Below are 57,671 nucleotides of genomic sequence, written 5' to 3'. Positions count from 1 at the left end.
CAGTGTGCCGTCATAAAGTCGATGGTTTCTACTGCACGCAGTGATACAACCCAGTCGTATTTACGGCCATCGCCCATTACACCTACAGAGCGAACTGGTAGGAATACCGTGAACGCTTGAGATACTTTGTCATATAGGTCTGCAGCGTGAAGCTCTTCAATAAAGATAGCATCAGCACGACGTAGCAAGTCACAGTATTCTTTCTTGATTTCACCAAGAACACGAACACCTAGACCTGGACCTGGGAATGGGTGGCGGTAAAGCATGTTATAAGGCAGGCCTAGCTCTAGACCAATCTTACGTACTTCATCTTTGAACAGCTCACGTAGTGGCTCAACAAGACCCATTTCCATGTCATCTGGAAGACCGCCCACGTTGTGGTGCGATTTGATCACGTGCGCTTTACCAGTCTTAGATGCAGCTGACTCGATTACATCAGGGTAAATCGTACCTTGAGCTAGCCATTTCGCGTTTTTCAGCTTCTTAGACTCTTCATCGAATACATCTACGAATACGTGACCGATAGTCTTACGCTTCTCTTCTGGGTCAGACTTGCCTTCAAGTGCTTTTAGGAAGCGTTCTTCAGCGTCAACTTTGATGATGTTCAAACCAAATTGGTCGCCGAACATATCCATTACTTGTTGGCCTTCGTTTAAACGAAGTAAACCGTTATCAACAAATACACACGTTAGCTTGTCGCCGATTGCACGGTGAACCAGCATCGCGACTACCGATGAATCAACACCACCAGATAGACCTAGGATAACTTCGTCGTCACCCACTTGCTCTTTAATACGAGCAACCGCATCTTCGATGATAGATTCCGATGTCCATAGACGCTCACAGCCACACACGCCAAGAACAAAGTTCTCAAGCATTTGTAGGCCACCTTTTGTGTGTGTCACTTCTGGGTGGAACTGAACACCGTAGTATTTCTTCTCTTCGTTCGCCATCGCAGCGTAAGGACAAGTGTCTGTCTCACCAACTTTTACGAAATCGGCTGGGATCTCTACTACTTTGTCGCCATGGCTCATCCAAACGTCTTGAGTTGCTTCAAGGTCTTTAAATAGAGCACATTCACCAGAAACTTTAACCTGAGCGTAGCCAAACTCACGTTCGTTAGAGCCCGCCACTTTGCCTCCTAGCTGTTCCGCCATGGTTTGCATGCCATAACATACGCCAAGCAAAGGAACACCAGAATCAAACACATATTGAGGCGCGCGTGGAGAGTTCTCTTCCGTTACGCTTTCTGGACCGCCAGATAGGATAATGCCATCTGGGTTGAATTCGCGAATATCCGCTTCTTCTACATCCCAGCTCCATAGTTCACAGTAAACGCCGATTTCACGTACGCGGCGTGCTACTAATTGAGTGTACTGAGAACCGAAGTCCAAGATCAGAATACGTTGGTCATGGATATTTTTAGTCATTTTGAGCAGTCTTTTTAAGGCTAAGTGATTAAAACCGAGGCGAGTGTACTCGCCTCTTCTTAATGCTTCAAGGAAAAAGCAAACGTTTCCGTTGGGTAATTAGTTCCCTAGACGGTAGTTCGGCGCTTCCTTAGTAATTTGAACATCGTGTACATGAGACTCTTGCATACCTGCACCAGAGATACGTACAAATTCAGCTTTCGTACGCATATCTTCGATAGTTGCAGAACCAGTTAGACCCATGCTTGAACGTAGACCACCCATTTGTTGGTGTACGATCTCTTTTAGACGGCCTTTGTATGCGATACGACCTTCAATACCTTCTGGTACTAGCTTGTCCGCTGCGTTGTCAGACTGGAAGTAACGGTCAGAAGAACCTTGAGACATAGCACCAAGAGAACCCATGCCGCGGTAAGACTTGTAAGAACGGCCATTGTATAGAATTACTTCACCCGGCGCTTCTTCAGTACCAGCAAACATAGAACCAACCATCACACATGATGCGCCAGCTACGATTGCTTTACAGATATCACCTGAGAAACGGATACCACCGTCAGCAATAACCGGAATACCATAATCATTAGCCACTTCTGCCGCATCTGCGATTGCAGTGATTTGTGGAACTCCTACACCCGTTACAATACGAGTTGTACAGATAGAACCAGGGCCGATACCAACTTTCACTGCGCTTACGCCAGCTTCGATTAGTGCTTTAGCACCAGCACCTGTTGCTACGTTACCACCGATGATGTCTAGATCTGGGTAAGCTGCACGTGTTTCGCGAATGCGGTTTAGTACACCTTCAGAATGTCCGTGTGAAGAGTCGATAAGTAGAACGTCAACGCCTGCTTCAACTAGAGCAGCAACACGCTCTTCGTTACCAGCGCCAGCACCAACGGCTGCGCCAACACGTAGGCGACCACGCTCATCTTTACATGCGTTTGGTTTACGTTCTGCTTTGTGGAAGTCTTTCGCAGTAATCATACCGGTTAGTTGGAACTCATCATTCACAACCAATACTTTCTCTACACGAGCTTCGTGCATTTTCTCTTGCACTTCTTCTCGTGTTGCACCTTCTTTAACTGCTGCCAACTTCTCTTTTGGCGTCATTACTGAAGATACTTTCTTAGAAAGGTCCGTCACAAAACGAACGTCACGACCAGTGATAATACCAACAAGCTCATTGCTCTCAGTGACAACAGGGAAACCTGCAAAACCATGTTTTTCAGTGAGTGCAACAACATCAGCGATGGTCGCGTCAGGGTTTACAGTAACCGCGTCAGTCACCATACCAGCTTCGAACTTCTTAACTTTACGAACTTCGGCTGCCTGCTGCTCAATAGACATGTTCTTGTGGATAAAGCCAATGCCACCCTCTTGCGCTAGCGCAATCGCTAGACGAGCTTCAGTAACAGTGTCCATAGACGCTGAAATCATTGGGATGTTTAGGGTGATGTTCTTAGTTAGCTGAGTGCGAAGATCAGCTGTGTTTGGGAGAACGGTGGAGTGTGCTGGCACAAGTAGTACGTCATCGAATGTCAGCGCTTCTTTGGCAATTCTTAGCATTTGCAATATCTCACAATTAGAGGAGTAAAAAGAACAATCCAATCTCATCGTTTCGCATAATGAGGGTAACCTGTGTTAGCAACAAGCTACATTTGGATTAGATATTGCGGAGGGATTATACGGTTAACGCAATCGCTTGACCACAAATTTTTTAATTTTTTTCTTGCAATTACCCCCTTGCTATGTATTATATTGCCGCTAATTTCCATACTCACGTCTAAGAGATTAGCTGTGCTCTCCAAGACCAATCAAAACATCTTTACTGTTTCTCGTCTCAACGCAGAAGTTCGTTTACTCCTTGAAAACGAAATGGGGATCGTTTGGCTCGTCGGAGAGATATCCAACTTTTCAGCTCCTGTCTCTGGTCACTGGTACCTCACTCTTAAAGACTCTCGCGCTCAAGTTAAATGTGCCATGTTTCGTGGTAACAATCGCCGCGTTACTTTCAAACCCGCTAACGGTAATCAAGTCCTAGTAAAAGCTCGTCTGTCTCTTTATGAGCCTCGCGGTGACTACCAATTGATCATCGAAAGCATGCAACCGGAAGGTGATGGCCGTCTTCAACAAGAGTTTGAAGAGCTGAAAATGAAGCTTGCAGCAGAAGGGTTGTTCGCGCAAATCAATAAGCAATCTTTGCCTGAGCACCCTAAACGTGTTGGCGTCATCACATCGAAAACTGGTGCCGCGCTTTACGATATCTTAGACGTATTGAAACGTCGTGATCCTTCCCTACCTGTTGTGATTTATCCGACAGTGGTACAAGGTGAGGACGCAGCCATTCAAATTGCACAAGCCATTGGTCGCGCTAACAGCCGTGATGAATGTGATGTACTAATTGTGGGCCGAGGTGGTGGTTCATTAGAAGACTTATGGTGCTTTAACAACGAGATATTAGCTCGCACGATTGCAGCAAGCCAAATTCCTATTATTAGCGCCGTTGGACATGAAGTTGACGTGACAATAGCTGATTTTGTCGCCGACGTACGCGCGCCTACTCCATCAGCAGCCGCTGAGCTAGTAAGCCGTGATAACAGCCACAAAGATCAAGCTTTAGTTACCCGCCAGCATAAGTTAGCGAGCGCGATGCGTTACTACCTAGCACAACAAAAGCAGCAATCTGCTCAATTAGTGCACCGTCTAGAGAGACAGCACCCAAGCTATCGCTTGCAACGTCAGACGCAACAGTTAGATGAGTTGGACATGCGCTTACAGCGAGCGATGAGTCGTTTTATTGCCTTGCGTCAACAGCGAATCGAGCGTCAACATTATCGGCTGCAATTAAATTCTCCTGTAACACGCCTTGCCGAGCAGAAGTCGAAGCTAGAACGTGTTGAGCAAAAGCTCATGGATGCAATGGATCGCAAATTACTGACTATGCGCCATCAACTCGCGATTGCCGCAGAAAAGTTGGACACCGTCAGCCCACTAGCGACATTGAAACGAGGTTACTCAATTACTCAAACTGAGCAAGGTAAAGTAATTACGCAATCTTCAGATGTAAAGTCGGGAGATGTATTGATTACCCGGTTAGCCGAAGGTGACATTCGTTCTACCGTTAACTGAATACAAACTCTGGTTAACTGACTTTCTGGAACTCAAATCGGACACGTGATTTTGATTTGAGTTCATTACACACATTACAAAAGTAACTCGCAGCACCGCATGCTTGCAGCTTCTCCAGCTCCGCCTCACAATCAGGGCAAAAACCTACCTTTTTAAAATCCGATTCACACTGTGCACAATGGTATTGTCCTGTCCATTCCAGTTCGACATTGCAAGTCGGGCAAATGTTCTGCTGCATATCCCGTTCCTCTCTCTAAACTAAGCAATTTCGAGTAACGCATGCTACTCAAAATAACGAACAAGTATGTTGATCTTCATCACCGCCCCAACAAGTTTCACGAGGCGTTAACCATACTTGAAACGTAGGATCTTATACTGATCGTCTGATATTTACTCCTTGATCAGCGATCACCCCTTAAAAGAATATTTATATAACCACACACCGAAAGCATAAGTTACATATTCTGCATTCCAATTTAAGACAGAATAAAAAACCCTAGATAGATTTAATTAAACGAAAAATCAGAATTTAATAAAAAGATCTTATTCAAAAAGCAGTGTTTACATTGGTGTGCATTTCGATAGTTTGAACGTCGAGCTTAACGAGTTTAACTTGGATAAAAGCAAACTCATTTAAATGGCTCGCATGCGTTCCACCACAAGGGATTACCGCTAATTGACCTTCCCCTAAATCGCACTTCCAATAGCGAGAATCCGTTAATCTTTCGCCGTGGCATTCCATGGTGATCATCGCATCTCTTTGAAGCCATTCAACCAGTTGGCCATTCACTTTTTCTGCAATCGCCTGGAGGTCATTCAGCATATCTGCACTGTTTAATCCTCTTTTACGAAGTGTTTTACCCAAACGGTACGTATCGAGGCACTTGTCTGGAGTGACATAACTCGTGACTTGCGCATAGCTATTAAAGTCATAATAACCATGTGGGTCTTTGCGGTCTGCGTCTTTTCGCCAATAGTCTTCCGATAGTACTTTATTCAACGCCAAATACGCTAAGTGTCCTGCAGTGTGGCCTCGACTCACAGCATTTTGATAGTCTTTATCTACCGCTAATGTTACCAAGTCATTAATTGCACATGATTCCGTACGTGATAAAACATGCACGACGACAAACACCCAACCTTCAGCATCACGCTTTACAGGGATATCACTACCCACATACAGAGCACCACTTTCCTGCTCCACTGCCCCAACTTGGCAATCTACCACGTCATGCTCAGCCCCATTCACCTTCAACGTTCCTTTGTCTGCAGGGTGATCCGGCCATATGTGACTAACGGGATGGAACGGCGTGACATCTGTAATAACGTAAGTCACTTCTTCCGTAGATTGAACGAGCTGTATTTGTGCTTCTAATTGCCATGTTTGATGACAAAAACGAGTCTTTGTTGCTGTGATAGTCATTTTTACGATTACTTTTGATAAAAAAATACCCAAGTAGAAACTTGGGTATTCGAATTTCATTATTTATTGCGGTTTTTCACCATCGACATCATACGCTTACGTTTACGCTCTTGTGATAGCGTAAGCTTATTCGTACGGTTCTCGTATGGGTTATCACTGTTGTGGAAGTTAATGCGAATCGGTGTTCCCATAATTTCCAGAGACTTACGGAAGTAGTTCATCAGATAACGTTTATACGAATCTGGCAATTCACGAACCATGTTACCGTGGATAACAACGATCGGTGGGTTGTAACCACCTGCGTGTGCGTATTTGAGTTTGATACGACGACCACGAACCATTGGCGGCTGGTGATCATCCACTGCCATCTTCATGATACGCGTCAGTACTGAGGTACCTACACGTGTTGTCGCAGAGTTGTATGCTTCTTGGATAGATTCAAACAAATGACCAACGCCAGTACCGTGTAGCGCGGAGATAAAGTGGATACGCGCGAAATCGACGAATCCTAGACGACGGTCCAGTTCTTTCTTCACGCTTTCTTTCACGTCACTGTCTAGACCATCCCACTTGTTAACGGCGATGACAATTGAGCGGCCAGCATTCAGTGCAAAACCAAGCAAGCTTAGGTCTTGGTCTGAAATATTTTCACGAGCATCAATCACCAGTAGAACGACGTTTGCATCTTCTACCGCTTTCAGCGTCTTAACAACAGAGAACTTTTCAACCGTTTCATTGATACGACCACGACGACGAACACCTGCGGTATCAATTAGTACGTATTCGCGTCCATCACGCTCCATCGGGATGTAGATAGAATCGCGCGTTGTACCTGGCATATCGTATACAACTACACGTTCTTCACCCAGAATACGGTTAGTCAGTGTCGATTTACCTACATTCGGACGACCGATGATCGCCAACTTAATCGGCTGCTCTTGAAGGCGCTTGAATTCAGCTTCTGCGTCTTCTTCAGTGTAATCTTCAACAAGAGGCTCTTCGTCTTCGAATCCAGTCAGGTCTTCAATCTCACCTTCTTCAGATTCACTTGTTAATAGATCATCAAAGAATGGAGATAAAGCACGCTCAAGCAAAGCGGTCACACCACGGCCATGAGCAGCCGCAATCTGGTACATATCATCCACGCCGAGCTGCCAAAAATCAGCACACGCCGCATCGGCATCAATACCATCGATTTTGTTTACTACCAGCATCGCTGGCTTTTCAATTTTACGCAGATGCGCAGCAATTGCTTCATCTGAAGGTGTCAGACCAGCACGACCGTCAACAAGGAACAATACAACATCAGCCTCATCAATCGCGGCTAATGACTGTTCTGCCATCTTTGTTTCCACGCCTTCTTCTGTGCCATCGATACCACCAGTATCAATCACAATGAATTCGTGCTCTTCACCAAGTCTCGCCTGGCCATATTTACGGTCTCGCGTTAGGCCTGGAAAGTCCGCAACCAACGCGTCACGAGTGCGAGTCAATCGGTTAAATAGTGTAGATTTACCTACGTTCGGACGCCCTACTAGAGCTACAACAGGTACCATAACAACCTCTACAATAATCTTTCTTCTGTAGTTATAGGTAACGACTTGCTCGATGCCAAATCAAACCAGCTTTTTACCTATAACCACGTCAGGGTTAATAAATTCAAACAACAAAACGGCTCCTAGCTGTCACCAGCCAGGAGCCGAATGTGAATTATATCACGATATTATTCGTTAATGGTTAGTTTCTTTACATCGCCGTTGCGAGTTGTAATCACATAACCATCCGACAATAACGTCGGGCCAACAGCCAAGCCGCTATCATCGACAAACTGCTGCGCAACAAATTCGCCCGTTGAACGATCCATCCAGTGAAGGTAACCAAGCGTGTCACCGACAACGAGATAATTGCCAACAATAACTGGCGCTGTAAGTTGTCGGTGCTCAAGCAAGCTGTTTTCCCACAACTCAGTCCCGCTTCGTGAATCAACGGCAACAACATGATCTTTTTCCGTTATCACAAAGATGCGACTACCATCTGTAGAAATGTCTGTCGCAGATGAGTAATTACGCTTCCAAATCGGGTTCGCTGAACGCAAGTCAATGGCGATAAGTTGACCATTGTATCCAATGGTGAAAAGAGTACCGCCTAGCACAATTGGCGATGAATCAACGTCAACCAAACGATCAATTTCTGTCGCGCCTTTTGGCGTACCAACAGGCTGTTGCCAAATCAACTGACCACGCTCAACGATAGCAGCTGCGAGTCTGCCATTTGCCGTTCCCCAAAATACACCGCCGCCAATTGCAGTCGGTGTACTGTCGCCACGTAAAGTTAAGTTCGGCACTTCTGTGCTCAATGCCCAGCGTTGCTCACCTGTACTCTCATTAAGGGCAATCAACATGCCTCGGCTAGTATTGATGATAATAAGGCCTGAATCTGCAACTGGCTTCGCCAGTACCTCACCACCAACTTTTACACGCCAAACAATTTCACCTGTTTCTTGGTCAAGAGAGATGACTTCACCATTCTCAGAGCCAATGTAAAGGTTTCCGTATGCCGCTGTGATACCACCAGAGAGACGAGCAATGACATCTTCTTCTAGGTCCGTTTGCCAACGTTGTTTACCATTCTCAGGATCCAGCGCTTTTACTAAGCCATCACGACTTGCCACGAACAATGTATCATTCGCAAATACAGGGGATAGCTTTGAAAAGTAATGACCGACACCATCGCCAACCGATGTGCTCCACTCACTACTGGTTGTAAACTGACTGTCTACCTGAGGTAGTGGCGCCATTACAATGGTGTCTTTCTCACCTGCACAACCGGCAAGTACTCCCATTGTTAACGCCCCTAGCAAGGCTTTCGTAAAGACTCTTTTCATCCAATGCGGTCCTTATTTCGCCAGATCGTCCAATTTCATTTGTAGTGTCGGGCTTGCATCTGCCGCTTGCTGAGCTTCAGTATACGCAGCGTACGCAGCATCTTTGTCACCTTGGCGAATCGCAATATCGCCACGAAGTTCAGCAATACGACCTGTCCATGCTGTATCAGTGACGTTACTTAGCTCTGCCGTTGCAGCGTCGAAGTTACCCATTTCCGTCTCAATACGCGCAATGCGGTAACTAATCAATGGTAACAACGCAGCATCTTGAGTGTTGCTTTGCGCCCACTTCAGTTGCTCCAATGCAGCAGAAATGTCTTGAGCTTCAACTTGTGCTTTAGCAAGTTGTAGCGCAGCCAATACTGAGTATTCTTTTACTTCATTTGACTCAATGAAAGCTTTCACGTCAGCTTGAGCATCAGTGCCTTTGTCTTGCAAAGCATTCATTGCTGTCGTGTAGCTTTGAGAAGCTGCTTCACTCGCCTGAATCACAGAATCCTGGTAGTAACGCCAGCCAAATAGACCACCTAAACCAACAACCGCACCGATGATGACGGCTTTGCCGTTTTCCTTCCACCAGTCTTTAATGGCTTCAACTTGTTGTTCTTCAGTATCGTAAAGTTCCACTTCCTGTCCTCTTAAAACATGTAAATGGCAGCTTAGCTGCCATTGTTCCTATTTCGTTTAAAGGCTCCACATTTGGGAGCCTTAGCTTACGAACTAGGATGTAATTTTGTTAGATTACTAAAAGACTTAAATCAGTGCTGCGATCTTTTCTGCAACTTCTGCTTGGTTGTAAGTCTCTTGCTCACCACCAGCTAAGTCTTTCAGTACTACGGTATTATCCGCAACTTCGTTTTCGCCCAGAACCAATGCTACAACAGCACCAACTTTGTCTGCGCGTTTAAACTGTTTCTTGAAGTTACCGCCACCGAAGTGATTCATCACACGAACGCCTGGAACAGACTCGCGAAGCTGTTCTGCTAGCTTCATTCCTGCCATCATGGTGCCTTCACCCGCAGTGACTACGTACACGTCAACACTGCGACGAACGTCTGTCAGTTCCAACGTTTCTAGCATCAGTACTAGGCGCTCTAGGCCCATTGCAAAGCCAACCGCTGGTGTTGGTTTACCACCTAATTGCTCTACAAGGCCATCGTAACGACCACCTCCACATACAGTGCCTTGAGCACCTAGGCTCTCAGTGATCCACTCAAATACCGTGCGATTGTAGTAATCCAGACCACGAACTAGACGTTCGTTAACTGTGTATTTGATACCTGCGGCGTCTAAAAGTTCACATAGACCTGCGAAGTGTGCTTTAGATTCTTCACCCAAGTAATCTGAAAGGCGAGGCGCATCACCTAAAATAGCTTGAACGTCTGGGTTCTTCGTATCCAGAACACGCAGTGGGTTCGTGTGCATGCGACGCTTACAATCTTCGTCTAGCACATCGATATGTTGCTCAAGGAATGCAACCAGTGCAGTACGGTAGTCTGCGCGGTCTTCTTGAGAACCGATAGAGTTCAGCTCAAGACGAACATGTTCATTGATACCTAGCTCACGCCATAGACGCGCCGTCATCATGATAAGCTCTGCATCAACATCTGGACCATTTAGACCAAACACCTCAACACCACACTGGTGGAATTGACGGTAACGACCTTTCTGCGGACGTTCATGGCGGAACATAGGCCCCATGTACCACAGACGCTGTTCATCACGGTTGATCAGGCTGTTTTGGATACATGAACGTACACAACCCGCCGTACCTTCAGGGCGAAGTGTTAGGCTGTCACCGTTACGGTCATCAAAGGTGTACATTTCTTTTGAAACGACGTCTGTCTCTTCACCAACAGCGCGACTGAATAGGTTTGTTTCTTCAACGATTGGCATGCGCACTTCGTTATAACCGTATGCGCTAATTACATTTTTCACTGTGTTTTCTAATTTTTGCCACAGTGGCGACTGAGTTGGGAGGCAATCGTTCATGCCTCGAATTGCTTGAATTGTTTTTGCCACAATACTTACCGTAATTCTCGTTGAGATTAATCTTGTACTTTAACTTCGATGCGGTTTTCGCCATTCATCATAGCTGCTTTCGCACGGATCTTAGCTTCTAGCTTATTCACAAGGTCATCGTTATCAAAGCGCTCTTTCTGGCGTTTACCATCTTCGTAGAATGCGCTCTTCTTGTTACTACCTGCTAGACCTAAGTGAGAAACTTCTGCTTCACCAGGGCCGTTTACCACACAACCGATGATAGACACATCCATTGGCGTGATGATGTCTTCTAAACGTTGCTCCAGTGCATTCACCGTACCAATCACATCGAATTCTTGGCGTGAGCAGCTTGGGCACGCAATAAAGTTGATGCCTCGAGAGCGAATGCGCAGAGATTTAAGGATGTCGAAACCGACTTTGATTTCTTCAACTGGATCGGCAGCCAAAGAGATACGCAGCGTATCGCCTATCCCTTCAGATAACAGCATACCTAAGCCAACAGATGACTTAACAGCGCCAGCTCGAGCACCACCCGCCTCTGTTATACCTAAATGAAGAGGCTGATCGATTTTCTTCGCCAGCAGACGATATGAATCCACCGCAAGAAAAACGTCTGAAGCTTTCACGCTAACTTTAAATTGGTCAAAGTTAAGACGATCGAGATGATCTACGTGACGCATCGCCGATTCAACCAAGGCTTCTGGCGTAGGCTCACCGTATTTCATCTGTAGATCTTTTTCCAAAGATCCACCATTGACACCAATACGGATCGGGATGTTTTTATCGCGAGCGCAATCAACAACAGCGCGAATGCGCTCTTCATTGCCGATGTTACCAGGGTTGATACGTAAACAGTCAACTCCGTACTCCGCAACTTTCAGCGCGATACGATAGTCGAAATGAATATCAGCCACTAATGGTACAGAAACTTGCTGTTTAATCAGTTTGAAAGCTTCTGCTGCGTCCATCGTAGGTACAGAAACTCGAACGATATCTGCGCCGACTTTTTCTAGTGCTCGGATTTGAGCGACTGTCGCTTCTACGTCAGTCGTGCGAGTGTTAGTCATTGACTGTACTGCAATTGGCGCACCATCACCAATTGGTACATCACCCACATAAATACGCGTCGATTTACGACGAATAATTGGAGATTCGTGTTGCATAATTTTTTATAACGGTAGAGTGAATCTAGCTACTTTGCCTGAAGTATACCCAGAAAGGTCGACAGGTTCACTTGCAAATGTCATTGTAACCCCTTCCGGTGCGCCTAATATCACTTTAAATGGCGCTTTTCCGGTAAGTTCTACATCTTGTCCTGGCTTATGAGTACCACTTACCAGCGTTTTACCATTGGTGTCTTTTACTTGAATCCAACAGTCCGCTTTAAACTTCATAGTAAGAAGTGTCATGCCTTCAGGTACTACTGGCGCAGGCTGTTCCTCTTCCGCCGCTTCAATCACGGCAACAGGTTCTTCAGAATCTACGCTTGTTGTATTTTCAGTTTCAGTCAGCAAAGGATCCGCCCCTTGCTCAACGGGTGCTTCAGTCGATTCAGCAACGCCTTCATTAGTTGAAGCAACTTCTTCAGGAGTGCTTGCGATTAACTCTTCAGCCGTCATCAAATCGATATCAGCTAATTCTTGAGCAGTGGGCTGCGGCGCTTCAACACTTGAATCCGTTACTTCCTTAGTTAGGCTATTCTCTTGTTGGTTTTGCCACCACCATGCCGCTGAAATGCCAATAATGACCAGCCCGATAACCCAAGTAAGGAGCATAATACGGCTATTGTGCTTCTCGTCTTTTGTTTTACGAGAGAAGCTTTGCATTTCAATTTCTTGCTCTTGAGGCTGAGCATCGGCAGTCTGCTCTAACGCCGTCAAAACCACCTTCTCATCAAGACCTACGAATTTAGCGTAAGAGCGTAAGTAACCACGCGTAAATGTCGCGACTTGTTGAGATTCAAATCGGTTATTTTCAATATCTTCAATCACAGAAATGCGAAGCCTCAGGCGATCGGCAACTTGCTTTTGGCTCATTCCCAAGGATTCACGTTTGTTTTTCAGTAATGTGCCAGCTTCAATAGAGAGTGGCACTTCATTCGTATTTTCGTGTTCTGTCATAATGGCGGTATTTAATCTGTTTTAGTGGCTAACGTGGTCATGTATTTTCGTTATTGTTCTTAAGCCTCTTTAAAGATAGCTAGCCTAAACGCGTTAACCAAAAATAATAATTTTAAGAAACTCTCAGCGATCTGAGTGCGAATACCCGTTTTGCAAAAATCAGCAAAACGTATGTGAGAAAATGCTGAGAATTATCGGTGTCATCGTTAGTGTTACATATCATGATAAGCGAATGCGCAACGAAGACAAAAACTCTTTACACTCAAACTAACAGATAGCTCAAGCTTTTGTCCAAACTTTGACAAAGGAATTCGAAATTATACCCAAATAACCTTAGGTTGAAGAGTGATAGTCCCAAATCTTGGCGAAAATGTCCTAAACAATAAACAAAATAGCCAGAGCGAATGGCTCTGGCTATTTTTGAATTCCGGTCGTTTATACAGCTTTCACTTCAATGGTATCGGCACCGCGTGACGCTTTCAGCATTGCCGTACGTTTAGTTCGGTCAATTACATCACCGACCAACTGACCACATGCGGCATCAATGTCATCACCACGTGTTTTACGAACCGTAACTGTGTGCTCGTATTGCATCAATGTTTTTTGGAAGCGATCAATACGTGAGTTACTTGGTTTCTTGTAAGGTGAACCTGGGTACGGGTTAAACGGAATCAAGTTAATCTTACATGGCGTGTCTTTCATCAGCTCAGCCAGTTCACGAGCATGGTCCATGTCATCGTTCACATGATCAAGCAACACGTACTCGACTGTTACCTTGCCACGGTTTGCATTCGATGAAGCAATGTAACGACGAACGGATGCTAGGAAATCTTGAATATCCCAACGATCGTTAATTGGCATGATTTCACTACGCAGCTTATCGTTTGGCGCATGAAGAGAGATCGCCAACGCAACGTCGATTTTGCCCGTCATCTGATCAAGACCAGAAACCACACCTGATGTTGATACGGTTACACGACGCTTCGACAAACCAAAGCCAAGGTCATCCAGCATTAACTCCAATGCAGGAATCAAGTTCTTCATATTAAGAAGCGGCTCACCCATGCCCATCATCACGACGTTCGTAATTGGGCGACGGCCTGTTTCTTTCTCAAGACCAATTTCACGTGCAGCACGCCACACCTGACCGATGATCTCTGAAACTTTCAAGTTACGGTTAAAGCCCTGCTGTGCTGTTGAGCAGAACTTACATTCCAATGCACAACCTACTTGAGAAGATACACAAAGCGTTGCGCGATCATCTTCTGGAATGTAAACCGTTTCTACATCCTGATCACCAACCTTCATTGCCCACTTGATCGTGCCGTCTGAAGAATGCTGGGCTTCTGCTACAGTTGGTGCTTTAATTTCACACTTGTGTAAAAGCTTTTCGCGCAGCTTCTTGTTGATGTTTGTCATTTTTTCGAAGTCATCTACACCGAAATGGTAGATCCACTTCATAACCTGATCGGCACGAAACGCTTTCTCGCCAAGTTCTTCCGCGAAAAACTGACGCATGCCTTTGCGATCAAAGTCGAGTAGATTGATTTTTTCAGTGGTCATGTTGCCTCTCAATGACTGAAACAAGAATAAGGGCGCGAATTGTACAGCCTTTATGCAGCTACAACAAGGGGTGTAAGACCCTGAGTTTGCTAAGGCATTAAAATAAAAACGATTAAATTTTAATCAGGCTTTACGGTGAGAATAATGATTAGACAACCGACAACAAAAGCGTAGAAGTGGTACAGAGAAAACAGTGAGAACAAACACACGTAACTAAGCTTTCACCCCTGTAAGATGCTCAGATTAGCCAACATCTTCGCGAATAATTACGAATGAACTCGCAGGTGAAATGGAGAACGCGGAATAAAAAACCTCGGACAATTCCGAGGTTATTACGAACTAGATCATCACGCAAAAGTGATGCATGAACGAGTTAGCGAGAGAAAACTTCTGATTCAGGGAAGAAAAACTCCATTTCACGAGCGGCAGACTCAGGGCTATCTGAACCATGAACTGAATTGTGACGCATGCTGAGTGCGTAATCAGCACGCAAAGTGCCACATGCCGCGTCCTCTGGGTTGGTTTTACCCATTAGCTCGCGGTAACGTGCAATCGCATTTTCGCCTTCCAATACCTGAACCATAATAGGACCAGATGTCATGAACTCTTTTAGAGGAGGGAAAAACTCTTTACCTTCATGCTCTGCATAAAAGCCGCTTGCCTGATCTTCTGTCAGGTGAACCATTTTGGCAGCGATGATACGTAGGCCAGCCTTTTCAATACGATTGTAGATTTCACCAATTAGGTTTCGCTCTACAGCATCAGGCTTAATGATTGAAAATGTTCTTTCTAGAGCCATAAAATTTCCTTTCTGTACTTGTAATAATAGTTGTGCTTTTAAAGTGACTTACTGGGTAAGAGCAGCACTCAAACAAGAGAGTGCTGCAATCAATCTTATTTTCCAGCTTGCTCATTGAGGAAACGAGCAAGTGTACGAACACCCATACCCGTTGCTCCCGCAGCCCATTTATCAGAAGCGGCTTTACGATACGTACCCGCACAGTCGAAATGTAACCAGCCTTTTTTGTAGTCCTCAACGAAGTAAGACAAGAATGCAGCTGCAGTACTTGCACCCGGAGAATAATCACCAGAGCTGATATTCGATAAATCGGCAAAATTAGATGGCAGCATTTCTCGATGGAAATCAGCAAGTGGTAGCGGCCACAAGCCTTCTTTTTCCTGGTTTGCCGCCGTAAGCGCTTGATGCGATAGCTCATCATCAAAGCTCATTAGCGCATGGTAATCGTTACCTAACGCATTCTTCGCTGCGCCTGTTAGCGTCGCGCAGTCAATGATTAACTCAGGCTTTTGCTCACTGGCGTAGATAAGACCGTCTGCAAGCACCAAGCGACCTTCCGCGTCGGTATTCATAATCTCAACGGTTTTGCCGTTTTTGTAAGTGATGATGTCGCCAAGCTTAAGGGCACGGCCAGAAACCATGTTCTCAGCACAACACAAGATCAGTTTTACGCGCTTGTTTAAACCGCGCAAGATAGCTAATCCTAGGCCACCAGTTATAGTACCCGAGCCACCCATATCTGCTTTCATTGCACTCATGAAGGTAGAAGGCTTCAAGCTGTAACCACCGGAATCAAAGGTGATGCCTTTACCCACAAGACATGCGAATACAGGTGCGTTTTCGTCACCAGTTGGGTTGTAGTCTAACTGAAGCATCGCAGAAGTACGCTCAGAACCACGGCCTACTGCGTAAATACCTTCCCAACCTTCTGCCAACAAGTCTTTGTCTTTGACGATACGTGCTGTCACAGTGCCTTTCGGCGCAACAGATTTGATGAATTCAGCAGCCATTGTCGCTAGCTGACGAGGAGCAACTTCTTCTGCCGTTTTGTTGATAATATCGCGGGTAAAATCAGTCGAAGTAATACGAGCTTGAAGCTCTGCTTGATCTTCATCAGACAATGCTGCCCACTCAACTGAGCCATGTTTTTTAGGGTTACGGAACCCTTGGTGGAAAGCCCATACGCTCTCTAGATCCCAGTTATCACCAGAAAGAAAAATAGAACGAATTCCTTGGCCATCTAGCTGACGAGCTGCACGTTGAATTGCGCCGAGATCATGACCTTCACCTAAGTGAATAGTTGCGCCGTTTTCAGCGAATGAAAGCAGTGCTTTTTCACCCCAATGTGGTGCTGCCGACTCTTGACTTAAAAATACAGACATCTGTGTAGACATGGTTTCTCCTTGTCTTATAGCAGCGTTGCCTACGCTGCTTCTTTTTAATAACTCACGGATGTTAGCATTATGTAGGGCAAAAATGTCAATTGGATAAAAAAACGGACCTAAAGGTCCGCTTTTTTTAGTAAGAATTGTTAACTAGGCTGTGTTTTACAGACTTAGTCCGCTTCGTCCATCCAGCACATGATAACGGCTTCTAGAATCTTTTCATTAGAACGGTTTGGCTCATCGTCAAACTCATCTAACTCCATGATCCATTGATGAAGATCGGTAAAACGCACTGTTTTTGGATCGACATCTGGAAACTTGTCACAAAGTTCAATCGCGATATCGCGAGAATCTGTCCATTTCATTGCTCATCTTCCTTTTGCTTCTTCCCTATATTGGGAAGATAGTTTTAGTGATCTTCTGAAGCGTGGTTTAGTGTGTATTTAGGAATTTCTACCACCAAGTCTTCATCAGCAATTCTCGCCTGACACCCTAGGCGTGACTCAGGCTCTAGACCCCACGCTTTATCTAGCATGTCGTCTTCTAGTTCTTCACTTTCTTCAAGTGAATCAAAACCTTCACGGATGATTACGTGGCAGGTAGTACACGCACATGACTTCTCACACGCATGTTCAATACCGATACCGTTTTTTAGCGCTACGTCTAGAACGGTGTCACCAGAGTTTGCTTCCAACACTGCACCTTCTGGGCACAAATCGTCGTGTGGTAATACAATAATCTTAGGCATAACTACTTATCTCTTATATATCGTCTACTGATTGACCTGACAACGCAGCTCGAATCGATTTATCCATACGGCGTGATGCGAAATCTTGGCTCGCTTTATCGGTATCTTTAATGCCCTGCTCTATCGCATCTGCATCATCACCATTACGCAGCTCAATCAAGGCTTCGATGGCTTTAATCAAGTTTTGTTTCTCTTGTTCTGATAGTAAGTCATCACCATCAGCTTGCATCGCTGCAATCAAACCTTCTATCACTCGGTCGGCTTCAACACGCTGTTCAGCTAAGGCACGAGCTTGCATGTCTTCTTTTGCGTGCGTCATTGAATCACGCAACATATCCGCCACTTCATTGTCACTTAAGCCGTAAGAAGGTTTTACTTGAATCTCTGATTGAACACCAGTGCTCTTCTCCATTGCCGTAACAGAAAGAAGGCCATCAGCGTCAACTTGGTAAGTCACGCGAATATGTGCCGCACCCGCTGCCATCGGAGGAATACCTTTTAACGAGAAGCGAGCAAGTGAACGACAGTCATCAACCATTTCACGTTCACCTTGTACCACATGAACACTCATCGCCGTTTGGCCATCTTTGAATGTGGTAAATTCTTGCGCACGCGCAACGGGAATCGTAGTGTTGCGGGGGATGATCTTCTCGACCAAACCACCCATGGTTTCAATACCGAGCGACAGTGGAATCACATCAAGAAGCAACATTTCAGAGTCAGGTTTGTTACCCGCGAGAATATCAGCTTGAATACCCGCACCGATTGCGACGACTTCATCTGGGTTAATGCTTGTCAGTGGTGTACGGCCAAAGAATTCGCCAACCATTTCTCGTACAAGCAATGTGCGTGTTGAGCCACCGACCATGACTACTTCAAGTACATCTTCCGCATCTACATCCGCATCTTTCAGCGCACGGCGGCAAGACATCAGGGTTTTCTTCACTAGCGGACGAATCAGATCTTCGAACTGCTCGCGAGTCACGGTGCCTTTCCAACCAAAAACGTCAACGTCAACACTGTCTTGCTCAGAGAAAGCAATCTTAGCTTCAGTAGCAATGTTCAACAGTGTACGGTTCTTTTCTGCAGAAAGCGGAGCTTCTAGACCCGCTTGCTCCATTAAATAATCGGCAAATAGATGGTCGAAGTCGTCACCGCCTAATGCAGAGTCGCCACCTGTTGCTAATACTTCAAATACGCCTTTCGATAAACGTAGGATAGAGATATCAAAAGTACCGCCACCTAGATCGTAAACCGCAATCACACCTTCTTGACCAGAGTCTAGGCCATAAGCAATTGCCGCAGCGGTTGGTTCATTAAGTAGACGGAGAACATGAAGACCAGCTAATTTCGCCGCATCTTTTGTACCTGCACGTTGCGCGTCATCAAAGTAAGCAGGAACGGTAATAACGACACCAGCTAACTCACCACCTAACGTATCTTCAGCTCGCTTACCCAATACTTTTAGGATGTCCGCAGATACTTCAATCGGGTTTTTGTCACCTTGAGGTGTTTGCAGAATTGGCAGGCCATTTTCACTCTCTTTAAAACGATAAGGAAGTGAAGAGTAACGGGACTTAATGTCCTTTAATGAACGACCGATCAAACGTTTTACAGAGATAATCGTGTTCTCTGGTTCAAACTCTGCTTTGGCTTTGGCTTCGTGGCCGACCGTTAACGTTTCCTCAGCGTAATTAACGACTGAAGGTAAAATAGTACGGCCCTGCTCGTCCGCAAGTGGAGTTGCATCGCCGCTACGTACAGAAGCAACCAAAGAGTTGGTAGTACCTAAGTCGATACCCGCTGCTAACTTATGCTCATGAGGTGCCGAGCTTTGGCCCGGTTCTGCGATTTGAAGTAGTGCCATGATAGGTCCTTGTCACGCTTACTAGCCGAGGAGTTTGTCTTCGACTAGCTCAATTTCGTTCTTTAGTTTGGCAATGAATTTTAGCTTACGAACTCGGTCTGCGGCTTCAGTCCATAGACCATCATCAAGCTCTTGCTCGACGCTTGCCAGATGCTGTTTGTACATTTTGCTGACCTTAGAGTCGAAGTCAAAAAGCGCCGATTCAGGATCGGACTTGTCAGCAATCTCTTCCAGTTCTTCGCGCAGTTCCATTTGCTCCATTAAGAACATCGGATCTTGCATTGTTTGCTGTTCACCTCGGATCTCAACACCTTGCTCTGCGAGGATATACTCGGCGCGAGAAATAGGATTTTTCAGAACTTGATAGGCATCGTTGATTTGCGCCGCCTTTTGCACCGCCATCAAACGGTCACGTTCTGAGCCCGTTGCAAAGTTATCCGGGTGGAAGCGTTTTTGTAGTTCTCGGAACTGAGAAGAAAGAAGGCTACCATCCAGCTTAAACTGACTTGGTAGCCCAAATAATTCAAAGTGATTCATTAAGTTCGGGTCCTAGTAAAGCCTTCCGGACTCGTTTGCCCAGAAGGACAATCAATTAGACGTTGAAGCTTTCACCACAACCACATTCACTTTTCGCGTTAGGGTTGTTGAATTCAAAACCTTCATTCAACCCTTCTTTCACGTAATCCAATTCAGTACCATCTAGGTACACTAAGCTCTTTTGATCGATGATAATTTTCACTCCAGAGAGTTCAAATACTTCGTCTTCTTCATTGAGCTCATCAACAAACTCAAGTACGTATGCCATGCCGGAACAGCCAGTCGTCTTCACTCCAAGACGTAAACCGATACCTTTGCCTCGGTTATCTAGGAATGCTCTTACGCGACTTGCCGCTGATTCTGTCATTGTGATGGCCATACTGCACCTTAGTCTGTCTAAATTTCGATTGGAATGGGAGCGTCAAAGCTCCCATTATATTACGGAATAATTATTCTTGGTGTTTTTTCTTGTAGTCAGCAACCGCTGCTTTGATTGCATCTTCAGCAAGAATAGAACAGTGAACTTTCACTGGTGGAAGCTCTAGCTCTTCAGCAATCTCAGAGTTTTTAATTGCTGCCGCTTCATCAACTGACTTACCTTTTACCCACTCAGTTACTAGTGAGCTTGATGCGATTGCACTACCACAACCGTATGTTTTGAACTTCGCATCTTCGATGATACCTTCAGGTGTCACTTTGATTTGAAGCTTCATTACGTCACCACACGCAGGAGCGCCAACCATGCCGCTACCTACTGATGGATCTTCTTTATCGAATGAACCAACGTTACGTGGGTTCTCGTAGTGATCAATTACTTTTTCGCTGTATGCCATGATAAATTACCTCGAATCCTCTATTTCAATCCCTGAGATTAATGGTGAGCCCATTCAACAGTGCTCAAATCAATCCCTTCTTTGTACATATCCCATAGAGGAGACATGTCGCGTAGCTTAGTCACTGCAACGCGGATTTGTTCAATTGCGTAATCAATTTCTTCTTCAGTCGTGAAACGACCAAACGAGAAACGAACCGAGCTGTGAGCCAATTCGTCATCCATGCCTAGGGCACGAAGAACGTAAGAAGGCTCAAGGCTTGCAGACGTACAAGCACTACCAGAAGATACCGCTAGATCTTTAAGCGACATTAGTAGTGATTCACCTTCTACGAATGCGAAACTGATGTTTAGGTTGTGTGGTACACGCTGCTCAAAGTCACCGTTTACCGTCACTGCTTCTAAGTCTTTCACGCCATCAAAAAGACGGTTACGAAGCGCTAAAGCATGATCGTAATCTTTTTGCATGTCTTCTTTTGCAATACGGAATGCTTCACCCATACCTACGATTTGGTGAGTAGGTAGTGTACCAGAGCGGAAACCACGCTCATGACCGCCACCGTGCATTTGCGCTTCAAGACGAATACGAGGCTTACGACGAACGTAAAGTGCACCGATGCCTTTAGGGCCATAAACTTTGTGAGCAGAAAGCGAAATTAGGTCAACTTTCATCTCTTGAACGTCGATTGGTAATTTCCCTGCAGATTGCGCTGCATCCACGTGGAAAACAATTTTACGCTCACGACACAATTCGCCGATCGCTGTAATGTCTTGAACCACACCAATCTCGTTGTTTACGTGCATAATAGACACAAGCACTGTGTCATCACGCATTGCCGCTTTAAGCTTCTCTAGATCGATCAAGCCATTTGATTCTGGCTCAAGGTAAGTCACTTCAAAGCCTTCACGCTCAAGTTGACGACATGGGTCAAGAACGGCTTTGTGCTCTGTTTTACAAGTGATTACGTGCTTGCCTTTCTTCGAGTAAAAGTGCGCTGCACCTTTAATAGCAAGGTTGTCTGATTCTGTCGCACCAGATGTAAATACGATTTCGCGAGGATCTGCATTTAGAAGGTCAGCAATTTGCTCACGAGCAGTATCGACCGCTTCTTCTGCCTGCCAGCCGTAACGGTGCGAACGCGACGCTGGGTTGCCAAATGTGCCATCCATTGTCATGTACTGAACCATTTTTTCAGCAACACGTGGATCAACTGGACATGTAGCGGAATAATCAAGATAAATCGGCAGTTTCATTCTCTACTCCAATGTAAAAAGCTGACCGCTAAGAGCGGACGTTTACACCGATGGGCGCGGCGGTTGTATTTTTGTTTGATAGCCCATGGGTTACCGCCAGATCAATGTCCTGACGATCAGAAATTTCGAGTACTTCATTGTCTGTCATCAACTCACCAAGAGTGATGTTATTCAAAAAGTCACTAATGCGAGAGCTTAGGTCACGCCACAGCGTGTGAGTAAGGCAACGTGTTCCACCTTGGCAATCTCCTTTACCTTGGCATTTGGTTGCATCTACTGACTCATCAACGGCAGCAATCACGGTACCAATAGCGATACTGTGAGCGTCGGCACCAAGTCGGTAACCACCACCAGGACCACGAACGCTGGCAACGAGACCTGCTTTACGCAATTTTGAAAATAGCTGCTCTAAGTAAGAGAGCGAGATCCCTTGACGCTCTGAAATATCAGCCAGAGGTACAGGGTTTTGTTGCGAATGCAGTGCCACATCCAGCATGGCTGTCACCGCATATCTTCCTTTAGATGTAAGTTTCATACCACACCGTATCCACATGGTTTGTAATGGTTAAGATTTTTCCATACCTGAGTAATTTGGTCAAGTATTTATTTGACCATTTTACTCAGGTATTCATCCTTACACCTAAAGTGGTTATTATTTACTCAGAACTTCTTTTCTATCGAAGTCAAAACGCCTCGTAGAATATTAAGTTCTTGGGTTTCTGGTCGAGCACGAGAGAACAAACGGCGCAACTTATTCATCACCTGTCCAGGTTGCTCTTTGTTAATAAACTGGGTCTCAACCATCACCTTTTCAAGATGCTCGAAGAACATTTCGAGTTCTCGATGACGCGGGTATTCTTCCGATTCATTTGGGGAAAACTGGCTTTGCTCTAAGTTCAAGTGTGCAACTCGCACTTCGTAACTGAGAGTTTGTACAGCCATCGCTAGGTTAAGCGAGCTGTACTCAGGATTAGCGGGAATACAAACATGGTAGTGGCACTTTTGTAGCTCTTCGTTTGTCAAACCAGTTCTTTCTCGGCCAAACACGAGCGCAACCGGATGCTTTCGGCCTTCAACTGCAAATTTCTCACCGCATTCACGTGGCTCGAGCATTGGCCATTCTAATGTACGAGAGCGGGCGCTAGAACCCACAACAAGGCCACAATCTTCAACAGCTTCTTCTAATGTGCCGACAATCTTTGCATTTTGAGCAATATCACCAGCACCCGCAGCTAAAGCAAGAGTTTGTTCATCCACTTCACATTGTGGATCGACTAATACTAGTTGGTTTAAACCCATCACTTTCATTGCTCGAGCTGCTGAGCCAATATTGCCTGAATGAGAGGTACCTACGAGTACAATTTTTACTTGATCCAACATCTGTGTTTGCTACCTAAATTAAAACCGCAGAATGTTATCATAGTTTTTTAAGACACCCTAGAGGCAAGCAGACCTCTCTTCTCATTCTTGGTTATTGTTCTCGTCCGCAGTATGCTCTGTACACTCAACCAGCCGCATTTAGAACAAAAAATAACCACTTCCCTTTTTAATTATCTCTGGTATACTCGCCGCCGCTTTCATTTGTTCTTTAACATCCGTTGGGAAATTCGTATGCATCCAATGCTAAACATTGCTATTCGCGCTGCGCGAAAGGCAGGCAATCATATTGCTAAATCATTAGAAAACACTGATAAAGTAGAATCTACTCTTAAAGGCACTAATGACTTTGTCACTAACGTAGACAAAGAAGCAGAATACATCATCATCGATACTATCAAGCAGTCTTACCCTGAGCACTGTATCGTTGCTGAAGAACAAGGTCTTATCGAAGGTAAAGATAAAGACGTACAATGGATCATCGACCCACTGGATGGCACCACTAACTTTGTAAAAGGTTACCCAACTTTCGCGGTTTCTATCGCTGTTCGTATTAAGGGCAAAACTGAAGTTGCTTGTGTTTACGATCCAATGCAAAACGAGCTATTCACTGCACAACGCGGTGCCGGCGCTCAACTAAACAGTGCGCGTATTCGTGTTGCTCAACTAAAAGACCTTCAAGGTACTGTTCTAGCAACAGGCTTCCCATTCAAGCAGAAACAACACGCTGAGTCTTACATCAAGATCGTTGGTGCGCTATTCACTGAATGTGCTGATTTCCGTCGTAGCGGCTCTGCTGCTCTTGACCTTTGTTACGTGGCTGCTGGCCGTGTTGATGGTTACTTCGAGCTAGGCCTAAAACCTTGGGATATGGCAGCAGGTGAGCTTATTGCTCGTGAAGCTGGCGCAATCCTAACAGACTTTGCTGGCGGCACTGACTACATGAAGTCTGGTAACATCGTTGCTTCAAGCGCTCGTGGCGTAAAATCTATCCTTAAGCACATCCGCGAAAACGGTAACAGCGCGATCCTTAAGTAAGATTTGAAAGTCATATTTAGCCCGTCACGCTGATGACTTTAGAAAGCCCCGCTCAATGAACGGGGCTTTTTTGTATCTACCGAACCATATCCACTTAGCTGCAATGTAAGGCTCTCCATACAATGAGGTTCGGCAAGCTCACGACTCTATTCAGATACAAAAAAACCGCTGATTGTTCAGCGGTTTTTGTTTTCGGTTCTCAATCAGCCTTATGGCATTTCGTCGAACTCCGCACCTTCTTTTTCTACTTGAGGTGGCATCAAGTGCTCTTTCTGGATACCCAGTTTTAGAGCCAGTGCTGATGCTACGTAGATAGAAGAGTAAGTACCTACAGTGATACCGAGTAAAAGTGCGGTTGCAAAGCCGTGAATCATAGCACCACCCTGCATGAACAGTGCAATTACTACGAACAAGGTTGTACCCGACGTAATCAATGTACGGCTCAATGTTTGAGTGATTGAAGCGTCCATGATGTCCGAAGGTTCACCCTTACGCATCTTACGGAAGTTTTCACGAATCCGGTCAAATACAACGATGGTATCGTTGAGTGAGTAGCCCACAACCGTCAGTAGCGCAGCTACGATGGTCAGGTCAACTTCAATTTGTAGAAACGAGAAGACACCTAGCGTGATAATTATATCGTGAGCCAATGCCATTACCGCACCAGCCGCTAGACGCCATTCAAATCGCATCGATACATAAAGCAGGATACAGATCAGCGATACCAAGATCGCTAGACCACCAGCTTCTGTTAGCTCATCACCAACGTTGGGACCTACGAACTCAATACGACGCATTTCTACGCTTTCGCCAGTACCATCTTTGATAGCACCAATGATTTGGTTACCTAGCGTTTCACCAGAAACGTCATCACGTGGACGAAGACGGACCATGACTTCACGAGCACTACCGAAGTTTTGTACTGTCGCATCGCCAAAGCCTTTTGAATCTAGTGCTGCACGAATCTCTTCAAGGTTTGCTGGCTGTTCAAAACCTACCTCGATAAGCGTACCGCCAGTGAAATCTAGACCCCAATTAAGCCACTTGGTTGACAAAGTGAAGATAGAAGCAGCAATCATTATAATTGAAAAAACGAATGCTACTTTCGACCAACGCATAAAGCCGATCGTCTTCTCTGCTTTTAGAATTTGAAACATATTAATTCCCAGCCTTAGATCGACAATTTATCAACGCGTTTGCCACCGTAGATCAGGTTCACGATACAACGTGTACCAATAATGGCGGTGAACATTGAAGTTAAGATACCGATAGATAGAGTAACTGCGAAACCTTTCACCGCACCTGTACCGACCGCAAATAGAATGATTGCAGTAATTAGTGTTGTGATGTTCGCATCAGCAATCGTGCTGAATGCATTCGCGTAACCTTGGTGAATCGCTTGTTGTGGACTGCGTCCATCACGAATTTCTTCACGGATACGCTCGAAGATCAGTACGTTCGCATCAACCGCCATACCGACGGTTAACACGATACCGGCTATCCCCGGAAGCGTCATGGTAGCGCCTGGAATCATCGACATAACACCAATGATAAGCACCAAGTTTGCCATTAGAGCGATGTTTGCAATCAAACCAAAGCCGCGGTAGTAAAGCAGCGTAAATAGCATTACGGCAACCATACCCCAGATACATGCTTGGATACCCATATCGATGTTTTGCTGGCCCATTGATGGACCAATGGTACGTTCTTCAACGATAGAGATAGGTGCAATCAGTGCACCAGCACGTAGTAAAAGTGCTAGGTTGTGTGCTTCTGCAGCAGAGTCGATACCTGTGATACGGAAGTTACGACCAAGAGCCGATTGAATCGTTGCTTGGTTGATGACTTCTTCATGCTTATCCAGAATAACTTTGCCTTCAGGCGTACGACGGCCACTGTCTTTGTATTCTGCAAACACGGTAGCCATTAGCTTACCAATGTTCTTCTTAGAGAACGCAGACATCTTATTACCACCTTCGCTGTCTAGCGAGATGTTAACTTGTGGACGACCATATTCATCAACACTTGAGCTTGCATCTGTGATGCTTTGACCGCCAAGAATAACGCGCTTCTTAAGCACAACTGGGCGACCATCACGGTCCATCTTGATTTCACTACCTGCTGGTGCGCGACCATTTGCCGCTGCCGATAGGTCAGCTTTATCATCAACTTCACGGAATTCAAGCGTTGCCGTAGCTCCGAGAATTTCTTTTGCACGAGCAGTATCTTGAACACCAGGCAGTTCAACTACAATGCGACTAGCACCTTGACGTTGAACCAATGGTTCCGCAACACCTAGTTCGTTGACACGATTACGTAAAATCGTAATGTTTTGCTCAACAGCATAGTTACGGATCTCTTGTAAACGTTGCTCAGTAAAGGTTGCAGTAAGAGCGTAACGGCCATTTGAATCAGAATCGACAAAAATCATGTCCGGGTGATTCTTTTCTAGCGTTGCTTTCGCTTCTGCTAATTGCTCTTCGTTACGCAACAACACTTCTACCGCTTCTTTTCCAGAAGGGCGGATTGCACGGTAACGAATCTTGGCGTCACGAAGTTCGCTACGGAAAGCTTCTTCTTGTTGACCAACAAGCTTTTCCATCGCTGCATCCATATCCACTTCCATTAAGAAGTGAACACCACCGCGAAGGTCAAGACCTAGCTTCAATGGTGACGCGCCAATCGCTTCTAGCCAATCGGGTGTAGAAGGTGCAAGGTTAAGTGCAACAATTGTGTCTTTGCCTAGCGCTTCGCTGATGACATCACGAGCACTGATTTGTGTGTCAGTGTCGTTAAAACGAACAAGAATTGATCCATCTTCGAGAGCAATGGATTTATGAGAAAGTTGCTCTTTGTTAAGAGCAGTAGTGACAGCATCCAGCGTTGACATATCTACAGAGGCGCCACGCGCCCCTGTAACTTGAATAGCCGGATCTTCACCGTAGATATTTGGAAGTGCGTATAACGCAGCGGTGATGATGGCAAAAAGCACCATCAAGTACTTCCATAATGGATAACGGTTTAGCACAGCGAGGATCCTTTAGCTGTTTTATAGAGACTTAAGCGTACCTTTTGGTAGCACTGCAGTGATGAAGTCTTTCTTGATTACTACTTCATTGTTCGCGTTAAGCTCAATTGAAATGTAGTCATTGTCTTCAGCAATCTTAGTGATTTTACCCACTAGGCCACCGCTAGTTAAAACTTCGTCGCCTTTGCCCATAGAAGCCATTAGGTTTTTGTGTTCTTTTACGCGTTTCGCTTGTGGGCGGTAAATCATGAAGTAAAAGATCACTGCGAACATGCCAAGCATGATTAGCATTTCAAAACCACCGCCTGCTGGCGCGCCTTCTGCTGCTGCGTGAGCCTGAGAAATAAACATTAAAACATCCTCATTATATTTTATTGATAATCAAACAAATTGGGCTTTCGCATTTTAGATTCAAGTCTGAGAGTAACTAATAGAGATCGCTCTCTCAAAAATAACGTGCGTTAGCCTACTTTATTAGCAAAAGCCTCTGGCGACATGCCAAAGGCTTTAATTCTTTTAGTTTTTCAATTACTGCTCTTTTGCTAGTGGTGGCACTTCACGGCCACGACGCTCATAGAACTCAGTAACAAATTCATCGAAGCGATCTTCATCAATTGCTTTACGAATGCTTTCCATCAGACGCTGGTAGTAACGCAGGTTATGGATTGTATTCAAGCGAGCGCCTAAGATTTCATTACAACGCTCTAAATGGTGAAGGTACGACTTGCTGTAGTTTTGACAAGTGTAACAGTCACAATGCGGATCCAATGGTGTTGTATCCGTTTTATGTTTCGCATTACGGATCTTGATCACACCACCAGTCACAAATAAGTGACCATTACGTGCGTTACGCGTTGGCATTACACAGTCAAACATGTCGATACCACGACGAACACCTTCAACCAAATCTTCTGGCTTACCAACGCCCATCAAGTAGCGAGGTTTGTCTTCAGGAAGTTGAGGACAAGTATGCTCAAGAATACGGTGCATGTCTTCTTTAGGCTCACCTACTGCCAAACCACCAACCGCATAACCGTCAAAACCGATTTCCGTTAGACCTTTTACCGACACATCACGTAAATCTTCGTAAACACCACCTTGAACAATACCAAATAGGTTGTTCGGGTTTTCTAGCTTCTCGAAATGGTCACGTGAACGCTGTGCCCAGCGTAATGACATTTCCATCGATTTCTTCGCTTCATCGTGTGTCGCTGGGTAAGGCGTACACTCGTCAAAAATCATAACGATGTCAGAGCCCAGGTCTTTTTGAATTTCCATCGACTTTTCTGCGTCCATGAAAATCTTGTCACCGTTTACTGGGTTACGAAAGTGAACACCCTCTTCAGTGATCGTACGCATCTTACCAAGGCTGAATACTTGGAAGCCGCCTGAATCAGTAAGAATAGGACCGTGCCAGTTCATAAAATCGTGCAGGTCACCATGCATTTTCATCACTTCTTGACCAGGACGTAGCCACAGGTGGAACGTATTACCTAGCAGAATTTCTGCACCAGTACCTTTTACTTCTTCTGGTGTCATACCTTTAACGGTACCGTAAGTACCTACTGGCATGAACGCAGGAGTTTGAACAGTGCCGCGTTCGAAAGTCAGTTGACCACGACGTGCATTGCCGTTTTTCTTCTTAAGATCGAATTTTAATTTCACGATGCCTCCGGGTGTCAGAGAAACAGTCTGACTGAGTGTTTAGGGCTCTACCCTACTTTAAGGAGCGGTCGCTTTTCCTTGCGAGAGACAAAGCAATGGATGCTTTATTTCCTAGCTTACTGCTAGCACTCGTAAATCTACTTTTAACTACGCCGTTTTCTTCTTGATGAACATTGAATCGCCATACGAGAAGAAACGGTATTTGTTTTCCACCGCATGTTTGTAAGCATTCATGGTGTTCTCGTATCCAGCAAATGCACTCACCAACATGATCAGTGTTGATTCAGGCAAGTGGAAGTTTGTGATCAAGCAATCCACCAGCTGATATTCGTAACCAGGGAAAATAAAGATTTCAGTATCGCCAAAGAATGGGGCCAGCTCAGTCCCTTTTTGCAATGCGTCTTGCGCTGCACTTTCAAGTGAACGCACAGATGTGGTACCAACAGCAATAATTCGTCCGCCACGCGCTTTCGTCGCTTTAATTGCTTCGACGACTTCTTGTGGTACTTCTACGTACTCGGCATGCATGTGGTGATCGTTGATATTTTCCACTTTTACTGGCTGGAATGTACCCGCCCCAACGTGCAAAGTAACGTAAGCAAACTCTGCACCTTTCGCTTTGATTTTCTCCAAGAGAACATCATCAAAGTGAAGGCCCGCTGTCGGTGCCGCAACCGCACCTGGCTTTTGATTATATACCGTTTGGTAACGCTCTTTATCTGCATCTTCGTCTGGACGGTCGATGTAAGGAGGAAGCGGCATATGGCCGATTTCTTCCAGAATTTCTAGTACCGTCTTATCAGAACTAAATTTCAGTTCAAATAAAGCATCATGGCGTGCAACCATTTCTGCTGAATATTCATCATTCTCGCCAACAATAATGGTTGTACCTGGTTTTGGTGATTTAGAGCAACGAACGTGCGCGAGGATGCTTTTCTCATCCAACATGCGCTCCACTAGCACTTCTAATTTACCGCCCGACTCCTTGCGGCCAAAAAGACGAGCAGGAATAACACGAGTATTATTAAACACCACTAAGTCACCGGGTTGAACTTGGCCCAATACATCAGTAAATGTGCCATCAATGAGCTCTCCGGTATTGCCGTCCATTTGCAGCAGTCGGCTAGCGGTACGCTCTGGTTGAGGGTAGCGAGCGATGAGTTCATCTGGAAGGTCGAAATGGAAATCTGATACTTGCATGTTACTTGTCTTATCTATTGGTCAAATCACGTCTAGGCGACGATAAAATTGCGACGAGTTTTTCGCAGCAGACTAGTATATGTTTACATGCTGCAATAGCAAGCAAATCACCAGAATATAGCAGTAAAAGCCATGGTGAAGAGTGTAATAAAACGTGAAAAGCCTCGATTACTTGGCACTATTTTTAATTTGAGCCCAAAAGAGAAAACATGAAAAAAGCAAAGCAGCGTATACCGCTGCTTATTAGTTTGGCATTCCAATCGCCCTATCAAACCTCACGCTTTCGCCACAAGAATAACGGCACGAATAAACCCAATAACCAAAACCCTAGACTGCCACCTTCATCATCTGAGCCTTTGAAATCACAGTTATTGGTCGCAATGCCATCGTGACACTCTTTATTGTCACCACTTTCATTGTTAGCACTTTTGATAAAATTCGGCGCAACGATGTAACGACTTGGTGGCGCATCGGCAGTGATGTAAGACTGTACCCAGTCGTAATAGTGGCTCACCTTGGTGTAGAAACTTGGGATCGTCAAAGAGCCACACGTTGGTAGAATAAGGGGGCCGCCACTAACAATACCAATTTGTTTGCCGGTCGCCACATCGACCAACGGGCCACCACTGTCACCTTTACATGCAGAGTTGCCATATTGAGTATGGCTATCTGGCTCCAATACATGGTTTTGTGTTGGTAGCGTACAAATTTTGGTTTGGTTGTCTCTTGAATCAATGATCCCCGGAAAACTGCTGCCAATTTCTAAACGCTCATAACATTTGTCGATGGGTAAAAATGTGCTAATGGTGGTTTTGAGCGTATTAGAAGGTTCAGAAGCATCCGGCTGAGTAGCCCCCCATCCAAACACTTGCACATTTTCGACACGTTGATTGGTCAGGTAATTATCGTTCCAATCCGCCACCAAACGTGCTTCGATACTCTCCATGTCAACTTTACTCGCTAGGTCAGCAAAGTTCGCGTTTGCCACTGGGCGCGTGAGATACAGCAACGCGATGTCTGAATCTAAACCGGTTTGGATAGGTTTCACGTTGCCATTACCGTCGGTCTCAGCTTTTGAAATCCGAGTGTAATCCGGATGAACCACAACGTGAGACACCGGATAGAAGTTATCAAGCCCTGCAGAATTAAGTTCATACACATTCGCATTCACCGACAGCTCACCCGGCGGGGTCACATAGTAGGTTGCTTCATTGGTTCCTTGTCCCATCACCACACAGTGCGCCGCAGTCAGTACCCATTGCTCTGTCAGCATCGTTCCACCACACAGCGGAAACTCTGCCATATTACTTGCTCTCAAAGTAACGCGGTCAACATGATCGGTTTGTTCATCTCCTAACACAATCGCCTGTGTTGATGGCACACTGAATGCCGCCACTGCCAGCGCAATAAGTTTGTTACACGTTGTTCGTTTCATCTAGGTTGCTGTCTTCAATTTGGTAAGCCTGGACGTATCTTCTTCGAGAGAAGAATCTTGGAAAATCCAGCGAATAAAAATGTGCGATTCAATTCATTGGATTACCTTGGGGACACATTCAATATCAACTAAAAATGCCAACTGACTCGCACACAAACCGACTTATTCAAATTAATAAAAACACCAATAAAACACAGATTACGCAGCCCATCAGCATTGTGCTATTTAATTGATGAAAAACGAGTTAGCTCCCAGATATACAGAAAAATATTCTCTATATTTAAGAGAAGGACAATGCCGCTGGAGGTCTCTATGATCAAGGTTGAAGACATGATGACTCGTAATCCTCATACCTTACTGCGCACGCACACCTTGCGTGATGCAAAAAGCATGATGGATGCGCTTGATATTCGACACATTCCGGTTGTTGATGCCAATAACCACTTACAAGGCTTGGTGACTCAACGCGACATTCTTGCTGCTCAAGAATCGAGCTTGCACCCAGATGAGGCTGAACAATCTTTTACTTTAGACACACCGCTCTACGAAATGATGCACACCAATATCATGACGGCAGAGCCTATCGCGGGGCTCAAAGAGAGCGCTATCTATATGCAAAAGCATAAAGTTGGCTGTCTACCTGTTGTCACCAAAGGTCGATTGGTCGGCATTATTACTGATAGTGACTTCGTGACGATTGCGATTAACTTATTGGAACTGCAAGAAGAAGTGGAACCTGAAGAAATCGAGCAGGAAGAGTAGTACGCAAGCGTATTCTCTTTGTTGTAAGTTTCGTTTTTACACCGGTTAAACGAAAAAAGAGCGGCAGGGTTGCCGCTCAAAATGCCATTACTGACGCTGATTAAGGAAGTGTTTCTCTGCCAATTAGAATTGGTCTTCTTCGGTCGAACCTGTCAATGCTGTCACTGAAGAGTTACCACCTTGGATAGTATTGGTCATTCTATCGAAGTAACCTGTACCTACTTCTTGTTGGTGCGCAACAAACGTATAGCCTTTTTCAGCTGCTTGGAATTCAGGACGCTGAACTTTCTCAACATAATGACGCATACCTTCACCTTGAGCGTAAGCGTGTGCCAGTTCAAACATGTTGAACCACATGTTGTGAATGCCTGCTAGCGTGATGAATTGGTACTTGTAGCCCATGTCTGCAAGCTCTTGTTGGAACTTAGCAATGGTTTCTGCATCTAGGTTTTTCTCCCAGTTGAATGAAGGCGAGCAGTTGTACGCCAACAATTGATCTGGGTATTCAGCGTGAATTGCTTCTGCAAACTTACGTGCTTCTTCCAAACATGGCGTAGCCGTTTCACACCAAATCAAGTCTGCATATGGTGCGTAAGCCAGACCGCGAGAAATCGCTTGGTCGATACCCGCGCGAACGCGGTAGAAACCTTCTTGAGTACGCTCACCTTCAATAAAGTCTTTATCATATGGGTCGCAATCTGAAGTAATGAGATCCGCCGCATTCGCATCAGTACGAGCAATAACTAATGTTGTTGTTCCCGCTACGTCAGCAGCCAAACGAGCTGCAACGAGCTTTTGTACCGCTTCTTGCGTAGGAACTAATACCTTACCCCCCATATGACCACACTTTTTCACCGATGCTAACTGGTCTTCAAAGTGAACGCCCGCGGCACCGGCTTCGATCATCGATTTCATTAGTTCGTAAGCGTTAAGCACACCACCAAAGCCCGCTTCAGCATCCGCTACGATAGGTAGGAAGTAATCAATACCACCTTCATCTTCAGGCGTCTTACCAGCAGCCCACTGAATTTGGTCTGCACGACGGAATGAGTTGTTGATACGCTTTACTACTGACGGTACAGAATCTACTGGGTAAAGAGATTGGTCTGGATACATCGTCGAAGCGGTGTTGTTATCCGCCGCTACCTGCCAGCCTGACAGATAGATCGCTTCAATACCTGCCTTAGCTTGTTGAACGGCTTGACCACCCGTTAGCGCACCAAGACAGTTTACGTAACCTTTTTTCGCACTACCGTTGACCAGTGACCAAAGTTTGTCTGCACCACGTTGTGCAATTGTGTTTGCAGGCACCATAGAGCCACGCAGTTCCACCACTTCCTCGGCAGTGTAAGTACGCTTCACATTTTTCCAGCGTGGGTTAGTTACCCAGTCTTTTTCCAGAGCTTCAATTTGTTGGCGGCGAGTTAAGTTAGTCATTGGTCTATCCCTCTTTATAATTTGCACTTTATGCGTGTGCGTTGAGTTTCCGTTCTCAGGCAGTACTTCCCTATCTGCCTTGAAAATCCTTCACGTTATTGGTGTTACAGTTATTCTTTATTAATCCAGGTAGTCATAACCAGGAACTGTCAAAAAGTTGGTCAGTTCATCGCTCGTCGTGAGCCTTGCCATTAAGTCTGCTGCTTCTTCAAATCGACCCGCATGGTAGCGCTGCTCGCCAATTTCTTGCTTCACGACTTCAATCTCCTCTTTGAGATAGAGCTCGAACAGCTCTTTAGTGACCTTTAATCCGTTGTCTAGCGACTTGCCGTGTTGAATCCATTGCCAGATAGAGGCGCGTGAGATTTCTGCCGTTGCTGCGTCTTCCATCAGTCCGTAAATCGGCACACAACCATTGCCAGAAATCCAAGCTTCGATGTATTGCAGCGCAACGCGAATATTGTGGCGCATTCCGCCTTCAGTGCGCTCGCCTTCACAAGGCTCAAGCAGTTCAGCGGCTGTAATAGGCGCATCCTCTGCACGGCTCACATCCAACTGGTTGGTGCGTTCACCCAGCACAGCACTAAAGACTTCCATAGCAGTGTCAGCCAAACCTGGATGAGCCACCCAAGTACCGTCGTGGCCGTTGTTAGCTTCTAACGATTTGTCAGTCTGGATCTTGTCTAATACTTTTTGATTCTCTTTCGGGTCTTTAGCTGGGATAAATGCGGCCATTCCTCCCATCGCGAAAGCACCTCGTTTATGGCAAGTACGTACCAATAATCGCGAGTAAGCGTTTAAGAATGGCTTGTCCATCGTTACCACTTGGCGATCTGGCAGTACTCGGTCTGAGTGTTTTTTCAATGTTTTGATATAGCTAAAGATGTAATCCCAGCGACCACAGTTCAAACCAACGATGTGTTCTTTAAGCGAGAACAGAATCTCGTCCATTTCGAATACCGCTGGTAAGGTTTCAATCAGCACAGTCGCTTTGATGGTGCCTGTATCCAAACCGAAGTAGTCTTCCGTGAAATGGAACACTTCGCTCCACCACTTCGCTTCGTGATGCGATTGCAGTTTTGGAAGGTAGAAATAAGGGCCACTGCCTTTTTGAAGTAACGCTTTGTAGTTGTTATAGAAATACAGAGCGAAATCGAATAGCGCACCTGGAATGATCTGACCGTGCCACGTAACGTGTTTTTCTTTTAAATGAAGGCCGCGAACACGGCAGATCAACACCGCTGGGTCATCTTCCAGCTGATAATGTTTGCCATTGCCAGGATTGGTGTAACTGATGGTGCCATTAACAGCATCGCGCAAGTTAATTTGACCATCCAGCACTTTACTCCATGCAGGAGACATTGAATCTTCGAAGTCTGCCATGAACACTTTTACATTCGCATTCAGTGCGTTAATCACCATCTTGCGGTCAGTTGGTCCGGTAATCTCCACACGGCGATCTTGCAGATCTTGTGGGATTCCTAGGATCTTCCAACTTCCTTCACGGATGTCTTGTGTCTCTGGTAGAAAATCTGGTAGCTCACCAGCATCAATACGTGCTTGCTTCTCTTCTCTTGCTTCCAGCAACTGTTCAACGCGTCCGGCAAATTTTTCACACAGTAGAGATAAAAAGGTTTGGGCTTCAACAGGGAAAATTGCTTGATGTTCTGGAGCAACGACTCCATTCACCTCAAGCATGCCTTGGGTTTGCTTTAGTTGTTGTGTTTTTTGTTCTGTCTGAGCAAGCATAATCATTCATCCTTAACGTGCTTTATCAATCTTGGGCAGTCAGCGTAAAGCTACATTTGTAAGTTATGAACAACAAATTACATCCTTTAACTTTGTGTTCAACTCGTCTAGCCATGCCGATAGATTGCGTAATGCTACGTGTATTTTCAATCTAGACATAAGTCGTATCGGCCTTTAAATAAGCTATATCAACAAAGGGTTTAGTGAAACCCCTAATATAAACAAAACAGAAAATTCAAAGTTTTATTCCGCAAGGTAAAAACCATCTATCAAGCGCCTTATTTTGTAAGTTATTACGTAATAAAATTACATTAAATTTAAAGTCGTTTTATCATTTCAAACAAGCGTATGAATATAGACTGGTAAACAAACACCTTGTATTCACAAGGGCTGAAGAGATGGATTTAAACAGGGGTCAAACAAGGTATGCAGGGCTTTGTGTAAAATTAACATTGTGAAATTTCACAATTTTATGAAAGCTTCATCAAAGAAGAGCTGTAAAATTTTACAAGTCAAAGTTTACCAACAGAATAAAATACTAGAAAGCGCACTGTTTCCAGTGCGCTTTTAGATAAATAATGGAGAAGTAAGGGCTAATACTAATAGCTAAAGCAGCTCTGAAACGACTTCTGCAAGTTGATTAAATGTTTTCGTTCTTGACGAGCTCGGACGCCAAACTAAGCCGATTTCGCGATAAGCTTGTTTACCAGGAGGATCGATCACGACTAAATTCTGGTTATGCAGCAAGCCATGGTCGATAGCCATTTGAGGAATGAACGTTGTTCCCAAACCATTCGCAACCATTTGCACCAGTGTATGGAGGCTGGTTGCCGTAAACGGATTGATTTTTTCTTTGTCTGTTAATTTACACGCTGATACCGCATGTTCCGTTAAGCAATGTTCTTTCTCTAGTAGAAAGACGGATTCGTCAGGTAAATCCGCGTAACGAATCGGCACAGGGACCGATTGGGCTTGATTAGCGCTTATAACCATTCGAAACGGATCCTTACCCACTACTCGGCTTTCCATCCCATCAATTTCGACTGGTAACGCTAAAATAAGCACATCCAGCTCACCATGTCTGAGCGCTTGGAGTAAGTTTGTCGTCGTGTCTTCTCTTAATAAAAGGGTCAGTTGTGGGAAACGGTAGTTCACCTCTTGTACCAAATCACACAGTAAAAACGGAGCAATTGTTGGTATGCATCCTACTTTTAGCTGGCCTTGCATATCGTCGCCTTGGCACATACGTCCAAGCTCGACCAAATCTTGCCCTTTTGCTAGCAGCTCTCGCCCCTGCTTTACTACCATTTCTCCTGTTTGGGTAAAAACCAGTGGACTTTTCTTATCTTTCTTTTCATATAAGGGACAACCAATCAATTCCTCTAAGTTTTGAATACCCTTACTTAAAGTCGACTGACTGACAAAACAACGCTCTGCAGCGTCACTAAAATGTCTTGTTTCATGCAGTGTGACTAAATAGTGTAACTGCTTCAAACTGGGCCATTTATTCATAATTGTATTTGTATCTACCGCCGTTCCAGTGATCGAGTTAAGAGTTTTGTTATTATCGTTTTTTTCGATTAACTCAATCTATTTATTTCGCTTTTTTCAATACTACAATCTGTACTATAGTTTGTCTCGTACAAACACGAACCAAACCGACACAACTGAATTCGGTTTGGAGCTAACCATACTTTTTAGGAGCAAAAAAAATGGTACTAGTAGGTCGTCAAGCCCCTGATTTTACTGCAGCAGCTGTTCTAGGTAACGGTGAAATCGTTGAAAACTTCAACTTTGCAGAGTTCACTAAAGGTAAGAAAGCAGTAGTATTCTTCTACCCACTAGATTTCACTTTCGTTTGCCCATCTGAGCTAATCGCATTCGACAACCGTCTAGCTGACTTCCAAGCTAAAGGTGTTGAAGTAATCGGTGTTTCTATCGATTCTCAGTTCTCTCACAACGCATGGCGTAACACTGCTATCGAAGATGGCGGTATCGGTCAAGTTAAGTACCCACTAGTTGCTGACGTTAAGCACGAAATCTGTAAAGCTTACGACGTTGAGCACCCAGAAGCAGGCGTTGCTTTCCGTGGTTCTTTCCTAATCGACGAAGAAGGCGTTGTACGTCACCAAGTAGTTAACGACCTACCACTAGGCCGTAACATCGACGAAATGCTACGCATGGTTGACGCTCTTAACTTCCACCAGAAGCACGGCGAAGTATGTCCTGCACAATGGGAAGAAGGTAAAGCAGGTATGGACGCATCTCCAAAAGGTGTTGCAGCGTTCCTATCTGAGCACGCAGCTGACCTAGGCAAAAAATAATAGACCTTCACCCTAGCTCAACGGGTGTGATGGTTGGATGTATATAAAGCAAAAAGCTAATGCGGAAAACCGCAAACGCCAATCAGTCTAAGTAAAGTCCTATCAAAGCCCAGAGCCTCTGCTCTGGGCTTTCTTTTTCCTTCAGATAAACCGCCAAAATGAGGTAACGCTTCAGCGTAAACTTTACCTCTATTTATCATCCCCTCCATACAGATTCTGCTTACTTGCCCTGTTAATATCTTAGCCACAACACCTATTTGTAACGTTAGCAGGATGAATGAACGTGGTTACTCACCTAGAAGTCTGTATCGATAATATTGAATCTCTGCACTACGCCATTGCTGGCGGCGCCACTCGGATTGAGCTTTGCTCCTCTTTGGCTTTAGGCGGACTAACACCCAGTTATGGCTTTATGCACCAAGCCGCTAAGCTTTCGACCATTCCTGTTTATGCCATGATTCGCCCACGCCAAGGTGACTTCTTCTACAGTGAAGAAGAGATCGAAATGATGCGTTGGGATATTGAAGCGGCTCACCAATCGGGCTTGGATGGTGTGGTTCTCGGTGTACTCACCCAAGAGGGGGATATCCACATGCCTTACTCGGCTGCGCTGTGTGAATTTGCTCAAGCGATTGGCTTAGGCGTAACCTTCCATCGTGCCTTTGACCAGTGTCGTGACGCTGAAAAAACTTTGGAAGAAGTGATCAGCTTAGGTTGTGAACGTATTTTAACCTCCGGTCTTGCGCCTTCAGCACCACAAGGGATCGATGTGCTTAGAGCTTTGGTTAATCAAGCCCAAGGGCGCATAGCAATCATGGCGGGGGCTGGCGTTAATGCGAGTAACGTACGTGCGTTAGTAGAAGACACTCAAGTTCCTGAAATCCATCTGTCAGGCAAAACCACACGCCCTAGCCAAATGACCTTTGTTGCTGAACAAAGCAAAATGGGCGCATCCGATGTCGATGATTTTTTAATCCCCATCACAAGTACACAAGCCATTACCGATGTCGTAGCAGCTCTCAAATAGACGACCGTAACCTCACGCGCATAGCTTTTGAGTGCTAACATATTGTTTATCAAGGAGTGAGGAAAGGTGTATGTCTAAATTGAAGAAAAAGGAATACGAAAAGGAGCTCAAAAACCTTCAAGTTGAGCTCGTAAAACTTCAAGAGTGGGTCAAACACAAAGGGTTAAAAGTGGTGGTTCTGTTTGAAGGACGTGATGCTGCGGGCAAAGGCGGAGTGATAAAGCGAATTACAGAAAAGCTAAACCCGCGTGTTTGTCGCGTTGTGGCTCTGCCTGCACCGACAGAAAAAGAAAAAACGCAATGGTACTTCCAACGTTACGTCGCTCATTTACCATCTGCTGGTGAAATCGTTTTATTTGACCGAAGTTGGTATAACCGAGCAGGTGTCGAAAAAGTCATGGGGTTCTGTACTCCAGACGAATACGAGGAGTTTTTACGCTCTTGCCCTGAATTCGAGAGAATGTTGCAACGCTCTGGGATTATTCTGATTAAGTATTGGTTTTCGGTTTCAGACGAAGAGCAGGAAAAACGTTTTCTAGGTCGAATTAATACGCCGATCAAACGTTGGAAATTCAGCCCAATGGATTTAGAGTCACGTCATCGCTGGGCGGAGTATTCGGAAGCAAAAGATAAGATGTTTGCCTATACAGACACGAAAAACTGCCCTTGGTGGGTCGTCCCTTCTGATGACAAAAAGAAAGCGCGCTTGAACTGTATCAGTCATTTACTAAGCCAGATTGATTACAAAGCACTTGAGTACTCACCCATCGAATTACCTGAACTCAATAAAGAAGGTTACGTCAGAGCGCCCATTGATGATCAGACCTTCGTTCCTGATAAATATTGACGTGCTTTCCTTCTCTCTAATAAATAGACCAGCCTAAAAGCTGGTCTATTTATTGAAGTCAGTTACTTCAGTACGTCATCAATACTTTGATCACCTAGATGGCGTACATCTTTCCCTTTCACGAAGTAAATAATGTATTCACAGATGTTCTGGCAGCGGTCCCCCACGCGTTCAATCGCGCGTGCCGACCACATCACTTGAAGAATATTAGGGATATTTTTTGGATCTTCCATCATGTAAGTCATCAACTGACGAATCACCGCTTCATACTCGGCGTCTAGTTTGTCATCTTGTTTATGCACCTCTGCTGCCGCTTCTACATCCATGCGGGCAAACGCATCTAGAACCTGATGCAGCATATTAATTGCCTGACGGCAGAGAGGCTCTAACGACACTTGGAATTGTCGTTCTTTTGATGATGGGCTTTCAATGGCAACGTAAGCAATGCGTGTCGCCACATCACCGATGCGTTCTAAATCCGTGATCGTTTTGATGATAGCCATGATTAAGCGCAAGTCTTTTGCCGTTGGCTGACGCTTAGCAATAATGCGTGTACAGGCGTCATCGATCGAGACTTCCATCGCATTCACTTTATGATCGTCACGCACAACCTTACGCGCCAGTTCGATGTCTTCTTTATGCAAGGCTTGAATAGAATACGAAAGCTGCTGCTCTACCAAGCCTCCCATGGTTAATACATGAGTACGAATCGATTCTAGCTCTACGTTAAATTGTCCTGAAATATGACGTCCAAAGTGCATGATGTTCCTTATTCCGTATAGAGTCGCGACTTAACCGTAGCGACCCGTAATGTAATCTTCGGTCTGTTTCTTCATTGGCGAAGTGAAGATCGAGTCCGCGTCAGAGTATTCAATTAACTTACCCATATGAATGAATGCAGTATGATCGCTCACTCTCGCCGCTTGTTGCATGTTATGGGTAACGATAACCACAGTATATTGAGTCTTCAGCTCATTGATAAGCTCTTCAATAGTTAAAGTTGAGATTGGATCCAACGCTGATGTTGGCTCGTCCAATAACAGGACTTCCGGCTCAATCGCCACCGCGCGCGCAATGACCAAGCGCTGTTGCTGACCACCAGATAAGCCAAATGCGTTCTCATGCAAGCGGTCTTTTACCTCATCCCACAACGCCGCCGAGCGCAAGGATCGCTCCACTGCGTCATCTAAACTGCGGCTGTTTTTTACACCTTGTAAGCGTAAGCCATAAACTACGTTTTCATAAATAGACTTAGGAAATGGATTGGGTCTTTGAAACACCATTCCCACTCGGCGTCGAAGTGTCGCAACATCGACATTAGGATGATAAACATTCTTGCCATGGAGACGCACTTTACCTGTGACTCGACACCCTTCCACTAAGTCGTTCATACGATTGATGCAACGTAATAACGTCGACTTTCCACACCCTGAAGGACCGATAAAAGCGGTGACTCGCCCTTTGGGAATTCGCATCGAAATATCATGCAGCGCCTGAGTTTGACCATAGAACAGATTAAGGTTCTCGATTGAGATGGCTGTTTGTTCATCCGTTAAATTATGAACATCCAATGGTGGCTCATAACCTAATGTACTATCAAAATTAAACATACTTAATCTTGTCCTAACGTTCTGTATTTTTCTCGTAAATTATTGCGAATACTGATTGCTGTTAAGTTTAGCCCGACAATCACTGTCACGAGTAAGAAAGAGGTAGCATAAACTAATGGTCGCGCCGCTTCGATGTTGGAGGTTTGAAAGCCAACATCGTAAATGTGAAAACCTAAATGCATGAACTTTCTATCCAAATGCACATAAGGGAATTGTCCGTCAACCGGTAAACTGGATGCCAATTTCACGACCCCCACCAGCATCAGTGGCGCTACTTCGCCAGCTGCACGTGCAATCGCAAGGATCAAACCTGTGATAATAGCTGGCGTCGCCATAGGTAAAACCACACGCCATAGTGTTTCGAACTGAGTTGCACCAAGCGCCAGAGAACCATGTCGTACTGAGCTCGGAATACGAGTTAAACCTTCTTCAGTAGTCACAATCACAACTGGAAGCGTCAGCACGGCAAGAGTTAGTGCAGACCATAACAAACCCGGCGTACCAAAGGTTGGTGCCGGTAGCTTCTCCGCATAGAATACGTTGTCGATAGAGGCACCAATCGTATAAACGAAGAAACCTAAACCAAACACGCCATAAACAATCGATGGAACACCCGCTAGGTTTATAACCGCAATACGAATAACTCTGGTTAGAGCGTTATTCTTAGCGTATTCATGTAGATAGATAGCGGCGATCACCCCGAGTGGCATCACAATGATCGACATGATGAGTACTAAGAAAACCGTACCAAATATCGCAGGGAACACGCCTCCTTCGGAGTTAGACTCTCTTGGATCTTCAGATAAAAACTTCCAAACCTGTTTTCCCCAATGCATGACTTTATCAGGCAGTGACATTTGGTTTGGATACCAGTAGTCCAAAATATCTTCGAGCGGAATCGATACTTGTGACCCCGTCATATCCTCGACAATCAAGGCATAGTCAGAGAGCTGAAGTCGTAAACCATCAAGTTGCAAATCTAACGTCGCAAGCGCTTTTTCTATCTGCTCTTTTTTCGTCTGATTTTCCTTTAAGAAGCTTTCTGTCAGCGTGTCATTCAATTCATGCTTGCGCTTTTCTAATCGCAACTGCTCTAGCTTCCAACCAAGCTCTTTAAGCTGATCGACCACCAAAGAATCAATCTCATGGCGCAGAGTTTCTGCATCATCAAGCTTTTTATTTAGTATCGATTGAATATCACTGGTGTATATATTATCGCCATCTTGAAACGCCACCAGCTTACCAAAGAAATAACCACCGCTACTGCGCTCTATCACCGCCCACTCTTTTGGCGTCGTGGGCTCATCCAACTGCATTTGCAATACGGAGATAAAATCGGCGGGATACAACTCTCGGTTAGCGATTTTGATGTTGAGTCGCGTGGCAAAATCTTCATCGTCTTCTAACTGTTGTGCTGCGCTTTCAGGCAAATAACTCTTCGGTACAAAGCTGCGCTCATACACTTGACCAATCAGAATAGTATTTTCATGTAGCACTTCACCTTGTACAGGAGTCAGCGCTGCAACATTCCACTGATACAAGGGCGCTGGCCAAAAGTAAGTCAGGCCTTTCCAGCCGATAAGGAGTAACAACCCTAATACCGACAACAAACTGATGCTGACTGCACCGCCTGTTAGCCATATCCACGGTGCGCCAGAACGAATCCAATTTAACACGTTATTACTCGCTCTTTATTCAAACCATTATTACAACGCACGGTACTTATCTCTCAGTCTCTGACGAACCCACTCCGCAAGCGCGTTTACTGCAAACGTAAACACAAACAAAATCAATGCAGCTAGGAACAGCAGGCGATAATGCGAACTTCCAACTTCCGACTCTGGCAACTCAACGGCGATGGTCGCCGACAGGCTGCGCAATCCTTCCAAAATATTCCAATCCATTAATGGCGTATTGCCCGTTGCCATTAACACAATCATGGTTTCGCCAACAGCGCGTCCCAGGCCCATCATAATGGCAGAAAAAATACCTGGGCTTGCAGTAAGCAAGACAACATAGATTAAAGTTTGCCAAGGCGTGGCCCCTAATGCCAAAGAGCCATCCGATAAATGCTTCGGTACAGAGAAAATAGCATCTTCGGCAATGGTAAAAATCGTCGGGATAACAGCAAACCCCATCGCTAGCCCCACCACCAATGCATTGCGTTGATCGTAACCAATACCATGCTCGGTTAAGAATAAGCGCATATCGCCACCAAAGAACGTCTGCTCAATCGTAGGCGAAATCCACACTCCAAGCCCAATCAGTACCAATATGACAGGCATGAGCACTAAAGCATGCCAACCATTAGGCAGACGATTCCGCAAAGGTTGCGGTATTAATGCCCATAGCCCGCCCATAATCATGGTGCTCAAGGGCAAAACAAACAGCATAACGACGATCGTAATCAAATGATCTTCGACAATAGGCGCGAACCACAATCCCGCGAGGAAACCAATGATCACCGTCGGCAGTGCTTCCATTAGCTCAATCGACGGTTTTACGACACGACGCATGCGTGGCGACATAAAGTAAGCCGTATAAATAGCACCTAGCACTGCGAGCGGTACTGAAAACAGCATCGCAAACATCGCCGCTTTTATCGTTCCAAACGCAATAGGTACTAGGCTGAACTTAGCCTCAAAGTTATCGCTCGCCGAAGTCGATTGCCACACAAATTCAGGCTCAGGATACCCTTCGTACCACACTTCTTGCCATAATGAAGACAATGAAATTTCCGGATAGGCATTGTCCACTTCCGCAACATTTAACGCATTATTTTGCCAAGTGATTAAGTAGCGCTCATTGTTAGACATTGCTGCGATTGCGGGCGCTTGATTGTACGCACGCTTAAACAACACCAGTTTTTCACTGGTTGTATAATGGCTTTGCAACGTGCCGTTGGTGTAAAAGCTATAAAATCCTTTTCGATGAGAATCCGGCAACAAATACTTAAGCTCTGATGCCAATTTAAAATCACGAATATGTGTTAACGTGCGTTTTTCTTCTTGCAGCGTATCAAACCATTGCGACACCCGACCATCGTTGTGCGTCACCAAAAGCGAGTAAGCACCAGCCAATAAGTCTATCGTACGAACGGAATGCTTCTTATCACCTTGAGTGAGATCGACCACCTCTCGCACAGCAAATTTACGTGCGGTTTTCTTTAACACGATCAACTCAGAGCCATCGCGCAAATAAAGCGTTTCACCGTCAGGTGTCAACAACATTTGCTGAGGCGTATTAAAGCCTGAAGAGAACGTAAAATCGATCGTTGTAGGAGACGTACCCAAAGACGAAGCCACTTGCCAGCGAGCTTTCACTTCACCACTTTGCATCTGCCAAACAACCGTTGGTAAGGGCGTCGAAGCTGCAAATACAAACTGAGTCACAGGATCTTGAGGCGTACTTAGTGTCAGATCCATGCTGGTGTCTAGCTCAATCACTTCCGGAGGACGTGTATTTTCTCTCAACGTGGCATTAAATTCTGGCTTGAAAAGGTTCGCTTTACCCTGCCCATCAACAAATCCATACCAACCTAGCCCAGGAGCAGATTGAGAGAAAGCGACGGGTTTCTGGGCGATTTGCTGTGTATACACCGCAGGTTTCGTAGGATCGTCCATCGACAAATATTGAATCTCACCACTTTGGGTTAGAACGAACGCGAGCTGAGCGTAATCATCCACTGAAATCGCAAGTGGTGTTTCAATATGAGTGGCTCGAATGGCTTGGTTGGTTTTGATCTCCGCATCAGAAAAAAGCGGAATGATCACCATGGCGAGGTAGACAAAGATCAAAATAAGCGCCGCGAGTACGCCGACACCACCGGATGTCACTGCAAGTCGAACTAAACGATCTTTTATCAGTCGTTTCTTATCTTTTTCCTGCAATGAAAACTCGGCTTGTGCCATTTAAATCTCTACCTTTTTTGACTTAGTACTAGAATATGTCGTTAAGATGACAATTATATTACAGATCACATTAAACACCTGAAAAGAATACAACTCTTATGCAATGCGTGGTATGAAATAAATCTGTAATGAAAATCTCATAATGTTCTCACTCATCCATTTTTCCAAGATGAGTACGTAATACTTCACTTTTGGCTAGGTAAGGTTATGAGCGCAGAAAAACTATATATAGAAAAAGAACTGAGTTGGTTGTCTTTCAACGAACGAGTATTACAAGAAGCTGCCGATAAAACCGTCCCTTTGATCGAACGTATTCGCTTTCTTGGGATCTTTTCCAACAATTTAGATGAATTTTACAAAGTACGCTTTGCGGACGTGAAGCGCAGAATCCTAATCAGCCAAGAGCGCGGTGGCAGTGATAGCCCTAAACGACTGTTAACCAAAATGCAGTCGAAAGCACTAAAGCTTAACGAACAATTTGATGAGCTTTACAGCGAGTTGATTCGAGAAATGGCGCGACGTCGCATTTTCTTGGTCAACGAACAACAACTGGATGAATCGCAACAAAAGTGGATCGCGAAATACTTCCGTAGAGAGGTAATGCCGCATATCACTCCCCTCCTAATGAAAGACGAGATCGATGTTCTGCAATTTCTCAAAGACGAGTACGCTTACATCGCCGTGGAACTGCGTAAAGAAGAACATTACCAGTACGCTCTGATCGAAATTCCGACCGATCACCTTCCCCGCTTTGTGATGGTACCAGAACAGAAAGGAAAGCGTCGAAAAACCATCATCTTACTTGATAATATTATCCGCCACTGTTTGGACGAGCTGTTCAAAGGCTTTTTTGATTATGATGAGCTTAGCGGCTATGCGATGAAAATGACGCGTGACGCTGAATACGATTTACGCAATGAAATCGAGTACAGCTTGCTTGAACAAATGTCAGAGGGTGTCAATCAGCGACTGACAGCAAAGCCCGTTCGCTTCGTCTACGAACGCGATATGCCGCCTCAAATGTTAGAGTTTCTGTGTAACAAACTTAATATCTCTAACTACGATAACCTTATCCCCGGCGGACGCTATCACAACTTTAAAGACTTCATCGGCTTTCCAAATGTTGGACGAGAGTATCTTGAAAATAAACCTCTCCCGCCAATGAAATGTGCCGATTTCGAAGGTTATGCCAACAGCTTTGACGCGATTAAAGCGAAAGATATTCTGCTCTATTATCCCTACCACACTTTTGACCACATTAGTGAGTTAGTGCGCCAAGCCTCCTTCGATCCCAAAGTACTTAGTATCAAGATTAACATTTATCGCGTCGCGAAAGATTCTCGCTTGATGAACTCTTTAATTGATGCAGTGCACAACGGCAAAAATGTCACTGTGGTCGTCGAACTGCAAGCTCGCTTTGATGAAGAAGCCAATATCGAATGGTCAAAAGTATTAACCGAAGCGGGTGTGCACGTCATCTTTGGTGCGCCTGGTCTTAAGATTCACTCAAAGCTACTGATGATTAGCCGCCGCGAAGGTGAAGAAATTATTCGCTACGCACACATCGGCACAGGCAACTTCCATGAGAAGACAGCACGAATTTATACCGACTTCTCCCTGCTTACGGCAGATCAAGAAATCACTAATGAAGTCCGTAATGTCTTCGGTTACATTGAGAATCCATACCGACCAGTGAAGTTCAATCACCTTATGGTATCTCCTCGTAATTCTCGAACCCAAATCTACCGCTTAATCGATAATGAAATTGCGAATGCCAAGCTAGGGAAAAAAGCCGCTCTTACGATCAAGGTCAATAACCTAGTCGATAAAGGCATCGTCAATAAGCTTTATGGAGCAAGTACTTCCGGTGTAAAAATAAACATGATCATTCGAGGCATGTGCTCATTAGTACCGGGCATTGAGGGGATCAGCGACAATATTCGCATCATCAGTATTGTTGACCGCTTTCTTGAGCACCCTCGCGTGGTGATCACCCACAATGATGGCGATCCGCAAGTTTATATCTCCTCCGCAGACTGGATGACAAGAAATATTGATCACCGTATCGAGGTAGCAGTACCAGTCCGTGATCCACGTTTGAAACAGAGAATTATTGATATAACGAATATCCATTTTACCGATACAGTAAAGGCTCGTTTAATAGATAAAGAAATGAGTAACGCTTACGTACCACGAGGTAATCGCAAAAAAGTTCGCTCTCAAATCGCTATCTATGACTATCTTAAAAATATAGAAAAGCAAACTAGAAAACAAAATTCAGATGCCTCAAATACTTGAACAAGATACTCGCTACATTGCCGCGATAGACCTCGGCTCAAACAGTTTCCATATGGTGGTGGCCAAAGTTGTCGGCAGTGACCTACAACTGGTTAGTCGTCATAAACAACGTGTTCGCTTAGCATCAGGACTCGACAGTGAATTGAACTTAAGTCACGCCGCAATGGAGCGTGCGCTAGAATGCTTAGCCATGTTCGCTGAAAGGTTGCAAGGGCTTGATGAGTCAAATGTACGTATCGCCGCCACACACACACTAAGACGCGCTAAAAATGCCCACCTTTTCATCGAGCGTGCGAAAGAAGTGATGCCTTTCCCAATAGAAATTATCCCTGGAGAAGAAGAAGCCCGCCTGATTTACTTAGGCGTCGCGCACACTCAAGTAGAATCCAACTCCAAACTAGTCATCGATATCGGAGGCGGCAGTACCGAGATGATTATTGGACAAGAATTTGAGCCTGAGCTTCTCAACAGTAAACAGATGGGATGCGTCAGTTTTACAGAGCAATACTTTAAAAACGGCAAACTGTCAGGAAAAAACTTCAGCAAGGCGATGTTAGCTGCCGAACAAAAACTCGAGTCCATCGCTTCAACATATCGTAAAAAGGGCTGGGATATTGCTCTCGGCTCATCAGGAACCATCAAAGCGATTCAAGAAGTGCTAGTAGGATTAGGTTTTGAAGATGGCCTGATCACAGCGAGTCGACTGGATACACTTATCGGAACTCTGTGTAAATTTGATTCCATTGAAGATATTGAGCTGGCGGGTCTAACAGAAGAACGTAAACCCGTATTCGCAGCAGGCGTAGCGATTTTGTCCGCGATTTTCAAAGCGCTTCGCATTGAGCAAATGTTTTTCTCCGATGGTGCTCTACGCGAAGGCCTGTTGTACGAAATGGAAGAGCGTTTTGCACGCTCCGATATTCGCATGCGCACCACAGAAAATTTAGCCAACAAGCACCGAGTCGACTTAGAACATGCCGCTCGTGTTAAGGGGCATGCACGTGAGATGTTATGTCAGGTACGCTCTGAACTAGGCATTAAGAAAAAGAGTGAATTATTTGACTTACTAGAGTGGGCAGCGTTGCTTCATGAAGTCGGATTAAGTATCAACTTGCGTAGTTTCCATCGCCACTCTTTTTATATTCTGTTGCACTCCACCCTACAAGGCTTCAACCGTGAGCAGCAATTAGTGCTTGCAACATTGGCTCGCTTCCAGCGTAAAGCGCTCAAATTGCAAGAACTACCAGATTTCAACCTCTATAAACAGAGTGACGTTATAAGCCTCATCAAAATATTACGACTTTCTATCGTATTAAATGGGCAGCGTAATGAAGATCCATTGCCTGATATCACCTTATCTATCAAAAATGACGAATGGATTCTCACATGCACAGATGAAGCATGGCTAGAAAACAATAAATTACTTCACGCGGATTTACAGGAAGAACAAGAACGTTGGGACAGCGCGAAGTGGACACTCACTTTCTGATCTCGTACAGTCCATACCTAAATAAAAAGTCGGCTTACAGGCCGACTTTTTTTAACTCTTCTTCTGCAAAATCTGCCGTAATGGGCACATAACCATCTTTCTCAACCAACGCTTGTCCCTGAGCAGAAAAGATAAAGCGAATAAATTCAGCTTCAATTGGTGTTAATGGGTAATCAGGGTGCTTATTCACGTAAACATATAAGTAACGTGATAGTGGGTACTTACCACTAACAATATGTTCTCGCGTTGGAGTCACGTAGTCATTTCCCATTTTAGCCACAGGGACTAAGCGCACACCTGCCACTCGATAACCGACACCGGAATAACCAATTCCACTGATGGTTGACGCTACAGCTTGCACAACTGACGCGGAGCCTGGCTGCTCGTTAACTCGGGTCTTGAAATCGCCGCCACACAAGGCATTACTTTTGAAGTAACCATAAGTTCCAGAAACGGAGTTACGACCAAACAACTGGACGTTTCGCTTTGCCCACTGTGATTCAAGACCGAGTTGCTGCCAGTTTGTTACAAATTGACTTTCGCCACAGCGTAGCGTGGCAGAAAACAAAGCATCTAATTGACTAAAGTTAAGACCTTGAATTGGGTTATCTTGATGAACAAAAATACCGATTGCATCGATGGCTACCCTAAGCGCCGTTGGCTTATAGCCATGTTCACGTTCAAATGCTTCAACCTCTCTTAAACGCATAGGGCGACTCATGGGACCAAACTGCGCTGTTTGTTCGGTCAATGCTGGAGGGGCAGTAGAAGAGCCAGATGCTTGGACTTGCGCATTAATATTCGGGTAAATGGATTTAAACTCTTCAACCCAAAGCGTTGTCATACCCGCAAGTGTATCGGAGCCAACAGAGAGCAAGTTCCCGACAATCCCCGTCGTTTTATGATAAGTCGGCAATGGTTTATCTTGAGCGGCAGCCATAAAAGAACAAACAAGCGCGAATAAACTGAATGTTTTTGCCAATCGTAAAGCCATTATTTCACCACCAAACGCTCAGGCAATACGAAAGAAAACTTACTGCCCACACCTACTTCACTGTGAATTTCTAAATGAGAGTCATGGTGACTCAGCGCGTGTTTTACAATGGCTAGCCCTAAACCACTTCCACCAGTATCACGTGATCTTGCTTTATCCACTCGATAAAAACGCTCGGTAAGTCGGTGTAGGTGCTGAGGTTCAATACCATCACCACTATCTTCCACCTCTAAGCATGCGCCTTGAGAGGTCTGGAACCAGCGAACATTAATGTTTGCACCAGGCGGCGTGTATTTGACGGCATTATAAACGAGGTTAGAGATAGCACTACGTAACTGGTCATCATCGCCCAACACGCGTAGGCTAGCATCAACATCAAATTTCAATTTATGTTGATTGTCCCCACTAAGGCTAACTGCCTCTTTTTCTAACACTTCAAGCATCGCAGGCACATTCACGACTTCCTCAAGTTCATGCATAGGTGCCGCTTCAATTTTAGATAGTGTCAGTAGTTGGTTCACCAAACTGTTCATGCGGTTGAGCTGCTCCGTCATGACACCATGAGCTTTGCTCCACATTGGACCCACGACCATATCAGGATCTTCTGTCATCTCAAGATAACCTTGTAGCACCGTCATTGGTGTACGCAGTTCATGAGATACGTTGGCAAAGAAGTTGCGACGCATTCCCTCAAGTTGTTTTAACTGGCTAACATCACGCACCACCATCAAATGTTCACCTTCGGTATACGGTACGATACGTAGTTCTAGCATGCGTTCGACATTGAGTGGTGAACGCATTTCTAATGGCTCTGAAAAGTCTTTCTTGTTGAGGTACTTGATAAAATCAGGTGTACGAATGAGATTGGAGATAGGTTGACCTGAATCTTCTGGCCAATGGAAGCCCAGTAAGTGCTGAGCCAGCTTGTTGCACCAAACAATATTGCCTTCAGCACGGAATACCACTACCGCATCGGGTAGCGATTCTGCACCATTTCGGAATCGACGAATAAGATTAGTAAGCTCTTTTCGTTTGCGGCGTTGGCGCTGTTGTAAGCGATACAACCCATTGAACAAAGATTCCCAGTTACCGCTACCAGACGGTGGCGTGAGGCGTTTTTCATCCCATAACCAAGAAGATAAACGTACTTGGTTATGCAAATGCCACACAAGCTGCAATGCCGTAGCTGCCAAAAGCAACCACGGCATATAACCGAATATCCAACCTACTATCACCCATGGGGTGTAAAAAAAAGCCAGCTCCCAGGCCAGCTTTTTCCACGTTAATCTTTCAACCACTCATAACTCCAGAAATGGTACCGATAAGCTGCGTGTTAATTTATGCCTTCGTCGAGAAGCGATATCCAGCACCACGAACAGTTTGGATCAGCTTATCATGCCCTGCAGCTTCCAATGCTTTACGCAGGCGGCGAATGTGAACATCGACCGTACGGTCTTCGACATACACGTTAGTGCCCCAAACATTGTTTAATAGCTGCTCACGGCTGTATACGCGTTCTTGATGCGTCATGAAAAAATGAAGCATCTTAAATTCTGTTGGGCCCATGTCTAATGGCGCATCATTAGCCGTAACACGGTGCGATACAGGGTCAAGCTTCAATCCCTGTACATCAATTACATCTTCTAGTGCAGTCGGGGTAACGCGACGAATCACCGCTTTTAAGCGTGCAACCAACTCTTTAGGAGAGAATGGCTTAGTAATGTAGTCATCCGCACCGACTTCTAAACCGCGCACTTTATCTTCTTCTTCACCACGAGCGGTAAGCATCACAACTGGAATGTTGCGCGTTAATTCCTCTCGCTTCATATGTTTGATGAAGTTAATGCCACTACCGCCTGGTAACATCCAATCCAGTAAAACTAAATCAGGGAAGGGTTCAGCCAGTTTGGTTACTGCAGTATCATAATCTTCCGCTTCTACCGCTTGGTAACCTTTCTGCTCAAGTACGAAGCACAGCATTTCGCGAATAGGAGCTTCGTCTTCAACAACCAGAATCCTTCTAGACATAATTGAGTAACCTTATGTTCGTTGAGCTAATGAATTTAAGAGACAAAGCGCCTCTCTATGCATAAGCATTATCACTACCAATTATGACACTTTTGTGACCTTTGAAAACAAATTTTCATATAACTTTCTTTTGAGGTTCATTCGGATATTTTTCATTTCTATTAAGACATCAGCACAAAAATTCCCTATGATTAGTCCCTTGTCATCAAGCCTAGAGAAGATTTATGTGGTTTAAAAACTGTCTGGTATACCGCGTTAACCGCGAGGTTACTTTTAACGCCGAACAACTAGAAACTCAGCTGTCTGAATTCCGATTCACCCCGTGTGGCAGTCAAGACAAACAGAAATTTGGCTGGGTCAGTGCAATGGGTAGACATGGCGATATGATGACTCACGTGTCAGAAAACCGCATTCTGATTTGCGCCAAGAAAGAAGAGAAAATGCTACCTGCCTCTGTGATCAAAGAATCATTGAATGCAAAAGTAGAAGCAATGGAAGCGCAAGAAGGTCGTCCTCTGAAGAAGAAAGAGAAAGACAACCTGAAAGATGACATCGTAATGGATTTACTGCCGCGCGCATTCAGCCGCAGCAGCCACACTCACGTGCTCATCATGCCAAAAGAAGGTTTTATCCTTGTTGATGCAAGCAGCTATAAAAAAGCAGAAGATGTATTAGCATTGCTTCGTAAAACCATGGGTAGTCTACCTGTTGTTCCTGCTATTCCAGAAGTGGCGATTGAAACTACGCTAACCGAGTGGGTGAAAAGCGGTGACACACCTCAAGGTATCAGCATGATGGACGAAGCTGAGCTAAAATCCGTACTTGAAGAAGGTGGTGTGATTCGCTGTAAGAAGCAAGAGCTAACCACTGATGAAATCCGCAACCACATCGCTGCGGATAAAGTCGTGACGAAACTTGCGCTTAATTGGCAAGATCGTATTGAGTTCATTATGACGGAAGATGCGGGCATCAAACGTCTAAAATTCTCTGATGAATTGAAAGATCAAAACGATGATATTCCACGTGAAGATCAAGCAGCTCGATTTGATGCAGACTTCTCTCTAATGTGTGGAGAGTTCAGTGCTTTCCTTCCCAACTTATACGATGCGCTAGGCGGCTTACCGAATCCTAACGCATAATATTGTATAAAGGTTAACCATAACGCCCTCACTTTTTTTGAGGGCGTTTTTCTATCTGAAGCACAATTACCCTAGTCACAATTCACATTTTGACGTAAAATTTGCGCCCCATTTCCATTAGGTGGAATTGGCCTGACTTGTGATCAGATAAAAGAGAATTGAGCAATGACAACTGAGAAAGCATTCGTGCCTGAGCTACTATCTCCAGCGGGCAGCCTGAAAAACATGCGTTACGCATTCGCCTACGGGGCAGATGCAGTTTACGCTGGCCAACCTCGCTACAGCCTTCGCGTACGTAACAACGAGTTTAACCACGAGAACCTAAAAATCGGTATCGATGAAGCCCACGCCCTAGGCAAAAAGCTTTATGTGGTATGTAACATTCAACCACACAACTCGAAGCTAAAAACGTTCATCCGTGATCTTAAGCCAATCGTAGAGATGGGTCCTGACGCATTGATCATGTCAGATCCAGGCCTAATTATGATGGTTCGTGAAGCTTTCCCAGAAATGCCAATTCACCTTTCTGTACAAGCAAACGCTGTAAACTGGGCGACCGTTAAGTTCTGGGCAGCGAATGGCGTGGAACGTGTGATCGTTTCTCGCGAGCTATCTCTAGAAGAAATCGAAGAAATTCGTGAGCATTGCCCTGAAACTGAGCTTGAAGTATTCGTTCACGGTGCATTATGCATGGCTTACTCTGGTCGTTGCCTACTTTCTGGCTATATCAATAAACGTGACCCTAACCAAGGCACTTGCACTAACGCATGCCGCTGGGAATACAAAGTTGAAGAGGGTAAAGAAAACGACGCTGGTGACATCGTAGAGAAATTCGACCCGACGGAAGCACAGCCTGTCGAAGTACAAGACGAGCGTCCTGAAACCACAATTGGTCGCGGCAAACCAACAGATGAAGTCGTTCTACTTTCTGAAGCACACCGTCCAGAAGAAAAAATGGCAGCTTACGAAGACGAGCATGGTACTTACATCATGAACTCTAAAGACCTACGAGCGGTTCAGCACGTTGAACGCTTAACTAAGATGGGTGTTCACTCATTGAAAATTGAAGGTCGTACTAAATCGTTCTACTACTGCGCACGTACCGCTCAAGTTTATCGTAAAGCAATTGATGATGCTGTAGCAGGTCGACCATTCGATGAAAGCCTAATGGGTACACTAGAAAGCCTAGCTCACCGTGGCTACACTGAAGGCTTCCTACGCCGTCATACACACGATACTTACCAAAACTACGATTACGGTTACTCAGTCTCTGATGCTCAACAGTTTGTTGGTGAATTCACTGGCAAACGTCGTGGTGACATGGCTGAAGTAGAAGTAAAAAATAAGTTTCTTGTCGGTGATAGCCTTGAACTAATGACGCCAAAAGGCAATATTGTTTTCACGCTAGAGGCAATGGAAAACCGCAAGTCAGAGTCTATTGAAGACGCGAAAGGAAACGGTCACTTTGTATTCATTCCAGTACCAGCAGAGCTAGATTTAGAATATGGCCTATTAATGCGTAATCTAAACTCAGGGCAGGACACCCGTAACCCGACTGGTAAGTAACCATGGCCTTGCTCATTACTGATAAATGCATTAACTGCGACATGTGTGATCCCGAATGCCCCAATGGGGCAATCAGTATGGGAGAGAGCATTTTCGAAATTGATCCAGCGCTATGTACAGAGTGTAAGGGGCATTACGAAAAGCCGACCTGTCAGTCAGTGTGTCCAATTACAAAATGCATAATCACTGATCCGAACCATGTCGAAACTGAAGAGCAGTTGCTTGAAAAATTCGTGATTATTCAAGGGTTAGCATAAGAGCAATTAGGTTCAACTTTGGCATCAAAGTTGAACCTTTTCTCAACCTGATTTTTCAATAGGGATAATATTGCAGAACAGCTCTTTTTCAAAATGATACTCTAGTCTCTCACGCCAATTTTCCGCTTGAGAAACAGGTATTAAATAAAAGTTTTCTCGGCTCGTATCAGTAACGAAAGCCATTCCATATTGCATCAGCTCATAATGCACATCATTAACAAAACCCGGATCAAGGCGTTGACGCCCAGTCAGGTGATTCACATCCTCTCGAGTCAAAGAGACTCCTTTAGTATCACTGCTAAATCTGTGTCTTAACCACTCTGCAAATTCTTTTGCACAAATCATAGTCATGGTTTTGTCCTTGATTTACTCTTCTAACAGGAAAAGGGTATATCCCTGCCTTACACACTTGTCTGCGTTGTTATCGCTTTTTAGCCAACTGACAGACATATTGCTAAGAAACCAGAGTATCGTGACGAAAGATCTTTTTCTAAACAGAGAAGTTACAACTTACCCATACTACAACTCTTTGTTTAATTTAGATTTCTATAATATGTCCCCAAAACTGATTGGGTTAGTTTTTGTATTGGTACTATTCAATGTAGACAAAAGTATGATGTTTCTCCAGTTTCATAAAAGAGATCACCAAGTACAGATAAACCTGAAGAGTAACACTAATTAGGATTGATAAGCGGCAAGCATTGAGGTGGAACGACTTTTTTTCGTTTGGGCTTAGAGGTTGTTTTTACCCGTTGAGGGGTATCAGTAGGTTTTGCTTTCGGGGCCCAACTTGCAAGCTCAGCACCGCAACCATCACCTACTGGAGGTGGTGCTTGATCAACACAATAGTCGCTCGAATCAGGACAAGATAACCTGACGTGAAAGTGGTAATGATGCCCCCACCATGGACGTACTTTACGTAACCAAGAACGATCTTTGCCGTTTTCTTGCAAGCAAAGTTGCTCCTTAATAACAGGATGTACAAAAATTCGTGCAACATCCTTACTTTTTGAAGCGTACCGAATTAGCTTAAAGTGCCGTTCTTCCCAGCGATGATTAAGTATGGAATAACCTTTTAAATCCACCACACTCATGGGCTTAGGAAGTTGTAATTCGTTATAAGAAAGCGGTTGGTCAGCAAGTCTTAACCAAATATCGATATCTAACCCGGTTTGATGACTAGAATGACCAGAGGAGAACCTTCCACCTCTAGGTAAAGACAAATCACCAATCAGCAGAGTGGTGTTGAGATTTTGGTGAGCTTTAAGCGCCAGATTTTCAATAAACTCTATCGTTTTAGGGTGCCCATAGTAGCGCTTCGTTTTACTACGTAAGACTTGATAACCAACGCCATCGAGAGGCAAGGGTAATGCACCATCTAAACAACCGTTAGCATAACTACCAATAGAGGAGGAAGAGTTTCGGGTAGGATTAACCGCAGACTCCCAAGGAGTAGAACATACTGAAGCTGAGAAACATAAACCCAAAGTTACAATGAAACTCAGCCTCATAGCCTTTAACCTTTAGTAGTGTTCGCCATTATCGTAATAAGCTTTAGGAGATAAGGCGGAAAAGATAACTGCAACATCAATATCGGCACCAGCGATACCGCGCACTTGTTGCGTAATAAGCTTGGCAACTTCATCTTGCACTTCCTGACCACGGTCGAACCAAAGCACTTCGACAAAAGGATATGCAGCACTCACCTCACCCTCATTGAAAAACGTAGTGTAGATATACTCAAAAGTAAAATCCTCACGCGGACAGTCCATTAGAGGCTGAAGTTCATCCGTAAGGGGTTTTGATAATGCCTGAACAGCTTGTGGCTCTACAGCACGGAATCGAAAATGTGGCATAAACTTACTTCCTAATTATTAGCATTAAGGCATGATGATAACAGGAACCAAGTCAGTAATCATCCAAGCCAATGTAACCACTGACCTTTCAATAGATTGTGAATCAGATGTGCTCGATAACGAAGAAAAAGTGTTATGAAATTCGAAGGTAAAACAGAAAGAGCAACGCGATACATCAACATTTAGTAATTACATTACTAGAAAATAAAACTATCTGAAGCAAAGGTATGCCATATTCGTTGGATAAACATACACCTGACGTCGAAACTATACGTTAGGAATAAAAGAGCCCCTGACCTAAGCCAGAGCTTATGAATATGGGGGATAGGTGAAGTGGACCAATATCCCGGAGATATGAGCTTTCAATCCCCCCGATACTTTGGTATCAGAGGAATCGACAACTCTTCCAACTAGTCAGCTTCTCTTTTCTTCAGATGCAAAAAAGCCCCAGCATTACTGCTGAGGCTTTAGAGTATGGCAGGGGTGGAGAGATTCGAACTCCCAACACGCGGATTTGGAATCCGCTGCTCTGCCAATTGGAGCTACACCCCTGTAATTCGTGTTTATTGAGACGACGCTCAAATAAGTGGCGGAGTGGACGGGACTCGAACCCGCGACCCCCGGCGTGACAGGCCGGTATTCTAACCAACTGAACTACC

Annotated in this window: 51 protein-coding genes, 1 tRNA gene and 2 pseudogenes (1 of these 54 running past the window's edge); 11 read left to right on the top strand and 43 right to left on the bottom strand. The window is 44.9% G+C overall.

Annotated features, from left to right (window positions below):
* Both guaA and guaB read right to left on the bottom strand, forming a co-directional pair.
* Positions 1-1,430, bottom strand: partial view of a glutamine-hydrolyzing GMP synthase gene (gene guaA / locus R7E42_RS16160; protein ID WP_005383721.1) — the 5' portion only. It extends 124 nt beyond the left edge of the window; only the first 1,430 of its 1,554 coding nucleotides appear in the window; the start codon lies at positions 1,428-1,430; its stop codon lies off the left edge, out of view.
* A gap of 99 nt (positions 1,431-1,529) precedes the next feature.
* Positions 1,530-2,996, bottom strand: a complete 1,467-nt coding sequence (guaB, locus tag R7E42_RS16155; RefSeq protein ID WP_042521181.1) for an IMP dehydrogenase — start codon at positions 2,994-2,996, stop codon at positions 1,530-1,532.
* Positions 2,997-3,227: 231 nt separating this feature from the next.
* On the opposite strand from guaB, the gene xseA reads away from it, so the two are divergent.
* Positions 3,228-4,559: an exodeoxyribonuclease VII large subunit gene (xseA, locus tag R7E42_RS16150; RefSeq protein WP_318072817.1), complete on the top strand. Its 1,332-nt coding sequence runs from the start codon at positions 3,228-3,230 to the stop codon at positions 4,557-4,559.
* 13 nt (positions 4,560-4,572) lie between these two features.
* Here the strand turns inward: xseA and R7E42_RS16145 are convergent, their stop codons facing one another.
* From R7E42_RS16145 to trmJ, 20 genes are all read right to left on the bottom strand, one after another.
* Positions 4,573-4,797, bottom strand: coding sequence for a zinc ribbon domain-containing protein (locus tag R7E42_RS16145; RefSeq protein WP_005381691.1), 225 nt, complete (start codon positions 4,795-4,797; stop codon positions 4,573-4,575).
* Positions 4,798-5,106: 309 nt separating this feature from the next.
* Positions 5,107-5,982, bottom strand: a complete 876-nt coding sequence (locus R7E42_RS16140; protein ID WP_318072829.1) for an alanyl-tRNA editing protein — start codon at positions 5,980-5,982, stop codon at positions 5,107-5,109.
* Positions 5,983-6,041: 59 nt separating this feature from the next.
* Complete coding sequence (gene der / locus R7E42_RS16135) at positions 6,042-7,538, bottom strand: ribosome biogenesis GTPase Der (RefSeq protein ID WP_017820569.1); 1,497 nt, start codon at positions 7,536-7,538, stop codon at positions 6,042-6,044.
* A 167-nt stretch (positions 7,539-7,705) separates the two neighbouring features.
* Positions 7,706-8,866 carry an outer membrane protein assembly factor BamB gene (bamB, locus tag R7E42_RS16130; RefSeq protein WP_258514759.1) on the bottom strand — a complete coding sequence of 387 codons (1,161 nt, stop codon included), beginning with the start codon at positions 8,864-8,866 and terminating at the stop codon, positions 7,706-7,708.
* Between the two features lie 12 nt (positions 8,867-8,878).
* Entirely contained in the window at positions 8,879-9,493 is a 615-nt protein-coding gene (locus tag R7E42_RS16125) for a YfgM family protein (RefSeq protein WP_158173685.1), read from the bottom strand.
* A gap of 126 nt (positions 9,494-9,619) precedes the next feature.
* Positions 9,620-10,888: a histidine--tRNA ligase gene (hisS, locus tag R7E42_RS16120; protein ID WP_005381698.1), complete on the bottom strand. Its 1,269-nt coding sequence runs from the start codon at positions 10,886-10,888 to the stop codon at positions 9,620-9,622.
* Positions 10,889-10,914: 26 nt separating this feature from the next.
* On the bottom strand, positions 10,915-12,033 hold the full coding sequence (ispG, locus tag R7E42_RS16115) for a flavodoxin-dependent (E)-4-hydroxy-3-methylbut-2-enyl-diphosphate synthase (protein ID WP_005381699.1): 1,119 nt from the start codon (positions 12,031-12,033) through the stop codon (positions 10,915-10,917).
* 6 nt (positions 12,034-12,039) lie between these two features.
* Positions 12,040-12,990 (bottom strand): cytoskeleton protein RodZ, encoded by a 951-nt coding sequence (gene rodZ, locus R7E42_RS16110; protein ID WP_136976155.1) that lies wholly within the window; start codon positions 12,988-12,990, stop codon positions 12,040-12,042.
* A 435-nt stretch (positions 12,991-13,425) separates the two neighbouring features.
* Entirely contained in the window at positions 13,426-14,553 is a 1,128-nt protein-coding gene (locus tag R7E42_RS16105; RefSeq protein WP_017633913.1) for a bifunctional tRNA (adenosine(37)-C2)-methyltransferase TrmG/ribosomal RNA large subunit methyltransferase RlmN, read from the bottom strand.
* 373 nt (positions 14,554-14,926) lie between these two features.
* Positions 14,927-15,352: a nucleoside-diphosphate kinase gene (gene ndk, locus R7E42_RS16100; protein ID WP_318072816.1), complete on the bottom strand. Its 426-nt coding sequence runs from the start codon at positions 15,350-15,352 to the stop codon at positions 14,927-14,929.
* 95 nt (positions 15,353-15,447) lie between these two features.
* Positions 15,448-16,746 (bottom strand): aminopeptidase PepB, encoded by a 1,299-nt coding sequence (gene pepB, locus R7E42_RS16095; RefSeq protein ID WP_005381709.1) that lies wholly within the window; start codon positions 16,744-16,746, stop codon positions 15,448-15,450.
* Positions 16,747-16,907: 161 nt separating this feature from the next.
* On the bottom strand, positions 16,908-17,102 hold the full coding sequence (gene iscX, locus R7E42_RS16090; protein ID WP_005381711.1) for a Fe-S cluster assembly protein IscX: 195 nt from the start codon (positions 17,100-17,102) through the stop codon (positions 16,908-16,910).
* A gap of 44 nt (positions 17,103-17,146) precedes the next feature.
* Positions 17,147-17,485 carry an ISC system 2Fe-2S type ferredoxin gene (gene fdx / locus R7E42_RS16085; protein ID WP_005381713.1) on the bottom strand — a complete coding sequence of 113 codons (339 nt, stop codon included), beginning with the start codon at positions 17,483-17,485 and terminating at the stop codon, positions 17,147-17,149.
* A 13-nt stretch (positions 17,486-17,498) separates the two neighbouring features.
* Complete coding sequence (hscA, locus tag R7E42_RS16080; RefSeq protein WP_005383703.1) at positions 17,499-19,352, bottom strand: Fe-S protein assembly chaperone HscA; 1,854 nt, start codon at positions 19,350-19,352, stop codon at positions 17,499-17,501.
* 21 nt (positions 19,353-19,373) lie between these two features.
* Entirely contained in the window at positions 19,374-19,889 is a 516-nt protein-coding gene (hscB, locus tag R7E42_RS16075) for a co-chaperone HscB (protein ID WP_005381716.1), read from the bottom strand.
* 55 nt (positions 19,890-19,944) lie between these two features.
* On the bottom strand, positions 19,945-20,268 hold the full coding sequence (iscA, locus tag R7E42_RS16070; RefSeq protein ID WP_005381717.1) for an iron-sulfur cluster assembly protein IscA: 324 nt from the start codon (positions 20,266-20,268) through the stop codon (positions 19,945-19,947).
* Between the two features lie 70 nt (positions 20,269-20,338).
* Entirely contained in the window at positions 20,339-20,722 is a 384-nt protein-coding gene (iscU, locus tag R7E42_RS16065; RefSeq protein ID WP_005381718.1) for a Fe-S cluster assembly scaffold IscU, read from the bottom strand.
* A gap of 38 nt (positions 20,723-20,760) precedes the next feature.
* Positions 20,761-21,975: an IscS subfamily cysteine desulfurase gene (locus R7E42_RS16060; protein WP_025768862.1), complete on the bottom strand. Its 1,215-nt coding sequence runs from the start codon at positions 21,973-21,975 to the stop codon at positions 20,761-20,763.
* Between the two features lie 28 nt (positions 21,976-22,003).
* On the bottom strand, positions 22,004-22,510 hold the full coding sequence (iscR, locus tag R7E42_RS16055) for a Fe-S cluster assembly transcriptional regulator IscR (RefSeq protein ID WP_005381720.1): 507 nt from the start codon (positions 22,508-22,510) through the stop codon (positions 22,004-22,006).
* 125 nt (positions 22,511-22,635) lie between these two features.
* Positions 22,636-23,355 (bottom strand): tRNA (cytosine(32)/uridine(32)-2'-O)-methyltransferase TrmJ, encoded by a 720-nt coding sequence (gene trmJ / locus R7E42_RS16050; protein WP_005383693.1) that lies wholly within the window; start codon positions 23,353-23,355, stop codon positions 22,636-22,638.
* Between the two features lie 231 nt (positions 23,356-23,586).
* Here trmJ and suhB point away from each other — a divergent pair, with 231 nt between their 5' ends.
* Entirely contained in the window at positions 23,587-24,390 is an 804-nt protein-coding gene (suhB, locus tag R7E42_RS16045; protein WP_005381722.1) for an inositol-1-monophosphatase, read from the top strand.
* 209 nt (positions 24,391-24,599) lie between these two features.
* Here the strand turns inward: suhB and secF are convergent, their stop codons facing one another.
* From secF to R7E42_RS16015, 6 genes are all read right to left on the bottom strand, one after another.
* Entirely contained in the window at positions 24,600-25,547 is a 948-nt protein-coding gene (secF, locus tag R7E42_RS16040) for a protein translocase subunit SecF (protein WP_005383689.1), read from the bottom strand.
* Between the two features lie 14 nt (positions 25,548-25,561).
* On the bottom strand, positions 25,562-27,418 hold the full coding sequence (gene secD, locus R7E42_RS16035) for a protein translocase subunit SecD (RefSeq protein WP_005381724.1): 1,857 nt from the start codon (positions 27,416-27,418) through the stop codon (positions 25,562-25,564).
* A gap of 21 nt (positions 27,419-27,439) precedes the next feature.
* Positions 27,440-27,769: a preprotein translocase subunit YajC gene (yajC, locus tag R7E42_RS16030; protein ID WP_005381725.1), complete on the bottom strand. Its 330-nt coding sequence runs from the start codon at positions 27,767-27,769 to the stop codon at positions 27,440-27,442.
* A 177-nt stretch (positions 27,770-27,946) separates the two neighbouring features.
* Complete coding sequence (tgt, locus tag R7E42_RS16025) at positions 27,947-29,083, bottom strand: tRNA guanosine(34) transglycosylase Tgt (protein ID WP_005381727.1); 1,137 nt, start codon at positions 29,081-29,083, stop codon at positions 27,947-27,949.
* A 147-nt stretch (positions 29,084-29,230) separates the two neighbouring features.
* On the bottom strand, positions 29,231-30,283 hold the full coding sequence (gene queA / locus R7E42_RS16020; protein WP_005381728.1) for a tRNA preQ1(34) S-adenosylmethionine ribosyltransferase-isomerase QueA: 1,053 nt from the start codon (positions 30,281-30,283) through the stop codon (positions 29,231-29,233).
* Between the two features lie 268 nt (positions 30,284-30,551).
* Positions 30,552-31,718, bottom strand: a complete 1,167-nt coding sequence (locus tag R7E42_RS16015) for a trypsin-like serine protease (RefSeq protein ID WP_213886794.1) — start codon at positions 31,716-31,718, stop codon at positions 30,552-30,554.
* 312 nt (positions 31,719-32,030) lie between these two features.
* On the opposite strand from R7E42_RS16015, the gene R7E42_RS16010 reads away from it, so the two are divergent.
* Positions 32,031-32,480 carry a CBS domain-containing protein gene (locus tag R7E42_RS16010; RefSeq protein ID WP_017820562.1) on the top strand — a complete coding sequence of 150 codons (450 nt, stop codon included), beginning with the start codon at positions 32,031-32,033 and terminating at the stop codon, positions 32,478-32,480.
* A gap of 123 nt (positions 32,481-32,603) precedes the next feature.
* Here R7E42_RS16010 and aceA read toward each other — a convergent pair whose 3' ends face one another.
* From aceA to R7E42_RS15995, 3 genes are all read right to left on the bottom strand, one after another.
* The gene (gene aceA, locus R7E42_RS16005) at positions 32,604-33,917 is read right to left on the bottom strand and encodes an isocitrate lyase (RefSeq protein ID WP_318072815.1); all 1,314 of its coding nucleotides are present in this window, start codon (positions 33,915-33,917) and stop codon (positions 32,604-32,606) included.
* Positions 33,918-34,037: 120 nt separating this feature from the next.
* The gene (aceB, locus tag R7E42_RS16000; RefSeq protein ID WP_017820561.1) at positions 34,038-35,666 is read right to left on the bottom strand and encodes a malate synthase A; all 1,629 of its coding nucleotides are present in this window, start codon (positions 35,664-35,666) and stop codon (positions 34,038-34,040) included.
* 606 nt (positions 35,667-36,272) lie between these two features.
* Positions 36,273-37,178: a hydrogen peroxide-inducible genes activator gene (locus tag R7E42_RS15995; protein ID WP_005381736.1), complete on the bottom strand. Its 906-nt coding sequence runs from the start codon at positions 37,176-37,178 to the stop codon at positions 36,273-36,275.
* 200 nt (positions 37,179-37,378) lie between these two features.
* On the opposite strand from R7E42_RS15995, the gene R7E42_RS15990 reads away from it, so the two are divergent.
* From R7E42_RS15990 to ppk2, 3 genes are all read left to right on the top strand, one after another.
* A complete protein-coding gene (locus tag R7E42_RS15990) occupies positions 37,379-37,990 on the top strand; it encodes a peroxiredoxin C (protein WP_005381738.1) in 612 nt (203 codons plus the stop codon).
* A gap of 283 nt (positions 37,991-38,273) precedes the next feature.
* On the top strand, positions 38,274-39,017 hold the full coding sequence (locus tag R7E42_RS15985; RefSeq protein WP_372052165.1) for a copper homeostasis protein CutC: 744 nt from the start codon (positions 38,274-38,276) through the stop codon (positions 39,015-39,017).
* Positions 39,018-39,087: 70 nt separating this feature from the next.
* Positions 39,088-39,864 (top strand): polyphosphate kinase 2, encoded by a 777-nt coding sequence (ppk2, locus tag R7E42_RS15980; RefSeq protein ID WP_005381743.1) that lies wholly within the window; start codon positions 39,088-39,090, stop codon positions 39,862-39,864.
* A 62-nt stretch (positions 39,865-39,926) separates the two neighbouring features.
* On the opposite strand, the gene phoU is transcribed toward ppk2, so the two are convergent.
* From phoU to R7E42_RS15960, 5 genes and pseudogenes are all read right to left on the bottom strand, one after another.
* Positions 39,927-40,625, bottom strand: coding sequence for a phosphate signaling complex protein PhoU (phoU, locus tag R7E42_RS15975; protein WP_238966672.1), 699 nt, complete (start codon positions 40,623-40,625; stop codon positions 39,927-39,929).
* A 30-nt stretch (positions 40,626-40,655) separates the two neighbouring features.
* The gene (gene pstB / locus R7E42_RS15970) at positions 40,656-41,474 is read right to left on the bottom strand and encodes a phosphate ABC transporter ATP-binding protein PstB (RefSeq protein WP_005381745.1); all 819 of its coding nucleotides are present in this window, start codon (positions 41,472-41,474) and stop codon (positions 40,656-40,658) included.
* Positions 41,475-41,476: 2 nt separating this feature from the next.
* Positions 41,477-42,853: pseudogene (gene pstA / locus R7E42_RS15965) on the bottom strand (phosphate ABC transporter permease PstA); the annotation flags it as partial.
* Positions 42,854-42,918: 65 nt separating this feature from the next.
* Positions 42,919-43,150, bottom strand: a pseudogene (locus R7E42_RS25955) (phosphate ABC transporter, permease protein PstA); the annotation flags it as partial.
* A 30-nt stretch (positions 43,151-43,180) separates the two neighbouring features.
* Entirely contained in the window at positions 43,181-45,385 is a 2,205-nt protein-coding gene (locus R7E42_RS15960; RefSeq protein ID WP_054576949.1) for an ABC transporter permease subunit, read from the bottom strand.
* Between the two features lie 207 nt (positions 45,386-45,592).
* On the opposite strand from R7E42_RS15960, the gene ppk1 reads away from it, so the two are divergent.
* Positions 45,593-47,683, top strand: coding sequence for a polyphosphate kinase 1 (gene ppk1 / locus R7E42_RS15955; RefSeq protein WP_005381748.1), 2,091 nt, complete (start codon positions 45,593-45,595; stop codon positions 47,681-47,683).
* Complete coding sequence (ppx, locus tag R7E42_RS15950; protein ID WP_054576950.1) at positions 47,667-49,172, top strand: exopolyphosphatase; 1,506 nt, start codon at positions 47,667-47,669, stop codon at positions 49,170-49,172. Before ppk1 ends, ppx begins: the two co-directional genes overlap by 17 nt.
* A gap of 34 nt (positions 49,173-49,206) precedes the next feature.
* Here the strand turns inward: ppx and R7E42_RS15945 are convergent, their stop codons facing one another.
* The 3 genes from R7E42_RS15945 to phoB are packed head-to-tail and all read right to left on the bottom strand — an operon-like array spanning position 49,207 to position 52,194.
* Entirely contained in the window at positions 49,207-50,166 is a 960-nt protein-coding gene (locus tag R7E42_RS15945; protein WP_042521153.1) for a PstS family phosphate ABC transporter substrate-binding protein, read from the bottom strand.
* On the bottom strand, positions 50,166-51,464 hold the full coding sequence (gene phoR / locus R7E42_RS15940) for a phosphate regulon sensor histidine kinase PhoR (protein WP_005383667.1): 1,299 nt from the start codon (positions 51,462-51,464) through the stop codon (positions 50,166-50,168). Before phoR ends, R7E42_RS15945 begins: the two co-directional genes overlap by 1 nt.
* 40 nt (positions 51,465-51,504) lie before the next feature.
* A complete protein-coding gene (phoB, locus tag R7E42_RS15935; protein ID WP_005381752.1) occupies positions 51,505-52,194 on the bottom strand; it encodes a phosphate regulon transcriptional regulator PhoB in 690 nt (229 codons plus the stop codon).
* Between the two features lie 224 nt (positions 52,195-52,418).
* On the opposite strand from phoB, the gene rdgC reads away from it, so the two are divergent.
* From rdgC to R7E42_RS15920, 3 genes are all read left to right on the top strand, one after another.
* Positions 52,419-53,333, top strand: a complete 915-nt coding sequence (gene rdgC, locus R7E42_RS15930; protein ID WP_005381753.1) for a recombination-associated protein RdgC — start codon at positions 52,419-52,421, stop codon at positions 53,331-53,333.
* A gap of 165 nt (positions 53,334-53,498) precedes the next feature.
* A complete protein-coding gene (yegQ, locus tag R7E42_RS15925) occupies positions 53,499-54,899 on the top strand; it encodes a tRNA 5-hydroxyuridine modification protein YegQ (RefSeq protein WP_005381754.1) in 1,401 nt (466 codons plus the stop codon).
* Between the two features lie 2 nt (positions 54,900-54,901).
* Positions 54,902-55,156 (top strand): YfhL family 4Fe-4S dicluster ferredoxin, encoded by a 255-nt coding sequence (locus tag R7E42_RS15920; RefSeq protein ID WP_005381763.1) that lies wholly within the window; start codon positions 54,902-54,904, stop codon positions 55,154-55,156.
* A gap of 42 nt (positions 55,157-55,198) precedes the next feature.
* Here R7E42_RS15920 and R7E42_RS15915 read toward each other — a convergent pair whose 3' ends face one another.
* The 4 genes from R7E42_RS15915 to R7E42_RS15900 all read right to left on the bottom strand — a co-directional run bounded on the left by R7E42_RS15915 (position 55,199) and on the right by R7E42_RS15900 (position 57,564).
* Positions 55,199-55,507, bottom strand: a complete 309-nt coding sequence (locus R7E42_RS15915) for a hypothetical protein (RefSeq protein ID WP_005381765.1) — start codon at positions 55,505-55,507, stop codon at positions 55,199-55,201.
* A 323-nt stretch (positions 55,508-55,830) separates the two neighbouring features.
* Positions 55,831-56,667, bottom strand: coding sequence for a penicillin-insensitive murein endopeptidase (mepA, locus tag R7E42_RS15910; RefSeq protein WP_005381766.1), 837 nt, complete (start codon positions 56,665-56,667; stop codon positions 55,831-55,833).
* 12 nt (positions 56,668-56,679) lie between these two features.
* The gene (locus R7E42_RS15905; protein ID WP_005381768.1) at positions 56,680-57,012 is read right to left on the bottom strand and encodes a DUF1904 domain-containing protein; all 333 of its coding nucleotides are present in this window, start codon (positions 57,010-57,012) and stop codon (positions 56,680-56,682) included.
* A gap of 475 nt (positions 57,013-57,487) precedes the next feature.
* A tRNA-Trp gene (locus tag R7E42_RS15900) sits at positions 57,488-57,564 on the bottom strand.
* Positions 57,565-57,671 lie beyond the last annotated feature (107 nt).

It is taken from the genome of Vibrio sp. Vb1337 (genome assembly GCF_033338715.1).
GTDB lineage: Bacteria > Pseudomonadota > Gammaproteobacteria > Enterobacterales > Vibrionaceae > Vibrio > Vibrio alginolyticus.
The sequence above is the reverse complement of the archived record's forward strand: the minus strand, read 5'-3'. Positions and strand labels throughout refer to the sequence as shown.

What these genes read in the sequence shown, in the direction of transcription:
- R7E42_RS15995 (WP_005381736.1), bottom strand. Translation starts at nt 37,178, where the DNA reads ATGAATAAATGGCCCAGTTTGAAGCAGTTACACTATTTAGTCACACTG.
- R7E42_RS15960 (WP_054576949.1), bottom strand. Translation starts at nt 45,385, where the DNA reads ATGGCACAAGCCGAGTTTTCATTGCAGGAAAAAGATAAGAAACGACTG.
- R7E42_RS16145 (WP_005381691.1), bottom strand. Translation starts at nt 4,797, where the DNA reads ATGCAGCAGAACATTTGCCCGACTTGCAATGTCGAACTGGAATGGACA.
- secF (WP_005383689.1), bottom strand. Translation starts at nt 25,547, where the DNA reads ATGTTTCAAATTCTAAAAGCAGAGAAGACGATCGGCTTTATGCGTTGG.
- bamB (WP_258514759.1), bottom strand. Translation starts at nt 8,866, where the DNA reads ATGAAAAGAGTCTTTACGAAAGCCTTGCTAGGGGCGTTAACAATGGGA.
- der (WP_017820569.1), bottom strand. Translation starts at nt 7,538, where the DNA reads ATGGTACCTGTTGTAGCTCTAGTAGGGCGTCCGAACGTAGGTAAATCT.
- R7E42_RS15920 (WP_005381763.1), top strand. Translation starts at nt 54,902, where the DNA reads ATGGCCTTGCTCATTACTGATAAATGCATTAACTGCGACATGTGTGAT.
- suhB (WP_005381722.1), top strand. Translation starts at nt 23,587, where the DNA reads ATGCATCCAATGCTAAACATTGCTATTCGCGCTGCGCGAAAGGCAGGC.
- iscX (WP_005381711.1), bottom strand. Translation starts at nt 17,102, where the DNA reads ATGAAATGGACAGATTCTCGCGATATCGCGATTGAACTTTGTGACAAG.
- rodZ (WP_136976155.1), bottom strand. Translation starts at nt 12,990, where the DNA reads ATGACAGAACACGAAAATACGAATGAAGTGCCACTCTCTATTGAAGCT.
- R7E42_RS16105 (WP_017633913.1), bottom strand. Translation starts at nt 14,553, where the DNA reads ATGACCACTGAAAAAATCAATCTACTCGACTTTGATCGCAAAGGCATG.
- aceB (WP_017820561.1), bottom strand. Translation starts at nt 35,666, where the DNA reads ATGCTTGCTCAGACAGAACAAAAAACACAACAACTAAAGCAAACCCAA.
- R7E42_RS16015 (WP_213886794.1), bottom strand. Translation starts at nt 31,718, where the DNA reads ATGAAACGAACAACGTGTAACAAACTTATTGCGCTGGCAGTGGCGGCA.
- R7E42_RS16140 (WP_318072829.1), bottom strand. Translation starts at nt 5,982, where the DNA reads ATGACTATCACAGCAACAAAGACTCGTTTTTGTCATCAAACATGGCAA.
- iscR (WP_005381720.1), bottom strand. Translation starts at nt 22,510, where the DNA reads ATGAAACTTACATCTAAAGGAAGATATGCGGTGACAGCCATGCTGGAT.
- ppx (WP_054576950.1), top strand. Translation starts at nt 47,667, where the DNA reads ATGCCTCAAATACTTGAACAAGATACTCGCTACATTGCCGCGATAGAC.
- hscB (WP_005381716.1), bottom strand. Translation starts at nt 19,889, where the DNA reads ATGAATCACTTTGAATTATTTGGGCTACCAAGTCAGTTTAAGCTGGAT.
- R7E42_RS16010 (WP_017820562.1), top strand. Translation starts at nt 32,031, where the DNA reads ATGATCAAGGTTGAAGACATGATGACTCGTAATCCTCATACCTTACTG.
- yajC (WP_005381725.1), bottom strand. Translation starts at nt 27,769, where the DNA reads ATGTTTATTTCTCAGGCTCACGCAGCAGCAGAAGGCGCGCCAGCAGGC.
- yegQ (WP_005381754.1), top strand. Translation starts at nt 53,499, where the DNA reads ATGACAACTGAGAAAGCATTCGTGCCTGAGCTACTATCTCCAGCGGGC.
- pepB (WP_005381709.1), bottom strand. Translation starts at nt 16,746, where the DNA reads ATGTCTACACAGATGTCTGTATTTTTAAGTCAAGAGTCGGCAGCACCA.
- hscA (WP_005383703.1), bottom strand. Translation starts at nt 19,352, where the DNA reads ATGGCACTACTTCAAATCGCAGAACCGGGCCAAAGCTCGGCACCTCAT.
- ppk1 (WP_005381748.1), top strand. Translation starts at nt 45,593, where the DNA reads ATGAGCGCAGAAAAACTATATATAGAAAAAGAACTGAGTTGGTTGTCT.
- ndk (WP_318072816.1), bottom strand. Translation starts at nt 15,352, where the DNA reads ATGGCTCTAGAAAGAACATTTTCAATCATTAAGCCTGATGCTGTAGAG.
- phoU (WP_238966672.1), bottom strand. Translation starts at nt 40,625, where the DNA reads ATGCACTTTGGACGTCATATTTCAGGACAATTTAACGTAGAGCTAGAA.
- aceA (WP_318072815.1), bottom strand. Translation starts at nt 33,917, where the DNA reads ATGACTAACTTAACTCGCCGCCAACAAATTGAAGCTCTGGAAAAAGAC.
- R7E42_RS15915 (WP_005381765.1), bottom strand. Translation starts at nt 55,507, where the DNA reads ATGACTATGATTTGTGCAAAAGAATTTGCAGAGTGGTTAAGACACAGA.
- rdgC (WP_005381753.1), top strand. Translation starts at nt 52,419, where the DNA reads ATGTGGTTTAAAAACTGTCTGGTATACCGCGTTAACCGCGAGGTTACT.
- phoB (WP_005381752.1), bottom strand. Translation starts at nt 52,194, where the DNA reads ATGTCTAGAAGGATTCTGGTTGTTGAAGACGAAGCTCCTATTCGCGAA.
- guaB (WP_042521181.1), bottom strand. Translation starts at nt 2,996, where the DNA reads ATGCTAAGAATTGCCAAAGAAGCGCTGACATTCGATGACGTACTACTT.
- mepA (WP_005381766.1), bottom strand. Translation starts at nt 56,667, where the DNA reads ATGAGGCTGAGTTTCATTGTAACTTTGGGTTTATGTTTCTCAGCTTCA.
- R7E42_RS15945 (WP_042521153.1), bottom strand. Translation starts at nt 50,166, where the DNA reads ATGGCTTTACGATTGGCAAAAACATTCAGTTTATTCGCGCTTGTTTGT.
- trmJ (WP_005383693.1), bottom strand. Translation starts at nt 23,355, where the DNA reads ATGTTGGATCAAGTAAAAATTGTACTCGTAGGTACCTCTCATTCAGGC.
- ispG (WP_005381699.1), bottom strand. Translation starts at nt 12,033, where the DNA reads ATGCAACACGAATCTCCAATTATTCGTCGTAAATCGACGCGTATTTAT.
- ppk2 (WP_005381743.1), top strand. Translation starts at nt 39,088, where the DNA reads ATGTCTAAATTGAAGAAAAAGGAATACGAAAAGGAGCTCAAAAACCTT.
- R7E42_RS15990 (WP_005381738.1), top strand. Translation starts at nt 37,379, where the DNA reads ATGGTACTAGTAGGTCGTCAAGCCCCTGATTTTACTGCAGCAGCTGTT.
- pstB (WP_005381745.1), bottom strand. Translation starts at nt 41,474, where the DNA reads ATGTTTAATTTTGATAGTACATTAGGTTATGAGCCACCATTGGATGTT.
- R7E42_RS16060 (WP_025768862.1), bottom strand. Translation starts at nt 21,975, where the DNA reads ATGAAACTGCCGATTTATCTTGATTATTCCGCTACATGTCCAGTTGAT.
- R7E42_RS15905 (WP_005381768.1), bottom strand. Translation starts at nt 57,012, where the DNA reads ATGCCACATTTTCGATTCCGTGCTGTAGAGCCACAAGCTGTTCAGGCA.
- iscU (WP_005381718.1), bottom strand. Translation starts at nt 20,722, where the DNA reads ATGGCATACAGCGAAAAAGTAATTGATCACTACGAGAACCCACGTAAC.
- queA (WP_005381728.1), bottom strand. Translation starts at nt 30,283, where the DNA reads ATGCAAGTATCAGATTTCCATTTCGACCTTCCAGATGAACTCATCGCT.
- iscA (WP_005381717.1), bottom strand. Translation starts at nt 20,268, where the DNA reads ATGGCCATCACAATGACAGAATCAGCGGCAAGTCGCGTAAGAGCATTC.
- fdx (WP_005381713.1), bottom strand. Translation starts at nt 17,485, where the DNA reads ATGCCTAAGATTATTGTATTACCACACGACGATTTGTGCCCAGAAGGT.